Origin of the sequence: Sphingobium chungbukense (assembly GCF_001005725.1) — a bacterium.
GTDB classification, from domain to species: Bacteria; Pseudomonadota; Alphaproteobacteria; order Sphingomonadales; family Sphingomonadaceae; genus Sphingobium; species Sphingobium chungbukense.
Map to the genome: position 1 here is coordinate 279152 of NZ_LBIC01000004.1, position 55542 is coordinate 334693.

The following is a 55542-nucleotide window of genomic DNA, read 5'->3' on the forward strand; positions in this document are numbered from 1 at the left end:
GCGCCGATTTTCTGGCGGCGAATCGTGGGCGGCGCGCCCCCATGCCGGGCTTTGTCCTGCTGGTGCGCGAACGTGGCGACGGCGATCCGGCGATGCGTTACGGCATCACGGTCACGAAAAAGATTGGCGGCGCTGTCGTCCGTAACCGGATGAAGCGCCGTTTTCGCGTTCTGGCGCGCGAGTTGCTGCCCCTGCATGGCGTGGCGGGCGCCGATCATGTGCTGATCGGCCGGTCCGAAGGGATTGAGCGCGATTTCGGCCTGCTGCGCGCCGAGATGGCGAAGGCGCTGGGTAAGGTCATGTCGCGGCCAGCCGGTGATACTCGCGGCCGCCCCGGCAAGAAAGCGGCTCATCCGAAGAGCGACGTGCTCCTGCGCAGGCAGGAGCCCAGTTCAGAGGCAGAGACAAAAGGCAATGGCGGGACTGGGTTCCTGCCTGTGCAGGAACACGGAGCGGAAAAGCCGTGATCGGCCGCCTGCTCATCCTGATCGCCCGTTTCTGGCAGCTTGGTCCCTCGCGGATTTTGCCGCCCAGTTGCCGCTATGCCCCCTCCTGCTCGGAATATGCGATCCAGGCGATCCGCAAATATGGTGCGGTGAAGGGTAGCTGGCTGGCCACGAAGCGGCTAATGCGATGCCACCCTTGGGGCGGTTCGGGTTACGACCCGGTCCCCTGACACAAGAATTTCACAGACACGGCGGAGCCGATAAGCGTGGACGACAAGAAGAATATTGTTCTGGCGGTGCTGCTGACCGCGGCGATCCTGTTCGGCTGGCCTTATGTCGCCAAGCATTTCTTCCCCGCCGCCAATCCGCCCGCGACCAAGATCGAGGGCGGCAAGACCACGCCGCTGGGCACCTCCGGCCCGGCCCCTGCTGCTGAAGGCCCCGCCGCGATCCGCGATCTGGCGTTGGTCCTCAAGGACAGCCCGCGAGTGGCGATCCGCACGCCAAAGCTCGCGGGTTCGATCAATCTCAAGGGCGCGCGCATCGATGACATCGTGTTGCCGACCTACAAGGAAACCATCGCCAAGGATTCGCCCGCGATCCGCCTCTACGGCCCCAGCGGCACGAAGGACGCCTATTTTGCAGGCTTCGGCTGGCAGGGCGAAGGGTTGAAAGCTCCCAACAGCAACACGGTCTGGACCGCCAATGGTAAGGAATTGACCCCGACCAGCCCCGTCACGCTGACGTGGAATAACGGTGCAGGTCAGACCTTCGAAATCCGCTTGTCCGTCGACGAAAATTACATGATCACCTTTGCGCAGAAGGTATCGAACAGCGGCGCAAGCGCGGTTGGGGTGAAACCTTACAGCTATGTTAGCCGTAAAGGACATTCGAAGGACATTTCGACCTGGACCATCCACACTGGGCCGATTGGTGTGTTCAATGGGGCGGCCAATTACGATATTGGTTTCGATAACCTCGATGGCCAAGAGCCCGGCTTCTTTGCAAAGATGTTTGGCACCACCGCCGTAGCAGGCGCCAATCCGTACAGCACCAAGGGCGGCTGGGTCGGATTTACAGACAAATATTGGCTCTCAGCCATCATACCTGATCAAAAAGCGGCTGTTTCCGGTCAGTTCCAAGGCGCTGACAAGCAATATCAAGCTGATGTCACCGTTGCTCCGACTGTGCTGGCCCCCGGCAAGGCTGTGACGCAGACCAACCGGCTGTTCGTCGGTGCCAAGGAAGTGAAGACGCTGCAAGCCTATGAGCGGGCGGGCATTCCGCTGTTCGACCGGGCGATCGACTGGGGCTGGTTCTACTGGTTCGAACAGCCGATCTTCGCGCTGCTGCACTGGCTGTTCACGGTCATCGGCAATTTCGGCGTGGCGATCATCTGCCTGACCTTCGTGGTCCGGGGCCTGATGTTCCCCGTCGCCCAGCGCCAGTTCGCCAGCATGGCGGCGATGCGCGCGGTGCAGCCCAAGATGAAGGCGTTGCAGGAGAAACATAAGGACGACAAGCAGAAGCTCCAGCAGGAGATGATGGAGCTGTACAAGCGCGAGAAGGTCAATCCGCTTGCCGGCTGTCTGCCGATCTTCATCCAGATTCCGATCTTCTTCGCGCTGTACAAGGTGTTGCAGCTCACGATCGAAATGCGTCACCAGCCCTTCGCGCTGTGGATCAAGGATCTCTCCGCGCCCGATCCGCTGCATATCGTGAACCTGTTCGGTCTGCTGCCGTTCACGCCGCCTGCCTTCCTGGGCATCGGCCTGCTGGCGCTGGCTCTGGGCATCAGCATGTATTTCCAGTTCAAGCTGAACCCGGCGCAGATGGACCCGATGCAGCAGCAGGTGTTCGCGATCATGCCGTGGATGATGATGTTCATCATGGCGCCCTTCGCGGCGGGCCTGCTGGTCTACTGGATCACCAACAACTGCCTGTCGATGTTGCAGCAATGGTGGCTTTACAAGCGCCACCCGCAATTGAACGCCGCAGAAGCGAAATAAGGCCGGATTGGTGAACGAACAGGAAGCGACCGACCAGAATTTGGCCGACCTTATCGAGGAAGCGCGCAAGGTCTTTGCCGGGCCGATCGCCTTCCTCAAATCCGCGCCCGATTTGAAATTCCTGCCTGACATGGCGGTGAATGAGGTCGCCTTTGCCGGGCGGTCCAATGTCGGCAAGTCATCGCTGCTGAATGCGCTGACCAATCGCAATGGGCTGGCGCGGACGTCCAACACGCCGGGGCGGACGCAGGAGCTGAACTTCTTCGATGTGGGCGATCCGCTGCGGTTCCGGCTGGTCGACATGCCGGGTTATGGCTACGCCCGCGCGCCCAAGGACATGGTGCGCAAATGGCGGTTCCTGGTGAACGACTATCTGCGCGGGCGGGCGAAGCTGAAGCGGACGCTGGTGCTGATCGACAGCCGCCATGGGATCAAGGATGTCGATACCGATATTCTCGACATGCTGGATGCGGCGGCGGTCAGCTATCGCATCGTGCTGACCAAGGCGGACAAGGTGAAGGCCAGCCATCTGGCCGAGGTGAAGCAGGCCGTGGCCGAGGCGATCCGCAAGCGCCCCGCCGCGCATCCCGACATCATCGCGACATCGAGCGAGAAGGGCATGGGATTGCCGGAACTGCGTGCGGCTGTGCTGGAAAGTGTGACACAGGGATAAAGCATTCTGAAGTTGGCTGGAACAGCCGACGGCTCGCGGAATGCGGTAACAAGGACAGCTGCCATGACCGACGATGATTATGTCTATGACGAGGCGAGCGGCGAATGGATCAGCGCGGCAGAAGCCGCTGAGAAGGCCAGCGCCGCCGAGACGGTCGAGGTCCGCGACGCGGTCGGCAATCTGCTGAACGACGGCGATCAGGTCACGCTGATCAAGGATCTGGTCGTCAAGGGCGCGGGCCAGACGTTGAAGCGCGGGACGCTGATCAAATCGATCCGGTTGACCGGCGATCCCCAGGAGATCGATTGCCGCCATGATGGCATCAAGGGACTGGTGCTGCGGGCGGAGTTCGTGCGCAAACGCTGATGCACCGTCAGAACAGCTTGTACTGACCGCTGCCGTTGAGGCGCCAGGTCGCCAGCGTTTCATGGTGCGTGCGGCCGACATGGCTGCACACCAGCATGAACTGGTCGACATGCCAGCTGAAGCCTTCGACCCGCCGCTGCTCCGGCGGGCCATCGCGATAGAAGAGCGTCTGATGCGGGCTGAAGCTCCACCCGGGGCGGGATAGCACCCCTGCCCCCTTCATGGCCGTCGCGATCTGCCGCTGGAGCGCATTCAACAACGGCACGCTATGCGAGGGGCGCAATGCCGCCGATCGATTGCCGATACTGAGCCGGTCCAGCCGCAGATCGAAGGGCTCGGCCTTTATCCCGGTACCCGCGCGCAGCAGCGCCTTGATGACCGCGTAGGGATAATCGTCATAATCGCAGCTGATGGCGAGCGTCACATGCTGATGCTCGACCGCGATGCGCCGGGCGTCGCCCGCAATGGTTTCCGCGAAATGATCGGTCTGGCGCGCGATCAGCAGGCTGGGCTTGAGCGCATAGAAGAGACGGAAGAGGCTTTGGCTGGGGCGGCTTTCCATGGCCTTGTCTCCATGCGAATCGGCGAATTTTGTTCATGATATGTTCTTTTCTTGCGGGAAGCGAATCCTTCCGAAATTTCGGGCGCCGCGACGGGCCTCGTTCCGTCCGGGCAAGAGACGCCGGACAAGAGAAGATTGTCTTTGCCGGGACCGGCCTTACTGTGGCGGCTTTGGACGAACAGGCGATCAGAGAGAGCGATGACCCGGCATATCCCATGGATTTTGATCGCAATTGCCGGCGCGGTGGCGCTGTCGGTGGTGGCCGTGTCGCGCGGCGAGGCGGTCAATGCGCTGTGGATCGTGGTGGCGGCGGTCAGCAGCTTCCTGGTCGCCTATCGCTATTATGCACTCTATATCGCGCGAACCGTGATGCGGCTCGACCCGTCGCGGCCCACGCCCGCGATCCGGCGGGCCGATGGGCTGGACTATGTCGCGACCGACCGGACAGTGCTGTTCGGGCATCATTTCGCGGCGATTGCCGGCGCCGGGCCGCTGGTGGGACCGGTGCTGGCGGCGCAGATGGGCTATCTGCCCGGCACGCTGTGGATCATCGCGGGCGTGGTGCTGGCCGGGGCGGTGCAGGACTTCATGGTGCTGTTCATCTCGATGCGGCGGGACGGCAAGTCGCTGGGCGAGCTGATCCGCATGGAGATGGGGCAAGTCGCGGGAACCATTGCCCTCTTCGGCGCCTTCATGATCATGGTGATCATCCTGGCCGTGCTGGCGCTGATCGTGGTGAAGGCACTGGCGGAAAGTCCCTGGGGCATGTTCACCGTGGCGGCGACGGTGCCGCTGGCGATGGTGATGGGCGCCTATACGCGCTGGATCAGGCCGGGACGGATCGGCGAGGTGTCACTGCTGGGGCTGGTCGGGTTGCTGGCGGCCATCGTCTATGGGCAGAGCATCGCGCAGTCGCCGGTCTGGGGGCCGGTCTTCACCTTCACCCCGGTGCAGCTTTGCTGGATATTGATCGGCTATGGCGCGATCGCGTCGGTGCTGCCGGTATGGCTGCTGCTGGCGCCGCGCGACTATCTGTCAACCTTCCTGAAGATCGGGGCGATCGCGGCGCTGGCGATTGGCATCGTCATCATGGCGCCGCCTTTGAAGATGCATGCTGTCACCCCATTTGCGAGCGGCAATGGGCCGGTCTGGGCTGGCGGGCTGTTCCCCTTCCTCTTCATCACCATTGCTTGCGGAGCGGTGTCGGGTTTCCATGCGCTCATTTCGAGCGGCACCACGCCCAAGCTGATCGCGAGCGAAGCGCATGCACCGTTCATCGGCTATGGCGCGATGCTGATGGAGGCGTTCGTGGCGATCATGGCGCTGGTGGGGGCGTCGATCCTCGATCCGGGCATTTATTTCACGATGAACAGCCCCGCCGCCGCGATCGGCAAGGATGCGGCGAGCGCGGCAGCGGCGGTGACGGCCATGGGCTTTCCGATTACGCCCGACCTCATCCTCCAGACGGCGAAGGATGTGGGCGAGCATAGCATCATCTCCCGCGCGGGCGGCGCGCCGACGCTGGCCGTGGCGATGGCGGAGATATTCTCCCATGTCGTGGGCGGGCCGGCGATGAAGGCCTTCTGGTATCATTTCGCGATATTGTTCGAGGCGCTGTTCATCCTGACCGCCGTGGATGCGGGGACACGCGCCGGGCGTTTCATGTTGCAAGATCTCATCGCCCTGGCGGTCCCCGGCTTCAAGGAGACGAAGAGCATGGCGCCGGGGATCGTCGCCACGGGGTTGACCGTCGCGGCCTGGGGTTTCTTCCTCTATCAGGGTGTGACCGATCCGCTGGGCGGGGTGAATACGCTCTGGCCGGTGTTCGGCATCTCCAACCAGATGTTGGCGGCGATCGCGCTGATGCTGGGGACGGCGGTGCTGTTCCGGATGAAGCGGGACAGGTTCGCCTGGGTGACGATGGTCCCGGCCGCATGGCTGCTGATCTGCACCCTGTCGGCGGGGTTCCTGAAGCTGTTTTCGGCGGATGCCAAGGTCGGCTTCCTGGCGCATGCCGCGAAGTTCAGCGCGGCGGCGGACAAGGGAGAGATACTGACGCCCGCCCAGTCGATGGCGGAGATGGAAGCGATCATCTTCAATGACCGGGTCGACGCCGGCCTGGTCGCGATCTTCCTGTTCGTGGTGCTGGCCATATTGCTGTTTACGGTGCGGACCTGTCTGGCGGCGCGAAAAGTGGGCGCGCCGACCGCGCGTGAAATCCCGGCGCAACTGGTGCCGGCGGAATGAGCGTCTTTCTCCATCGCTTGCGGCAGATGGCGCGCATGATGGTCGGGGTGCCGGACTATGACGTCTATTTGCGGCACATGCGGGAATGCCATCCCGAGCGCGCGCCCATGGATCGGACCGCCTTTTTCCGGGAGCGGCAGGAAGCGCGTTATGGGGGCAAGAATGGCGGAAAATGCTGTTAGAGCATCGTGCGCAAAAGTGGGAACCGGTTTTGCGCTTAAAGCGATGCGACAACAAAAGCTGAGAGCGCGCGACTTGCGTACGATTTAACGCAGCGCGCTCTAGAATTCGTCCGGATCGGATGGAAGTGCGACATGCTTCCGCCTTCGTAAGCAGAGATTTTCCACCTCGACAGCACAGAAGCCGCGGAAGCGTCGTGCAATTCCCCTTCCACCATTTGTCTTGAAATGGTCCCCCTCCCCATCCTCGATGGGGAAGATTTTCAGCGTGGCATGTTGAAGCTGTCGATCATGCCTGCGGCGATGGAGAGGGCGATTTCGGCGGCGCCCACTGCGCCTATGTCGAGACCGGCGGGGCCGTCGATGCGCGCCAGATCGTCGGGCGAAAAGCCCATGGCGGCCAGCCGGTCCAGCCGGGCCGCATGGCTCCTGCGGGAACCCAGCGCGGCGATATAGCCCGTCGGCGCACGCAGCGCGGCGGCCAATGCCGGATCGTCGATCTTGATATCATGGCTGAGCGTCACCACCGCCGTCGATTCGCCGGGCGAGCGGGCAGCAATGGCTTCATCGGGCCAGCGGTCGTCCCGTTCGATGCCGGGGAAACGTTCCTCCGTCAGAAACCGGCCGCGCGGGTCGATGATGACCGGCGTGACGCCGATCGCCCGTGCGAGCGCGCCCAGCGACTGCGCGATCTGCACCGCGCCCACGATCAGCACCCGGCGCGGCGGATCATAGCGGTTGTGGAATTGTCCTTCCCATGCGCCTTCCCGCGTCCGGCCAGTTTCCAGATCGGTCGACAGGGTGAGCGCCCTGCCCTGCCCGCTTTCCACCGCGATCCGGTCGAACAGCGCGGGGTCGAAGCCGTCGGGGCCGACCGGCTGCACCAGCACGCTGATCTCCCCGCCGCAAGGCAGGCCGACCGCCCAGGCATCCCCATCGGCCACGCCGTAAATCTCCAGATGCGCCGGACGCCCCGCGATCACTTCGGCCGCGCGCTGAAGCACGTCGGTTTCGACACAGCCCCCGGAGATGCTGCCTTCGAAGCGGCCATCCTCATGCACGATCATATGGCTGCCCCGCGGTCGCGGCGCGGAGCCCCAGGTCGACACCACGGTCGCCAGCGCCAGCGGGGCGCCGCGCCATTCCATGGCCTTGCGGATCACCGCGCCATTATCATTCAAAATCCCTGCCTCCCAATCCATCCCCTTCAAACCAGCCGTCGTCCCGTCCAGACCACCCGTCCCACGATCATAACCAGCGCCGGGTCGATGTCGATCCAGTCGGGATAATGGGGATTGTCGCTGAGAACGGAAAACAGCCCCCGCCGCGGTCCCATGGCCACCCGTTTCACCATCAGCACGCCGTCGAGCCGGAGGACATAGACGCCGTCGCGCAATCGGATCGCATCATCATCATGATCGACCATGATCTCATCGCCGTCGCTCAATGTCGGCGCCATCGATTCGCCGTCGACGCGGATGATCGATATTTTTTGCGGGCGGACGCCCAGATGGCGCAGCCAGTTGGCATCGAACGCCATCACGCCCGCCGTCCGCTCATCCTCGTCCAGCGACCCCGGCCCGGCCGAAGCCCCCAAGGACAGGCGCGGCACGGTGATCACGGCGGGCAGCGACCGCATCTTGGCCGGGGTTTCCGGTCGCACGGTCGAACCGCCCAGCATCTGCTCCGCCACGCCGAAATAGCGGGCCAATATTCGCCGGTCCTCCTCGTCCAGCTTGCGGGGGGAGCCGCGTTTGATGAACTGCTGAATATAGGCCGGATTGCGGTTCAGCAGGCGCGAGAGGTCGGAATAGCTGTCCCCCCGCTCAGCGATCAAACGCTCCAGCACGATACGCGGATCTTCTCCATTACCGACCATGTTTCATCCATAATGATAGGAATTTTCCTAGACAAGTAGGAAATAGGGTAACAGATGGAAATTCTCTTGCGCATTCGCATCGGGCGAATCGAGTCGATAGAGGAGAAGCAGAAGAATGCTGTTGCGAGCCGTCGAAAAATTTCTGCGAGAAAATGGTATCCCGGCGACGCGGTTCGGCCGCGAAAGCGTGCGCGATCCGCGCCTGGTCTTCGACTTGCGCAGGGGACGCGAACCGGGCGCCCGAATGAGGAGACGCGTAGAACATTTCATGAACACATATCGCAGGAGTGTTGGTCAATGACAAGCATCGGCATGTCTGTCGCCTCCGCCAACCTGCTCCGAAATGGCGAAATCGGGACCAAGGGCCGGGACCCCCTCCCCCGGCTGCTGGGGCAATTGACGGCGCGGGCGGGCACGCCCGTCACGGTCGAACGCGCCGCCAGCCGCCCCTGGGCCAGCGCCCTGTTCCAGGGACGACGCCATGTCATCACGCTGAGCCTCGCCGGACCCGATGCGGCAGCGCGGCGGGCGGCGTTCGTCGCCGGGATCGAGGAGGCGGAATGGAGCCTGACCGGCCATTTCGTCGCCGATCTCAGCATCGATGACAGCTATCCGATGCCAGGCGGCGAATGGATCGAACTGTCGGCGCTCACCATCGAAGATTGGTGAGGTTGCCTTGCCGGAGCGCGCACGGGGGCGGCGCGCTCCCGTCCATCAGTTCAACGGGCGCGGCCCGCCATGGTACGCAACGTACCGAGCGCGGCACGCAGGGCATCGTCCACGCCCTGTTCCACATGGTCGCGGACCGGTACGGCCGCCTCGACGGGCATGTCGGCCAAAACGGAGACCGGACGTCCCATTCGCTTGCGCTGGGCAAGGCCTCGTTCCAGCCTTTCGGCCAGTTCCGACAGGGAAAGATTTGTGATCGGGGCAGGCGCCGGAGCGGCCTGACGCTCGGCCTGAGCTTGGTCAGGCTGTGCAATCTCCTCATAATCGGCATCGACGGTTTCGGCGGAAAAGGCGCGCCGGAGGCGGGCGAAGGCGCTTTCTTCCGTCATTTCCCCCGGCGTACCGGGGATGGAGAGGCCAGCGGCAGGCACCCTCTCTTCCGCTTCCGCTTCGGCCTGCACCTCCACCTCGCCGCGTCCCGGCGCGGTGCGGGCGAATATGTCCAGCCCGCCAAAGTCGCGGCTGGCGAAGATCGGCGGCCGCGCGGGCGCGTCGGGATGGGCATCGGCGCGGCGCAACGTCGGCCCGGACTTGTTCCGGTCACGCGACAGCCAGCTCAGCTTGGACAAGGCAAAACCCATTTTGCTCACTCCTGCGGCGCTTTTCCCGCGCCCTTTCCTTTCATGCGTCAACAACGCGACGCGCGTTTCCCTCTGCCTTACTCCGATCAGGCCCAGCACCATCATGGCACCGAACGCCGCCATCATCAGCCGGGCCGTCATCCCCAGCGGCGGGGCGGCGGCGGGGACGGCTTCGCTGAGGCCGCTCGACGCCACCATGGTTTCGACCAGCCCGACCGGTATCGAGAAGAGCAGCAGCCCGGCCGCCAGCGCGCCCAGCAGCGCCTTTGCCCACCTGCCCATCTTGCTCAGGCCGCCGCCCGCACCCGCTGCGGGCGCGCCAGCAACTGCCGGTAGACGGGTTCGTAGCGAAGAATGTTTGACGACCAGTTACGCTCGCGCTCGACGAAGGCCCGTGCGACCGCCCGCCGCTCGTCCCAGAAGCCGCGATCCGCGAACATTCCCGCGAGAGCGGCGGCGATGGCGGGCGGATCGTTGGGCGCGAACAGCGTGCCGGTGACACCATGTTCGATCAGCTCGCGATGGCCGCCGACGCTGGAGGCGGCGACCAGGCGGCCCTGCGCCATCGCTTCCAATGGCTTCAGCGGCGTCACCAGATCGGTGAGCCGCATCGCCTTGCGCGGATAGGCGAGGATGTCGACCTGCGCATAATAATCCTCGACCTGGGTGTGCGGCACACGGCCGACAAAGACGATATGGTCGGCAAAGGGCGAGGCCATGGCCTGATCGCGCAGCGCCTGTTCGCGCGGGCCGCCGCCGACCAGCAGCAGCTTCGCCTTCGGGCGGGCGCGCACCAATTTGGGCAAGGCGGCGATCAGGTCGTCCAGCCCCTCATAATCGTAGAAGCTGCCGATGAAGCCGACGACATCGGCGCCTTCCAATCCCAATCGCCGGGTCAGCGCCGGATCGCGGGGGACCGGCGTGCCGAACTGGTCCATGTCGACGCCATTGGGCGAGACGATGATCTTGGCCGCGTCGATGCCGCGCGCGACCAGGTCTTCGCGCAACCCTTCGCAGATCACTGCCACCGCATCGGCGCCGCGCACGGCATGGGTTTCGAGCTGGCGGGTCAACCAGTAACGCGGGCTGCCCTCCGTCCCGGTGCCGTTGCCGACCGCCGCATCCTCCCAGAAGGCGCGGATTTCGTAGATCAAGGGAATGTGGTGGCGCTTCGCCACCTTCTGCGCGGCGATGGCGTTCAGCACCGGCGAATGGGCGTGGATGATGTCGGGCCGCCATTGGCGCACCAGCGACTCGATCGCTTCGGCATGGGCGGAAATGTCCCGCCACTCGCGCAGCAGCGGATTGCCGCCGGTCGATTCGCCCGGCGTGCGATGGAAATGGAGGCCGTCGACAATCTCTTCCAGTTGCCCCGGCACGCCGTGACGATAGCCGGTGATCCCGCGCACCTCCCAGCCCTTGACCATCTGCGCCCGCAGGATCGCGCGGGTGCGGAAGGTGTATCCGCTATGCATCGGCAGGCTGTGGTCCAGCACATGGAGAATACGGGGGAGAATACGGGGGAGAATCCGTGTCATGGCGCCGAGTCTTGCCGGAAAAGGTTTAACGGGCCGTCAACTCTGTTGGGGTAAAGCATCCCAGGTTCGGGCTTCGGCACGATGGAACTGACGGATTACCCAAGTCACTCGATGATCGACGCTCTCTCCCTCCTCATCAGCCATGGCGTCATCTTGCTGGCGGCATGGCGACTGCTCTCGCGCCCCGACCTGGATCGCGATCCCCCCTCTGCCCTCGAAACGGAGAGCAGCGGCGATGCGTGACCTTTTCTTCGTCGCCTTTCTCGGCGCCTTCTTCCTGGCGGGCCTCAGGCGACCGTTCCTGCTGGTCGCGGTCTATGCCTATATCGACATCGTTTCGCCCCAGCGGCTTTCCTATTTTCTGCTGAACAGCATCCCCATCTCCTTCATCGCCTTCGTGGCAACGGTGGGGGCCTGGGCGCTGGTCGACGACAAGAAGGATTGCCGCTTCTCGATGCGGCAGGTGATCCTGCTGCTGCTGCTGGCCTGGTGCGGCTACACGACGGCGACGGCGGACTTCCCGATCAACGCGGCCACCAAATGGGGCTGGGTGTGGAAGGCGATGGTGTTCGCCGTCTTCCTGCCCGTCACGCTGCGCACACGGCTGCGGATCGAGGCGCTGGCCCTGTTCATGGTGCTCTGCGCCAGCACGATCATCATCAATGGCGGCATGAAGACGGCGCTGTCGGGCGGCGGCTATGGCGTGCTGAACCTGATGGTCGACAATAATAGCGGCCTTTATGAAGGCAGCATCATTTCGACCGTCGCCATTTCGCTGATCCCGCTGATCCTGTGGCTGGCGCAGCATGGCACCATCTTTCCGCCCGACTGGCGGGTGAAGCTGTTCGCCTATGCGCTCTGCTTCGCCTGCCTGCTGATGCCGATCGGGACGGAGGCGCGTACGGGGCTGGTGTGCATCGCCATCCTCGCCGGCCTCATGCTGATGCGGTCGAAGCGGCGCTTCGTCTATGGCCCGTTGATGGCGCTGGCGGCCCTGGCGGCCATCCCCTTCCTGCCCGCCAGCTTCACCCAGCGCATGTCGACCATCGAGAATCACCAGAGCGACGAAAGCGCCTCCACGCGGCTGGAAGTGTGGAAATGGACGCTGGGCTATGTGAAGGAGCATCCGGCCGGCGGGGGCTTCGACAATTATCTCCAGAACAAATTCACCTATGTCATGCAGGAGCGGGTCGTCGACGCCGCCGGTTCGCGCATGGAGAAGCGCATCGTCACCGATCATGGCCGCGCCTATCACAGCGCCTATTTCGAGATGCTGGGCGAGCAGGGCTATTTCGGCTTCTTCCTCTGGGCGCTGCTGCACCTGACCTGCTTCATCCGGACCGAAGCGATCCGGCGGATGTACCGAAAGCGCGAGGGTGAGGAAGCCTGGATCGCGCCCTTCGCCCTTGCCCTGCAACAGGGGCACGTCATCTACATGGTAGGATCGCTGTTCGTGGGCATCGCCTATCAGCCGTTCATCTTCATGATGCTCTCGCTCCAGATCGGCCTCGACACTTATTTGACCCGGAAACGCAAGGCCGCCGCGCGCCAGCCGTTATTTCCCGCATCACCAGTCGCGCAGGGGAGCGCCGCATGAAGGGCGAGTTGAAGATTTTGGGCCTGGCCCACGGGCTGCTGCTGGGGCTGGTGCTCGCCTCGCCGCTGGTCGCGCCGTCGTTGCTGCCCTGGGGCGCCGAAGCGCTGTTCATCATCGCCGCCTTCCAGTTGCGGCTGGCCGACCGGCGCTGGGAAACGCGGGCGGGCCTGCATGGCTGGATCAGCCATATCCGCATGGCGCCGCTGCGGCTGGTGCCATGGGCGGGGACGGCGGTCGTCGCGGCGATTGCCGGGCCGGAGCAGGCCCGGCTCGCCGCCGCGATCCTGATCGCCGTCGTCATGGGCGAATTGCTGGTCTATCCCGTCATCGCGCATCTGCTCGGCCGCTTGCCGCGCCTGGGTCTGGCGGGGGCGATGCTGTTGCTGCTGATCGGCTGCGGCCTTGCCGGACCGGGTCAGGCGGCGCGCTTCGCCATGGCCTTTGCGCTGGGCATCAGTGGCTGCGTCTTCTGGCTGCGCGGACCCGATGGGGAGGCGGGCGCGACCCTCGCCGCGCTGAGCGGCGCGGTCGGCGCGCTGGCGGTCGCCCTGCTGATGCCGATGGCGCAGGGCGTGGCGATACCGGCCGCGACCCTTTGCCTGACGCTGACCTTTGCCCATCTGTCGGTGATGCGGCGCCACCCGCTGCACTGGCGGCTGCCGAGCGGCATGCGCCGCGTGCTCCCGCGCCCGGGGGGTCTTGGCTGACGTGGAACGAAGCAAGGCATGGCGGGTTTGATGGCGTGAGACGATCATGCCCGCTACGCCCCGCATCATCCACGCCAATGACGGCATGCCCGGTATCACGCGCCGGGCGCTGAAACGGGGATGGGCCTATTTCGACGCCGGCGGTACGCGGATCACCGACCGGGAGGAGATCGACCGGCTGAACGCCATCGCCATGCCGCCCGCCTATCGCGATTGCTGGTTTTGCCCACACCCGGACGGCCATATCCAGGCGACCGGCTATGACGACCGGGGACGCAAGCAATATCGTTATCACACCGCGTTCCGCGCCGCGCGCGAAGCGGAGAAATATGCCGGATGCGCCGCCTTCGGCCACGCCCTGCCGAAGCTGCGCGCACGGATCGAGGCCGATCTGTCGCGGCGCGGCCTTGCCAAGGAAAAGACGCTCGCCGCGGTCGTGCGCCTGCTCGACCTCGCCAAGGTGCGCGTCGGCAACGAGCAATATGTCGCCGCGAACAAGAGCTTCGGCGCCACGACCCTGCGCCGCCGCCATGTCGACCTGCGGGGGCAGGCGCTGCGCCTGCGCTACCGCGCCAAGTCGGGACGGGAGCATGAACTGACGATCACCGACCGCCGGCTTGTGCGCTTCGTGCGGGCGGTGCAGGACCTGCCGGGGCAGCATCTGTTCCAATATCTGGATGAGGAGGGCGTCGCCCGGCCCATCACCTCCAGCGACGTCAACGCCTATATCGCGCAGGCCATGAGGGGCGACTTCACCGCCAAGCATTTCCGCACCTGGGGTGCATCCGTCATCGCCTTCGAAGCGCTGGCGACGGGCAGCATTTCCCTGAAGCAGATGATCGCGCCGGTGGCGGAGGCGCTGGGCAACACCCCGGCGATCAGCCGCAAAAGCTATATTCATCCCGCGTTGATGGAACTTTGCCGCAACGGACAGGATGAATGGCGCGAGGGGCTTCGCCTGCCGCGCACAACCCGCTATCAGTCCCGCTACGAACGAGGACTGATCGCCCTGCTGGAAAGCCTGGACATGGCTTGCGCTTTCCGGCGGGCGGCCTGACCCGTACCCACGGTTCCAAGGATTTCCATGGCCCAGAAAGATCCCGTCGCCCTTCCCGAGATTGACGTGCGCCCCCCCAACCTGACCGAGATGTGGCATTCGACGGTTCACTGGTTCTCGCTCCATTATTGGCAGATCCTGATCGCGATCGGCGCGGCGGTGGTCATCTATACCCTGCTGACCGCACTGCGCAGCATCGGCGGGCGGCTGAAGGGGGCACCCGGCGACACGCTGGGTTTCGTCAATGTCGCGGGCCGGTCCTTCGCCCGGACCACTCATTTCTTCATGGCCATGGTCGCGGCGCGGCTGGTGGTGAGCTATGCCAATCCACCGCAGATGGTGCTGAAGACCGTCGCCTTCCTCTTCACCATCGCAGCCGTCTTCCAATGCGCCATCTGGGCGCGGGAGATCATATTGGGGCTGGTCGAACGGCGCACCTCGGCGGACGAAAGCCAGAGCCTGGCCAATGCCATGGGGCTGATCCGCGTGCTCGTGACGTTCGCACTGTTCGCGATCGCTCTGATCGTGGTGCTGGACAATCTGGGTGTGAACGTCACCGGCCTGGTCGCGGGTCTGGGCATCGGCGGCATTGCCATCGGCCTCGCCGCGCAGGGCATATTCTCCGACCTGTTCGCCGCGCTGTCGATCATCTTCGACAAGCCCTTCCGCCAGGGCGAGGTCATCACCTATGACCAGACCACCGCCCGGGTCGAGCATATCGGCCTGAAAAGCACGCATCTGCGCGCGATGAGCGGTGAGAAGAAGGTGATTTCCAACGCCAATCTGCTGCAGAAGGAGATCACCAGCCTCCAGATGCTCGCCCAGCGGCGCGTGACCTTCGCCATCGGCATCATCTACCAGACGCCGGAGGACAAGGCCGATGCGATCCCCGCGATGTTGAAGGAGATCGTCGAGGCGCAGGGGCATATCTTCGTCAATGCGGGGCTGGTCAGTTTCGGCGCGAGTTCGCTCGATTATCAGCTCAATTTCGACGTGCCCGATCCCGATACCCACGATTATTTCGCCTCGCGGCACCAGGTCGGCCTCGCCATCTGGAAGCGCTTCAGGGCGGCGGGGATCGAGTTCGCCTATCCGACGCAGACGAGTTTCACGGCCGCCCCGGATGGACATGCCGTCATGCCCTATCCGGATGTGCAGCCCGTGGTGCGGGTCGACCAGAAGGGCAGGGAGGCCCAGGACCGGCTCGCCTGATCGCATATCGGACTCGGCCCGGCCTGCTCCCCCTTGCCTGAGACAGCGTCGGGAGTCAGGCCGGGGCCGACCATGAACAGACATTGCGGATGCCCATGAAACCGATCTATCTGGTGGCTGCCATCGCCGCCCTCGCCCTTGCGCCAGCAGCCCATGCCGAGGGGATCGGCGCCGAACTCAACTATGGTCGCGCCGACGGTCATTGGGGAACGGAAATCGGCGCAGGCTATGCGATGGGCATGGGCGGCTTCCGCCTGACACCGGGCGGCGGCGTGTATCTGCGCGACGGCGATACGAAGCTCTATGGGCGGGTCGAGGCGAGCTATACCCTGCCCGCTTCCGCCACTATCGGCGCGGGCGTGCGCTTCAGCGGCGACAATATACGCCCCTATGCCATGCTGGCCATGCCGCTGATCCCCAAGCTGCGCGCCAAGGCCAATGTCGGGCCGAAATATTATGCGGTGGGTCTGACGCTGGGTTATTGATCGCGTTCCTGCTGCTCCTGCGCGGGCAGGAGCACAGAATCAATCCAAGCCCCACAAAGTGCCGGGATGAAGTAGCCCGTCGCGCATCTCCAGCCCGCCATCGCGGTCCTTCGCCAGCAGCAGCGCGCCGTCCAGATCGATCCAGTCCGCCCCCTGCGCGACCAGCGCGGCGGGTGCGATGCCCAGCGACGTGCCCAGCATGCAGCCAACCATCACGCGGAAACCCCGCGCCCTCGCCTCGCGCGACAGGGCGAGCGCCTCGGTCAGGCCGCCCGCCTTGTCCAGCTTGATGTTCACCGCGTCGAAACCGCCCAGCCGGTCGAGATCGGCGCGGCTATGGCAACTTTCATCCGCGCACAGGGGCAAGGGCGCCCTGATACCGGTCAGCCGCTCCTCCCTGCCGTGGAAAACCGGCTGCTCGACCATCTCGACGCCCAGTTCCGCCAGCGCCCCTGCCTCAGCCACGATGTCGCGTTCATGCCAGCTTTCATTGGCATCGACGATCAGCCGCACATCCGGCGCGCCCGCCCGCACGGCCGCGATCCGCGCGCGGTCGCCTTCGCCCGTGAGCTTGCATTTAAGCAAGCCGAAGCCGCGCCCCGCCGCAGCCCGCGCATCCGCCTCCATCTTCTCCGGCTCGCCCAGGCTGATGGTGAAGGCGGTCGGCAAGGGCCTGGGTTGGTCCAGACCGGCAAGCCGCCACACCGGCATTCCGGCACGCTTCGCCTCCAGATCCCAGAGCGCGCAATCCAGCGCATTGCGGGCGGCGCCTCGCGGCATCGCCTCCAACAATGCCTCCCGCTCCAGCGGTCCGGCATAGGCGTTGATCGCCGCAGCACAGCCTTCCGCCGTCTCGCCTTCATAATAGATCGCCGTGCCCTCGCCCCGCCCGACATGCGCGCCATCGGCCACGGTGCAGACGACGACGTCCACCGATGTCTTGGCCCCCCGGCTGATGATGAAGGCCCCCGCGACCGGCCAGCGTTCAACAGTCGCGGATAGGAGGCGTGTCATCGGCGTTCCCTGTGCTGAATATGGTGGGGCCTGAGCGAACCGGCTATCCCCGCCGCATAACCCCTCTCGACCCGCAGATAAAGGATAGGCGCACCCGTGACCTCCAGAGAATTGACCGGCCTGCTGCCCCTCGGCGATGCCGACGCGCTGGCGGCCCGGCGCCGGCCGCGCGCCCTTGGCGACTGGGCCTGGCGCATCGGCTTCGGCGCGATCACCTGGCCCTGGCTGCTGGCCAGCCTGTCGGGCGGGCGCAAGGCGGACAAGCGGGCCTTGCTCGATGAACTCGGCCTGCCCCATGACGCGCTGCCGCATCTGGGGAGCTGGAAGGCGGATGTCGGTTTCCTGCGGCATATCGTCCGCGAGATCGCGCGGGCGCGGCCGGCCAATGTGGTCGAGCTGGGCGCGGGTGCCTCGACGCTGATCGCGGCGCGCGCGCTTGCCCAGCATGGCGGGGGGCGCGCGACTGGCTTTCCGATCATGGCCTGCATGCCGATCTGCGTCATGCGCCCCTTGTCGCGGAGAGCCGGGACTGGCCGGGGCGCTGGTATGATATCGACAGCCTGCCCGACAGCATTGACCTGCTGATCATCGACGGGCCGCCCTGGGCAGTGCATCCGCTGGTGCGCGGTGCGGCGGACAGCCTGTTCGCGCGCCTCTCTCCAGGCGCCGTCGTGCTGCTCGACGATGCGGCCCGCCCCGGTGAGCGGCTGGTCGCCCGGCGCTGGCGCAAGCGCTGGCCGCATATCGACTTCCAGTTGAGACATGACGGCACCAAGGGCACGTTGGTCGGACGCCGCCGCGACACGTCGATCCCCGTCGCCAACGACAATGAACGGGGCCGGGCCTGGCGGCATATCGCCCGCGCCGCCGGGATCGCCGCGCTGATCGCCACCGGCTGGATCGCGCGCGGGGAAATGGGCGAGTTTCCGCAAAGCGCGGAAGCCAGCACCTTTCTGGACGAAGCCGCCGCATCGCACCGCACGGGACTGTTGCGCCAGAGCATGGCTTCGCAGGTGGAAAGCGCGACGCTCAATCCGGGGGAAATCCGGCGCTCGACCGGCATCACCCTGCCGCCGCTGCCCGCGCGGTGGCGGATCGACGACGTCCAGCTCTATCCCACATCCGGCAGTCCCGCCCTGGCCGTGTCGATCACCACCCCGGACGGCGAGCAGCTCTCCTTCTTCGCCGACCGCGCCGAAACCCCGGCAGAATCCCGCCCGCTGCTGGCCCGACGGGCTGACGACGTCATCGCCTATTGGGAGGCGGGCGACATGGCCTATGCCTTGACGGGACGGGCGACGGCGGGCCGCATCATGACGCTGGCGGCGGAGATCGCGCCCGTTCTCTGATCCCCTTTTACAGTGCGCGGCAGGCTGCTACAGCGCACGCGCATGGAGGAACTGGACAAGCCGTCGCGCGACAAAACGCGCCCCGCCCTAGGCAGCCTGGGCATGATCTGGCGTTTCGCCAGCCGCTATCCCGGCCGCATTGCCGGCGCGCTCACCGCGCTGTTCATCTCCTCCGCCGCGACACTGGCGATTCCCAGCGGATTCAAGCTGGTGATCGACCGGGGATTCATGGGTGGTGGCGATATCAGCCGCTGGTTCGAATATCTGTTCATCATCGTCGTGGTCCTGGCCGCTGCGACCGCCGCGCGCTTTTATTGCGTATCCTGGCTAGGGGAACGGGTCGTCGCCGATATCCGGTCCGCCACCCAGGCCAATCTGCTGCGGCAGGAACCCCGCTTCTTCGAGGAAAACCGGCCGTCCGAAATCGCATCCCGCATGACTGCCGACACTGCGATCATCGACCAGGTGGTGGGATCGACCGTGTCCATCGCCCTGCGCAACGTGGTGACGGGCATTGGCGGCCTGATCTACCTGTTCGCGCTGGCGCCCAAGCTGGCAGGGCTGCTGCTGCTGGGCATTCCCGTCATCCTGGTCGCGATCATCGGCCTCGGCCGGCGCGTGCGCAAGCTTTCGCGCGCCAGTCAGGACCGGCTGGCCGAGGTCGGCAGCGTCACTTCCGAGACATTGGGCGCGATGAAGATCGTCCAGGCCTTCGGCCAGGAAGGCCGGGAGGCCGCCCGCTTCGACGCGACGGTCGAGATGGGTTTCGCCACCGCCCGCCGCCGCATTGCCCTGCGCGCGGCGATGACCGCCATCGTCATCGCGCTGGTGTTCGGATCGATCACCGCCGTCATGTGGCAGGGCGCGCTGGACGTCGCAGCCGGGCGCCTGTCGGGCGGCAGCATCGCAGCCTTCGTGTTGACCGGCGGGCTAGTCGCGGGGGCGTTTGGCGCGCTGTCGGAAACCTGGGGCGACCTGCTGCGCGGCGCGGGTGCGGCCGGGCGGTTGCATGAATTGATGATCGCCGTGCCGCAGATCGCGGTCCCGCCGCGGCCGGTGCCGGTGCCGGGCGCGGACCATGGGGCACGTCTTCAGTTCGAAGACGTGCATTTCCGCTATCCGACCCGCCCCGATCAGGCCGCGCTGCACGGCATTTCCATCGATATAGCGCCGGGCGAAACGGTGGCGATCGTCGGGCCTTCCGGCGCGGGCAAGTCCACGCTGATCCAGTTGGCGCTGCGCTTCTACGATCCCGATTCGGGCGATATCCGCCTGAACGGCGTGCCGCTGACGCAAGCCGACCCGGCCGCGGTACGCGCGATGATGGCGATGGTGCCGCAGGAAAGCATCATCTTCGCCGCGTCCGCCCGCGACAATCTGCGTTATGGCAAATGGGATGCGAGCGACGAGGAGATTTGGGCGGCCGCTCGCGCCGCCAATGCGGAACGCTTCCTGCGCGCCCTGCCGGAGGGTTTGGACAGCTATCTCGGCGAAGGCGGTGCACGCTTGTCGGGCGGGCAGCGCCAGCGCCTGTCGATCGCCCGGGCCTTGCTGCGCGATGCGCCGATCCTGCTGCTCGATGAGGCGACCTCCGCGCTCGACGCGGAATCGGAGCGGCTGGTGCAGGACGCGCTCGCCCGGCTCATGCAGGGTCGCACGACGATCGTCATCGCCCACCGGCTCGCAACGGTGCGCGCCGCGGACCGGATATTGGTGCTCGATGAAGGCAGGCTGGTCGAACAGGGTAATCATGCCACGCTGATGGCCCGGCAAGGGCTCTATGCGCGGCTAGCCAATCTGCAATTTCAGGATGTTCCGGCGGGCTGAACGTTCATCGATTGTGGGTGGAGTTCCGCCATTTCCCACTCTTCGTCCGGAACTTCATCCGGGGTGATGCTGCCTCGGGCCAGATGCGGTTTCGGAAGAAAGCGGGACCCAATCAGTTCCGCGGTGATGGGAATGGCCATGTCTTGCACCGGCCGACAGCCGCCCAAGCCTGTCTGACCGGCAGAACTGGAACGGCTATTGGCTGATCTTGATGATGTGATCGAGAATGGCCGGGTGTAGCGGACGATCGAACACGCAGCCCGATTCGTGCGCCCGGCTCCATTGCACCCGCGCACGGCGGCCTTCGAAGCCGGGCAGCATGATCCACAGATCATCCCCGGCTGTCAGCTTCATGAAGCTCTTGAGGCGGAATCCGGTGGTCGTGGCGTCCGCAATCTGGCTCTTGAACCAGGTTTCGCCCGGTCTGCGCACCCGAACGGTGATGAGCACCGACCGGCGGTCCGCCAGACGGCTATTGCCCCTGCTGAGTTCGGTTTGAAGTTTGGCGCCCATGATCCAATGCCGATTTGACCATCCGCATCATCCCCCATCAGGGTAAAGGAAGATTTAAGTCCCCGCGGGTCGCGCGCATTAAATAAGGCAGATAAAATAAGGGGCCGCCGAAGCAGCCCCCATCAAAGTCAGCGCGATAAGGCCGATTGCGTCACCCCTGCCCGCGCCCGGAAACGGGAAGTCAAACATTCCCGGCCAGACGGCGGCGGCGTATCCGGTCCTCAAACGCCCTTGTCTGTCGTGAACCGGGTCCTGGCGCTGCCAGAAACCGGTTCCGCTCTGATTTAGAACTTGCCGTACTGTTCGTTGCCGACGAAGCCCAGCTTGGTCACGCCGGCGCGCTTGATCTCCGCCAGCACCTCGTCAACGACGACATAGCGGGTCTGCGCATCCGGCTGGAACTGCAGTTCGGGTTCGACCGGCAACCGCAGCGACTGCTGCAGATACTGACGCAGGGTCAGCAGGTCGATGGCCGAACCGTTCCAGGTGATGATGCCGCCGGCATCGATCGCGACCTTGTTCTTGACCGGGTCGACGACACTGGCGGTCGGCGGCGCGTTCTGCGGCAGGTCGATCTTGACCGCGTGGGTCTGGATCGGAATGGTGATGATGAACATGATGAGGAGAACGAGCATGACGTCGATCAACGGCGTCGTGTTCATTTCCACCATCGGTTCGCCATCTTCACTTCCGGCACTCATTGCCATGGGGCGATACTCCTAAAACTTAAAGCCGGTGCGTCGTCGTGCCCGGTTCGGGCTCGGAGATGAAACCGACCTTCGGGAAACCGGCGCGCTGCATCGTATAGATGGTGCCACCGATGCACCGATAGGGAACGTTGATGTCGCCGCGGATATGCACTTCAGGCAGATCCTCAGGCGTCAGATTTTCAACGCCGCCCGCCTTCTTGATGTCCGCTTCGAGCTTCGCGACCGCACGGTCGAGCAGTTCGTCCGAAGACACCTTGGTCAGGTTCCAGTAGACCGCACAGCTGCCGTCAGACCCCTGCGTAACCGACAGGGAGACATTTTCCGGCTTCGTCGTCGTCGGCTCGAACGCGACCTTGGGGAGCTGTAGCTGAACCGTCTGGACGACGACCGGGACCGCGATGAGGAAGATGATGAGCAACACCAGCATGACGTCGACGAGCGGCGTCGTGTTGATGTCGGACATCGGCTTTTCTTCACCGCCGTCAGAGCCAACACTCATTGCCATTGATTATTTCCTAACATGCTTGTCGATGGCGCCCCGGCGTTCCGGGGCCCACGTCCGGCAGAGAACCGGGCGGTCGCAGCCGCCGCCCGGTCCTGCCGGCATCTCAGCCTATCAGGCCTTGGTCGGAGCAGCGGCCGGCTTGGCAGCGGCAGCGGCCGGAGCAGCGGCGACCGACGGCTTCACGGCGCCGTTCGACACCAGATAGGCCAGCAGATCGACGGTGAAGCCGTTCAGCTGTTCGGCGATCGACTTGTTGCGGCGCTGCAGGAAGTTGTAGGCCAGCACCGCGGGAACGGCCACGGCCAGACCCAGAGCGGTCATGATCAGAGCTTCACCGACCGGGCCGGCGACGGCGTCGATCGAGGCCTGACCGGCGGCGCCGATCTTGATCAGAGCGCGGTAGATACCGATAACCGTACCGAACAGACCGATGAACGGCGAGGTCGAACCAACGGTCGCGAGGAAGGCGAGGCCGCCACCCAGGCTGGAGTTGATCGAGGCTTCCGAACGGGCCAGCGAGCCGTGCAGCCAGTCATGGGCTTCGACCGGGTCGGTCAGCTTGCCATGCTCGTCCTGGGCCTTGATGCCGTCGTCGACGATCTGCTTGTAGGCCGAATTCTTTTCGAGCTTGGCCGAAGCTTCCTTGAGGTTGGCCGAGCGCCAGAAGGTCGCGCGAACCTTCTTGCCCTGGTTGATGACCTTCTGCTGTTCGATCAGCTTGGTGAACAGGATGTAGAAGGTGCCGACCGACATGAGGCAGAGGATGCCGAAGACGGTCTGGGCGATGAGGCCGCCCTGCTGGAGCGCCTCCGCGAGGCCGTAAGGATTGGCCGACTTGGGAGCGGCGGCCGCTGCGATAGAGATCAACATGTTCAAGACTTCCCTCTCAAAGGATCAATAACTGGGGAAGGCGGCGGCCGGATCGTTCCTGGCCTGCCCGCCTGCCCGTCAAATCATTCCGGTAGACGCCAGGTGATGCGGCCGTTGTACGTGTCCGACATCGGCCCACCCCCGGCTGCGACAGCGGGCTTGAATCTCGCACGCTTGGGCAACAGGCGGCACGTCGCCTCGTCGAGATCGGCATGGCCGGTCGAAGAGGTGATGGTGCAGTTGGTCACGCGACCATCCGGACCGATTTCGAGCCGGAACCCAGCCGTACCCGAGCGTTCTTCACGCTGCGCACGGCTCGGATAGTCGGCGTCGCTGAGCCAGCTGCCGGGGCTGCTGCGCGGAGACGCACGGGATGCGGGCACTTCCGGCGGCGGCGGAGCCGGCGGCGGCGGTGCGGCGACCGGAACCGGATTGAACACCGGCGGGGGCGTGCGAACCGTCTGGATCGGCGGCGCCTGAACCGGGGTCTGCACGATCGGCGGCGGTGCGACGACCGGCGGCGGTTCGATCGGCTGATCTGGCGGCGGCGGCGGCGGCTCCTCGTCCGGTGGTGGCGGTTCCTCCTTCACGTCGATCACGTTCAGCTGTTCCGCCGCCTTTTTGACATATTTCATGCCAAGACCGGTGACGAAGGCATAACCCAGAACAGCGTGAATCAGGGCGACGATAATGATCGAGACTGTGCGACTCGATCCTTGCGAGTGGTCAGCATAGGCCATTCGGCAACGACACTCCTTAACTCAGCTTACTAGTTGATTATCGGCAAATAAGCCAAAAACGGCCCGAGCTGGCCAGGTCTCCCTGGTCATCTTGGCCCCTATCCGTCCATTTGCTACCGTGCGAACTCCTATCGCGGCGCATCGTGGCACGCAAACGCTTTATCGATATGATCATTTGCGACCGCCATTACACACCAGAAAGACTTGCATGTGACAAACATGTCACGGACTGCCATCATTAGGACGAAGATGAAACAGAAATCCACCATAGCCTTGCGGAAGCTCGCCTTCCTCTGCCTCATTTCCGCCGCACAATCGCAGATTTCCGTGGCTCAGACGCCATCCAGCCGATTGGTAGCGCAACCATACGAACGGGCCGTCGGACTGTCTTATGCGGACGTGGTCGACCTCGCGGATGCCGCCCCGCTGGTTGCACAGGCGCGGATTGGCAACATCATAAAATTGCGTCCCGAGCAGGCGGGAACTGTCCCGGCCGGCCATCAGAGGGTCTTTATCGAGGCGAATGTTATGACGCTGATTCGCGGCGAAGGGGGAATCAGTCCCACGGTCCGCTACCTCTATGACGCCCCGCTCGATGGACGGGGGAAGATGCCAAAGCTCAAGAAGGCGCAGGTCATCCTGTTCGCGCGGCCGGGTGGCCGGCCGGGTGAAATACAGCTCGTCGCACGCGATGCCCAGATCGCCGCCTCTCCCGCCGAACTGGATCGGGTGAAGACGATTCTGGCCGATCTGATCGCCAACGACGCGCCGCCGCGCATCACCGCCATGGGCGACGCCTTCCATGTTGCGGGCACGATCGCGGGCGAGGGTGAGACGCAAATCTTCCTGCGCACTGAAAGCGGCCAGCCGGTGTCCTTGTCGATCCTGCGTCGACCCGGGCAGGAACCGCGCTGGGCGGTGGCACTGGGCGAGATCGTCGATGAAGCTGCCAGGCCGCCGGTGCGTGGCAGCCTGCTCTGGTATCGCCTTGCCTGCGGTTTGCCCGCCGAACTGCCCGCCAGATCGGTCCGCGCCCTTTCGGGACCGGATGCGGAGGCGGCTCGTGCCGATTACCGATTCGTACTGGATGCACTCGGCCCTTGCGGGCGCACGCGGGCAGCGAAATGATCGACATGGCGAATCCTGCTTTTCCTTGGACAGATACGCGCAGGCGGCTATCAGCGCCGCTTCACGCCTGACGGAAGGACAAGAGGAAGCCATGACCAATCTGCACCGCCATGCCCCGTTGCGCGTCGCGCTCGTCGGCCTCGGCACGGTGGGCGGGGGCGTCATTCGGCTGCTTCAGACGAATGCCGCCCTGATCGCGCGCCGCGCCGGTTGCCCGATCCAGATCGTCGCCATTTCCGCCCGCGACCGGAACAAGGATCGCGGTGTCGACCTGTCGCCCTATGAATGGGTGGACGACATGACGACGCTCGCGACCCGTGACGACATCGACGTGGTGGTCGAACTGATCGGCGGAGCGGACGGCCCTGCCCTCACCCTTGCCCGCCAATGCCTGAGCGCAGGCAAGCCCTTCGTCACCGCGAACAAGGCGATGCTGGCACATCATGGCCTCGACCTTGCCGCCCTGGCGGAAAAGGCGGGCGTGGCGCTCAAATATGAAGCGGCGGTGGCAGGCGGCATCCCGGTCATCAAGGGCATGCGCGAGGGCGCGGCAGCGAACGAGATCAGCCGCGTCTACGGCATCCTCAACGGCACCTGCAACTACATCCTCACCACCATGGAGAAGGCCAAGGAATCCGGAAACCCCCGCGGGTTCGACGAGGTGCTGAAGGAAGCGCAGGAACTGGGCTATGCCGAGGCAGACCCCAGTTTCGACATCGATGGCGTCGATGCCGCGCACAAGCTGACGATCCTCGCCAGCCTCGCCTTCGGCACGGAGCTGGATTTCGATGCGGTCGCGATCACCGGCATTCGCCATGTCATCGCCGCCGATATCGCCGAAGCCGCCGCGCTGGGCTATCGCATCCGCCTGGTCGGCATGGCGGAGAACGGCCCAGACGGCCTGTTCCAGCGTGTCCATCCGATGCTGGTGCCGCTCGACCATCCGCTCGCCCATGTCGATGGGTCGCTGAACGCCGTGGTGGCCGAAGGCAATTTCGTCGGCCGCCTGTTCTTCCAGGGACGCGGCGCGGGCGATGGCCCCACCGCTTCGGCCGTGGTGGCGGACCTGATCGACGTGGCGCGCGACGAATATGGCGATGCGCTCGCCATGCCGGTCGCCGCCCTCGCCCAGCAGAAGCCCGCCGATGCCGGCAAGCGTGTCGGCCGCGCCTATCTGCGCTTCAAGGTCCAGGATCGCCCCGGCGTGCTGGCGGAAATCGCCGCCGCCACCCGCGACGCGGGCGTCTCGATCGAGAGCATGATCCAGCGCGGCGCGAATCAGGCGGACGGGGTTCTGGTGGCGATCGTCACCCATGCGGGCGAGGAGCGCTGCGTGCGCGAGACGCTGGAGCGGCTGGCCGGATCGGACAGCCTGCTCCAGACGCCCATGGTCATCCACATTCTCGACTGATCAGTCGGCCCCGAAGCTGCGCGCCAGCGTCCGTTCGATGGGTTCGCCCAGCCGGAAGATCTGACGGTTGGCGCGCTTGGGGCAATCCAGGTTGCCGATGATCCGGCAGGGTCGCGCGTCGAAACGATAGGCGTTCATCTTGCCATCGCTGGTGGGAGACGTGTCGCTGACGAGACGCGGCCCTTCCATCTCGCCGCCCGTGATGCAAAGCGAGGGCACGGCCTGGCAGGGCGCCGGGCGAACCCTGGCGATGCGATGCGGCACGCCTTCGGACTGGGCGGCAAGGCTGGCGGCCATCAACAGCAGGATCATCATCGCGGCCCTTCCGATTCTTTCCGGGCCAACGCGGCAAACGCCCTTCCGTTGCATTAAGCCTATGAAAAGCGCACCCTCGACAAGGATCGGCCAACATCCTATCGCGCTCCGCAAACGGCGTTGGAGAGGAAAGAAGATGGTGCAGGCAAGCTCGATACTCGATCGCGTGCTGGTGCTGGAAATGGTGCGCGTGACCGAAGCCGCCGCGATCGCCGCGTCGAAGCTGATCGGCCGGGGCGATGAAAAGGCCGCCGACGCGGCCGCGGTCGAAGCGATGCGCCTGGCCTTCAACGACCTCTATATGGACGGCACCGTCGTCATCGGCGAGGGGGAGCGCGACGAGGCGCCGATGCTCTATATCGGCGAAAAGGTCGGCAATGCGATCGGCAGCGGGCCGAAGATCGACATCGCGCTCGATCCGCTGGAAGGCACGACCATCACCGCCAAGGCAGGCCCCAACGCGCTCGCCGTGCTGGCCATTTCGGAGGAAGGCGGGCTGCTCAATGCCCCCGACGTCTATATGGAGAAGCTGGCCGTGGGTCCCGGCTATCCCGACGGCATCATCGACATGAACAGGCCGGTGAAGGACAATGTCGAGGCTGTCGCCAGGGCGAAGGGCGTCGACCCGCATGAGATCATCGTCTGCGTGCTGGACCGTCCGCGTCATGAAAAGCTGATCGCGGAGCTGCGCGCCATCGGTTGCGGCATCATGCTGATCCCCGACGGCGACGTCGCGGGCGTGATCGCGACCACCAATCCCGAAACCAATATCGACATCTATATGGGTTCGGGCGGCGCCCCGGAGGGCGTGCTGGCTTGTGCGGCGCTGCGCTGCGTCGGCGGGCAGTTCAAGGGCAAGTTGCTGTTCCGCAACGATGACGAGCGCGCCCGCGCGCGCAAATGGGGCATCACCGATCTCGACAAGGTCTATGACCTCAAGGAACTGGCCAAGGGGGACTGCATCTTCGCCGCGACCGGCGTGACCGACGGATCGCTGCTGGACGGGGTCAAGCGGCTGCCGGGCGGCAAGCTCACCACCGACAGCGTGGTGATGCGCGCCAGCACCGGCACGGTCCGCTGGGTGAAGGGCGAGCACCGGATCGACCGCAAGCCGCTCTGAATCCGCCCAGCGGGGTAAAAAAGGGCCCATGAACAGGCCCTTTCTTCACGCCATCGGCAGTATATAGAGCCTTAGCGGCCCGCGCGGTGGTTCAGATCGTGACCCAGCGCCAGGATCGCCACGCCCAGCAGGGTATAGGCGCTTTCCTGCAAGCCATGATCCATGGTCATGGCACCCGCCATGATGCCAAGACCCAGCGATCCGATCGCCGCCGGCATCATGTAACCGTGGGCAACCGCGCCATGGCCCAGCGCCACCGCGCCCAATATGATCGCGAGCACCAGCCCCACTTCATGGAAGATCGGATTTTCGAAAATCCCGCCCGCCGATGCCAGTAATCCCAGCAGGACCGCGGTGATGAAGCAATGGGCGACGCACATTCCCGACAGCGCGATCGCGACACGGTCGATACGACCATTGAGCAGATGCTGTCGGAGGCTGATCGGCATGGTGGCAGCGATATAATCGAGGCAGGCGAAAGTTACAACATATCATCACCTGATTCTTTTGCCGGCGAGGCGTCTGCGTTCGGCCTACCCGGACCATCTTCCGATCGGATCGAGACGGAGAATGCTGCCGCCTCCTTTGTTTGCCGTGATGTCCGAGTCGCGAGATGTTCCATCTCACTTGAAATCACTCTAGGCCGCCAGTCGCAGGCAGTTACGCCCGCTATGCTTGGCGCGATAAAGGGCCTTGTCCGCCGCCTCCAGGATCGAATCACGCCCGACGAGCGCGTCCAGCCCCACCAAGCCTGCGCTGAACGTCACACGGATCGCCTCGCCCGAATCGATCCGTACCGGGTTGGCCGCGACCATTTCGCGCAGCCGCTCGCAGATCATGCTGGCCCTCTCCACATCGGTGCCGCTCAGCAGGATGGCGAATTCCTCGCCGCCGAGTCGTCCGATGCTGTCGATGCTGCGCAATCCCGGCCGCAACCATTCGACGAAACCGGCCAACACCCGGTCGCCCGTGCCATGGCCGTAACGGTCGTTCACCGCCTTGAAATGATCGATGTCAATCAGCAGCAGGCAAGCCCGGCCGCCCCGCCGGACACGGCCGATCTCATCATCCAGCTTTTCCAGAAAAGCCCGCCGCGTATCCGCCCCGGTCAGCGAATCGAGCGCCGCCACCTGTTGCAATGCGCGCTGCCGTGCCTTGTGCCGGGACATGTCGCGGATGGTGCTGACGATGCCGGTGGGCAGCCCATGTTCGTCCACCACCGCCCGCGCGACCATCTCGCACCATTCCAGCCCGCGGGTCGAGACGAAAGGACGGAATTCGACCGTCTGCACGTCGCCCGGCTGCGCCAAGGCCCGGCCGATGGCGGCGCTCACATGGGCGCGGTCCTCCGGATCGACCAGATTGGCTGCATCCTGCCCGATCAGCAGTTCCGGCGCGCAGCCGATCTGCTCGGCGGCGGCAGGCGAGGCATATTCGATCAGCCCGCCCACGCTGATGTTGAGTACCACATCGCCGCTATGTTCGGCGATGGCGCGATAGCGCGCTTCGCTTTCCTGCAACATCTGGAACAGGCGACGGCGGCTGTTCAGCTCCGCCGCGACCGGCATGGACAGCAGGAAGGTCGAGGCGAGGAAGAACTGGAAATATTGTATCCGCTCACCCATTGTGCCGGGGATCATGTGCAACGGCCCATGCCCGGTCATGGTGGCCACACCGCCGATCGCCGCTAGGATCAGCACCGATGCCGAGGCCCCCAGATTGCCGACGCGAAAGACGATGACCACCATCGGCAGCAAAAGGGCGAACAGCATCGGATAGCGCGCGACGTAAAAGACATAGGCCGTCGCCAGGGCGAAGAAGAACAGCAGACCCGCCGCCTCCCATTTTTCCCGACGCAGCGTATGGCGGAACCAGCGACGCGCCTCCCCCTGCAACAGCATCATCAGGATCGGGGTGCAGGTCAGGCCGCCCAGTACATGCCCCGTATACCATTGCAGCCAGGATGCGCCGAAGGACACCGGGGTCAGGAGGGACGCGACCCACGCGGCCGCGACGCCCGCCAGCATGTTCGCCGGCCCGCACAGAGCCAGGGTGAAGATGAGCAGAGGCCGCATCGATCCGGCGAATTTCCGGCCCGGCGCGAACCGGCGGCAGACGAGCGCGACGATCAGCGCCTCCGCCAGGTTGATGATCGCCATCGGCACGGCCGCCAGCGGCCCCATGCCCCACAGGCTCGTCGCGGCCGCGCTGGCGACCCCGGCAGCGATCAGCAGGGCGGGCCAATCATTGATCCGCGAAGTCAGCAAGACCGCCATCAACAGCGCATTGGCGCCCCAGATGAAGGCAAGGCCCCCTTCGAATCGCGAATGGCCGAGGGCGAGCATCGCCAGCACGAAATAAGCGCAACCCAGCAACGCCGGCGTAAGGCTGGAATAGGAATGACGAAGAGTCGTTTGCATGTTCCCCCGCCCTACAGGCTTATCGTTAAAATATACTCACGATGATGATCTTACAAATGGCCGATAGCGGATGGGCGCGCGGATGCACGTCCTGCCGTTCCGGTCATGGACAGGCCTTATCCGGCCAATTGGCGCGCGATCAGTGCATCCCATCGGGCCAGCCTTTCCGTCCGCCTGCCCACGGCCATGGCAGGCGTGAAACGGGTCATGACGGTCCCCATCGCCGCCGCCGCCCTTTCCAGCGAGGGGTGCAGGCCGCAACCCACCGCCGCGAGCATCGCTGCTCCCTTGGCGGTGGTCTCGACATCGGCAGGGCGGTCGACGGCCAGGTCGAGCATGTCCGCCAGATCCTGCGCGATCCAGTCGTTCGCGCTCATCCCGCCGTCGATCCGCAGCATGCGCCACCCTGCCCCATCGGCCGCGAAGGCACCGGCCAGATCGCACAGCTGATGCGACAGGGATTCAAGCGCCGCCCGCACGATATGCGCCCGGCCGGTCCCCTGCGTCAGCCCGCTGATGACCCCTGTCGCATCCGGCCGCCAATGCGGCGCGCCCAGTCCCGCCAGCGCGGGCAGCATCATGACCCCGCCATTGTCGGGTACGGAACGCGCCAGTGCCTCCGTCTCCTCCGCGCTGGCGATCAGGCCGAGCTGGTCGCGCAGCCACTGGATCAGGCTGCCCGCGACGAACACCGATCCTTCCAGCGCATAGACGCGTTCCCCCGACAGCCGGTAGAGCAGGGTCCCGAGCAGCCGGTTGTGCGACACCGGAACCACGCCTCCCCGATTGGCGAGGATGAAGGCCCCGGTGCCCAGCGTCGCCTTGGCATCGCCGGGCGTCAGGCAGGCCTGGCCGATGGTCGCCGCCTGCTGGTCGCCCGCGAGGCCCCGGATCGGGATAGGCAGCCCGAACCATTCCGCCAGCGTCTCGCCAAAGGGCCCCGCATTGTCGCTTATCTCCGGCAGGGCCTGGCGGGGCACGCCGAAGAGATCGCACAATTCCGCGTCCCAACCTTCGCCGGCCAGCGCCATGAGCTGGGTGCGGCTGGCATTGCTGGCGTCGCTGATGTGCAGCCCGCCGGTCAGCTTCCACACCAGCCAGCTTTCCATCGTGCCGAAGGCCAGCGAAGCGCCCGCCGCCCTCAGCGCGGGTTCATGATCCAGCAGCCAGCGCATCTTGGTGGCGGAGAAATAGGGATCGATCACCAGCCCGGTGCGCCGCTGGACCGTCGCCTCATGCCCGGCCTCCCGCAGCGCCGTGCAATGGTCGGCAGTGCGGCGATCCTGCCAGACGATGGCGCGGGCCAGCGGAGCGCCCGTTCGCCGGTCCCAGGCGACCACCGTCTCGCGCTGGTTGGTGATACCGATGGCGGCGATGCGATCCGGCCCGCCGGCCTGTTCGACCATCCGCCGCGCGCAGTCCAGCGTCCGGTTCCAGATTTCGATGGCATCATGCTCGACCCAGCCGGGCTGCGGATAATATTGCGTGATCTCCGCCTGCGCCACGCCCAGCCGTCCGCCGTCCGGGGCATAGAGCATGGCCCGCGTCGAGGTGGTGCCCTCATCCAGCACCAGGATCAGCCGGTCGTTCATCCCCCCTCCTCCAGCCAGTTTTCCAGCCGTGCTTTCTGTACCGCGTCAAGGCGCAGGCCCAGTTTCGTGCGACGCCACAAGATATCCTCGGCGCTGGCCGCCCATTCACGGGTCTTCAGATAACGGATTTCGGCCTGGGTCAGCCCATGGCCGAAATGGACGCCCAATGCCGCCATGTCCTGCGCATCCCCCAGCCAGTCCCGCGCCCGCGTGCCATAGGCGCAGGCAATCCGCTGAAGCGATGCATAGTCGAGAAAGGGATAGTCGCAGCCCAGATCGGCGATCAGTTGATCCAGCCCCTTCATCGGGAAATCACCGCCGGGCAAGGGGGCGTCCGCCGTCCAGTCGCCGCCCGACAGGCCCGGCAGATGGGATTTCAGCATCTCCACTGCCTCGGCCGCGAGATGACGATAGGTGGTGATCTTGCCACCGAAGACGCTGAGCAGCGGCGCCTCCCCCTCCCCACCCTCCAGTTCGAGCCGATAGCCGCGCGTCGCCGCCTCCGGCCGGCCGGAGCCGTCATCGACCAGCGGACGTATCCCGGCATAGGACCAGAGCACATCCTCCGGTCCGATCGACCGCGCGAAATAGCGGTTCGCGCCTTCGCAGAGATAGGCAATCTCCTCCTCGTCCGGCTGCGGTCGATCGACCGGACCGTCATGATCGCGGTCGGTCGTGCCGATCAGCGTGAAGTCGCGCTGATAGGGAATGGCAAAGAAGATACGGCCGTCGGGCAACTGGAAGAAATAAGCGAAACCATGGTCGAATAGCCGCCGCACGACGATATGCGAGCCCCGTACCAGACGCATGCGCCGGTCGCTGCCCTCCTGCGCGCGGTGCAGCAGGTCCAGCACTGACGGCCCCGCCGCGTTGACCACCGCGCGTGCCCGGAAATGCGCGTGCGGTGTCCGGATCGTCCAGAGGCCGTCCGCCCTTTCCAGCCGAAGCGCCTCCGTCCGAGGACGGATATCGGCCCCCCGGTCCGCCGCATCGCGCGCATTCAGGATGACCAGCCGGGCGTCATCGACGCAGCCGTCCGAATAGATGTAGGCCTTGCGAAAACCGCGCTTGAGCGGCTGGCCCGCCGGATGATGGCGCAAGTCGACCGCCTCGGTCGGTGGCAGGGCACGGCGGCCCCCGATATGATCGTAGAGAAGGAGCCCCAGCCGCAGCAGCCAGCGCGGACGCAGGCCCGGCACCCAGGGCAGCACGAAGCGCATCGGTTGGATGATGTGGGGCGCGATTGCCCAGAGCCGTTCGCGCTCGGACAGGGATTCCCGCACGAGCGCGAATTCATAATGCTCCAGATAGCGCAGTCCGCCATGGATCAGCTTGGTCGAGGCGGAGGACGTACCCTGCGCCAGGTCGCCGCGCTCCAGCAGCAGCACCCGGGCGCCGCGGCCCGCCGCGTCGCGGGCGATGCCACAACCGTTGATCCCGCCGCCGATGATGGCGAGATCATAGGGGGCAGGCTCTGTCTCCCTGGTCACGGGTGAGAGCCTATCGTGCTTTTCGCATTTGCGGAACCGTCATGCCGAACCAGGTTCGGCAGGGAACAAGGGATCAGGAAGGCCGGCTGTTGGATGAAGGGGCAGGCGCGCGTGCCGCGCTCAGGCCTTTTCCAGCGTGCATTGCAACGGATGCTGGTTCTGCCGGGCGAAGTCCATCACCTGGTTCACCTTGGTCTCCGCCACCTCATAGCTGAAGATGCCGCAGACCCCGACGCCGCGCTGGTGGACATGCAGCATCACGCGGGTCGCCTCCTCCATGTCCATGCGGAAGAATTGCTGGAGGACATGGACGACGAATTCCATCGGCGTGTAATCGTCGTTGAGCATCAGCACCTTGTAGAGCGAGGGTTTTTTCGTCCGGGCGCGGGTGCGCGTGGCAATGCCGACATTGGGGCCACCGGAGCCGTCGCCCTGGTCGTCCTGATCCTTGCCCGCCATCATCGCGGGATATGCCGATGTCGAAATGCTGCTCATGATGGGGAAGGATATGGCGATTCCCCCTTTCAAGGCAAGGGGTCGGACGGGCCGTAAACCATGCTTCTGTCCCGGTGTTCGAGATTGAACCTGAAATTTTGTCTCAGGATGGATCGAATGGGCAGCTTCAGATCAATATCCCAAGGCCGGAACCAAAGGCCTGTCAAAAAGAAACGGCCCCCGCCCGAAAGCGGAAGCCGTTCCTTCCATTTCGCAAGCCCGCGGGCAGGATCAGGCGACGAGCGCCTTCACCTCATGGCTGGTCAAGCCGCCAGCGCCTTCACCTTGTCGGTCACGACAGTGACGCGCGCGGTCAGCGGCGAAGCGACGTCGCCGGCCAGCTTGATCAGTGCTTCGCTGCTCTTGGCGGCTTCCTTCGTGAACTCGTCGAAGCTGCTCGAGAAGAGCTGGCTCTGGAGCTGGAAGAATTCGGTCGGCGTCTTCACGGTCGAGAAGCTCTTGAACGAGGCGGTCGCCTTTTCGAAGCTCTTCTTGCTGTAATCGACGGCTTCCTGGCCCAGGGTTTCGAAACCCTTGGCCGCGATCTTGCCGGATTCGACCAGCGCTTCGACATTGCCCTTGGCGATGTCGCTGAATTCCTCGATCGCCTTGGTCGACTTCTCGACGCTGACCTTCGCCTTCTCGTTCAGGTCGGCATAGACCGTTTCGAGCTTGGCCTTGGTTTCCTCGGCGAACTTCTTTCCGGTTTCGATCACGTCGTTCATCATCTTCGTTCCTTCTGTGGCGGGCAGCAATTTGGGCTCTAATGGCCCGGCCTTAAACGACAGGCTCTTCGATTCTTTCGGTTCCGGCGGCGTCACTTTCGCGGCCGGTTCGATCTTGGGCGGGGCAACCTTGGGTGTTTCCACCTTGGTCGCCGCAGCGACAGGGGCCGGCTCCGGCGTCCTGGCCTTGACGGGCTCAGGCTTGACCAGTTCCGGTTCCGGTGCGGCATCGACCGCGGTCGTCGCGGCAATCACCGCCACCGGATCGGCCTTGGCAACAGGCGCCGCTTTGACCGGACGCGTTGCCGGTTTGACCGGGGCGGGTGTGGCCGGGGCCGGTTTCTTGGCGACGGGTTTCACCGGCGCCTTTATCGCGGCTTCGGCGGCCTTCAACGCCTCCGTGGCGGACAGCGTCGACGAGGTCTTCTTCGCGACGGGCTTCTTACGCACTGGCTTTGGGGTAACGGCCATGGACCATCCTCCATTTGTTGCAGTGCACAATATAGCGTTCGCGCCCATGTTGCAAGCGCTTTTGTGCGCTGCAACAAAACTGCCATATGCGGCTCGCCGCCAAGGAAAGGCGGGCTACCGCAAATCCCCGGGAATCAAGGATTCAGCGCGCTTTTACGTAACGGCCCGGGGCGTCCTCGATCGCCTTGAGTCGTCCCTTGCCCGGCTGGCGCGCGCCCCTGACCGGCACGCTGGCATGGCCCTGCCCGCGAATCCAGTCGATCCAGTCAGGCCACCAGCTGCCCCTGGTCTCCTTCGCTTGCGCAAGAAAGGCGTCGAGGGTCGGTTGCGATTCGTCGCAGGCCCAATATTGATATTTGCCGGCGGCCGGGGGATTGACCACGCCCGCAATATGGCCCGAACCCGCGAGCAGGAAGCGGACCGGGCCGGACAGATGCTGGGTCAGCTTCCACACGCTTTCCAGCGGGGCGATATGATCCTCCCGCCCTGCCTGCACATAGGCGGGGGTCCTGATCTGGCGCAGGTCGATGGGCGTCCCCGCGATGTTGATCGCGCCCGGCTGCACGAGCAGATTGTCGCGATAGAGCTGGGTCAGATAATCCCTGTGCCAGCGTGCGGGCAGATTGGTGGTATCGCCGTTCCAGTAGAGCAGGTCGAAGGGCGGATAATCCTGCCCCAGCAGGTAATTGTTGACCACATAGTTCCAGATGAGGTCGCGCCCGCGCAGCAGGTTGAAGGTCGCCGCCATATAGCGCCCGTCGAGGAAACCGCCGGAGGAAAGCTGCTCCACCATCTTCATCTGATCGTCGTCGACGAACAGGGTGAGGTCGCCGGCCTGGGAAAAATCGACCTGCGCCGTGAAGAAGGTGGCGCTGGCGACCTTGTCCGCTTCCCCCCGCGCCGCCAGCAACGCCAGCGTGGCGGCCAGGGTGGTGCCCGCGACGCAATAGCCGATGGTGTGGACGCTCGGCACCTTGAGCAGGTCGCGCACCGTGTCGATCGCGTCGATCTGGCCGTTCAGGATATAATCGTCCCAGACAAGGTCCTTCATCGAGGCGTCGGCCGATTTCCACGACACGAGGAAGACGCTGAGTCCCTGATCCACGGCCCATTTGACGAAGCTTTTTTCCGGCGCGAGATCGAGAATGTAGAAGCGATTGATCCAGGGCGGGAAGATCAGCAGCGGCGTTTCCAGCACCGTTTCCGTCGTCGGCGCATAATGGATGAGCTGGTAGAGCGGGGTTTCCTTGATCACCTTGCCCGGCGTCGAGGCGATGTTGCGTCCCAGTTCGAACGCCATGCCGTCGGTATGGGTGAGCTGACCCTTTTCCAGATCGGCCAGCATATGCTGGAGGCCCTTCACCAGATTTTCGCCGCCGCTCTGGATCGTCTTCTGCACGACCATGGGATTGGTCAGCGGGAAATTGCTGGGCGCCATCGCGTCGAGCATGCCGGTGGTGGCGAAGCGCAGCTTGGCCTTCTGCTTCGGATCGACGCCGTCGACAGCGTCCGCCAGCTTCAACAGATAGTCGGAGAGCAGCAGATAGCTTTGCCGGATCAGGTCGTAGAAGGGATGTTCGGTCCACGCCGGGTCCGCAAAGCGCCGGTCCTTGACGGCTGCGGGACTGCCGGAGGGCGGTGCGTCGGGCCGGTCCCGCAGCAATCCGCCCGAATCGAGGAAACGCTGCCAGAGCGCGAGCCCTTCGTCGGCGAAGCTGGTCTGGATACGCGACACGGCCTCGGGATCGAAGGGCAAGGTGCGGCCGGTCGCGCCCGCCGCCTGTTCCAGCAGCAATTGCTGGGCGCGGCCCAGCACCTGTGTCCATTGCTGCATTTCCTCAAGCGTGGGCAGATGGGGTTCCATGATGTCCTGTGCTGTCATGGCCACCTTCCTTCGCCTGGCATGGTCGGGTTCGCCGCTTTCACTGGCGCGTCGCAGTCCGGCGGGTTATAGCCGGATTGTGACAAGCCGAATGCGCGTCACGCACTATTCCTTACAGCGAGCTTTCAGGAAAGCCCCAAAAATGTCCGAAGAATTCTACCGCATGAAGCGTCTGCCGCCCTATGTCATCGCCGAAGTGAATGCGATGCGGGCCGCCGCGCGCGCCGCGGGGGAGGACATTATCGACCTGGGCATGGGCAATCCCGACCTGCCGCCGCCCGACCATGTGATCGCCAAGCTGTGCGAAGTCGCGCAGAAACCGAGCGCGCACGGCTATTCCCAGTCCATGGGGATTCCGGGGCTGCGCAAGGCGCAGGCCAATTATTATGGCCGCCGCTTCGGCGTCGATCTGGACCCGGAAACCGAAGTCGTCGTGACCATGGGGTCGAAGGAGGGGCTGGCCAGTCTCGCCACCGCGATCACCGCGCCGGGCGATGTCGTGCTGGCGCCCAATCCCAGCTACCCGATCCACATGTTCGGCTTCATCATCGCGGGCGCGACCATCCGTTCCGTGCCGACCACGCCGGACGAACATTATTGGCAGTCGCTGGAACGGGCGATGGCCTTCACCGTGCCGCGTCCCTCTATCCTGGTCGTCGGCTATCCCAGCAACCCGACGGCGGAAACGGTCGACCTCGCCTTCTACGAGCGGCTCGTCGCCTGGGCGAAGGAGAATAATGTCTGGGTGTTGAGCGACCTTGCCTATTCCGAACTTTATTATGACGGCAATCCGACGCCCTCCATCCTTCAGGTGCCGGGCGCCAAGGATGTGGCGGTGGAGTTCACGTCGCTGTCGAAGACCTATTCGATGGCGGGCTGGCGCATCGGCTTCGCGGTCGGCAACAGGAAGCTGATCGCGGCATTGAAGCGGGTGAAGAGCTATCTCGACTACGGCGCGTTCACACCCATCCAGGCGGCCGCCTGCGCGGCATTGAACGGGCCGCAGGACATCGTGCAGAAGAATCGCGAACTTTATCACAAGCGCCGCGACGTGATGGTGGAGGCCTTTGGCCGGGCGGGGTGGGACATTCCCGCGCCACGGGCCTCGATGTTCGCCTGGGCGCCGCTGCCCCCTGCCCTCAAGGAGATGGGGAGCCTGGAATTTTCCAAGCAGCTGCTGACCCATGCCAAGGTCGCGGTCGCGCCGGGGGTCGGCTATGGCGAAGATGGCGAGGGCTATGTCCGCATCGCCATGGTCGAGAATGAGCAGCGGTTGCGGCAGGCCGCGCGCAACATCAAGCAGTATCTGAAGTCCATGGGCGTCAACACGCCCGCCAAGGGCGCTGCCTGAACCAAGCGACAAACGGTCAGACTATGAGGAGGGCGCCTCGGCCAACCGGCCATGGCGCCCTTTCTTTTTTCCAGCTCATGGCATTTGGGGCCTTGTCATTTATACCGCCCTGCGCTGCTTTGGCGCATGGGGAGAAAAGCGCGCATATGATTGCACTGCCACAGGTTTCCCAGGTCGCGCAGACCATTCAGCTGGCCCTTGCGCCGGTCTTCCTGCTCGCGGGCATCGGCGCGTTCCTGAATGTCTGCGTCGGCCGGCTGGCGCGCATCATCGACCGGGCGCGGAAGGTGGAGGAGAAGATCCTTGAATCCCGCGGCAAGGAACATGACCGGATGGTGAGCGAGATCCGCGTGCTCGACCGGCGGATGAGCGTGGTCAACGGCGCGATCTTCCTGTCGGTGGCATCGGCCTGTGCGGTCTGTCTGGTGGTCATTCTGCTGTTCGCGGCCAATCTGCTGGGATCGCATCTGGGAACGCCGATCGCGATCCTGTTCAGCCTGGCCATGGTGTTGCAGGCGGCGGCCTTCGGCACCTTCATCCAGGAAATCCGGCTGGCGTCGCGGACCATTCATATCCGCAACGAAGTGCTCTACCATCAGGTGGAGGAAGAGAGCGGGGAATGACGAAGTTCACGGTCAACGATCGGCCGGTCCAGTACCGGATGGACCCGGCGACACCGCTGCTGTGGGCCTTGCGGGATGCGTCCAATCTGACGGGCACCAAATATGGCTGCGGCACCGGGGACTGCGGCGCCTGCACGGTCGATATCGACGGGGAGGCCGTTCGGTCCTGCCAGGTGACGATCGCGGCGACCGAGGGGAAGTTCGTCACCACCATAGAGGGCCTGTCGCCCGATCGGGGCCATCCGTTGCAGCAGGTGTTCGCGGCGGACAATGTGTCGCAATGCGGTTATTGCATTCCCGGCGTCATCATGACGGCGGCGGCGCTGCTGCGGCGGACCGCCGATCCGAGCGACGAGGAGATCGATGCCGCGCTGACCAATATCTGCCGTTGCGGCATCTATCCGCGCCTGAGGGGTGCGATCCAGCGCGCGGGGCGGGTGATGCGGGGCGAGGAGGTGGTGGACCCCGTGCCGCCTTCGGGGATCACCCCCGACGAAGCGGCGAAGGCGGTCCCGGCGCTGCGCAAACCATGAACGTCGTCGTCAATCGAAACGGTATCCGGAGACGGCCCAACCCATAACGCTTCCGTTATGATTTTTCGTGGCGGTGCCGTCGCCGCCGGCGCCCAACGCGACCATCAGGGGAAGGAGATGTTCCTCGCGCGGATGGGCGAAACGGGCGTGGGGCAGATCGGCCCAGGCGGCGACGCGACGAGCGCGGCGGGCCGGGTCGGCATCGGTCACGGCGGCGGTCAGGGCGTCGTCCCAGACTTGCGAAGGCTCGATCGCCTGGGGGCCGCGAACCCGCAGATTGTGGAAGCTGAGGCCCGAACCGATGATGAGCACGCCCTCGTCGCGCAAGGGTGCCAGGGCGCGACCCGCGGCGATATGCGCCTGGGGATCGAGATCATGGCGAAGCGAGAGTTGCGCCAGAGGAATGTCGGCATCGGGCAGCGCGACCTTCATGGGAATGAAGACGCCATGGTCCCATCCCCGCTCCTCCTCCGCATCGGTGGGGAAGCCGGCCCGTTCCAGCAGGTCCGCAGCGCGGCGGGCGAGCGCAGGCGCGCCGGGCGCATCCCAGCGCAGCGTGTAGGTGTGCGGCGGGAAGCCATAATAGTCGAACAGCAGGCCGGGACGTTCACCTGTGTGGACGGTGAAACGGCTCTCCTCCCAATGACCCGAGACGAGCAGGATCGCCTTGGGACGTTCGGGCAGGGTGGCGACGATGCCCGCCAGATAGTCCTGCATCGGCTGCCACATCGGGTCGCTGTGCGGACGGTCGGGATCGCTGGGGTCCATGAAGAAGCATGGGCCGCCGCCATGGGGGATGAAGAGGGTCGGTTGTCTCATGCCCGGTTAGATCGGGGCAATCGGATCGGGGTTCAAGCGGGCGGGTGGAAACGGATTGTTTCGCAGGCCCGACGCGTCAAAGGCCCAAGGACCAGAAGGGTCCCGGATCAGGCCAGGACGATGCGAGAGGAAACTCCGATCCGCGAACCCTGGGGCCCACACCCTCAGGCCCCTGCCGCCTCCAGCACCGGGGCGATCGCCTGGGCCAGGGTGGCACCGGAATAGGGTTTCTTGAGCAGCGTCACGTCCGCATGCCGTTCCGGCAGGTCGAGGCCGTCGCCATAGCCGGTGGCGAAGAGGAAGGCGACGCCCTTTTCCGCCAGCAGGTCCGCGACCGGCAGGCTGGTTTCATTGCCGAGGTTGAAGTCCAGCACGGCAAGGTCGACATCGTGGATCGCGATCGCCTCGCGCGCGCGGCCGATGCTGGCGGCGGTGATCACTTCCGCGCCCAGGTCGCGCAGCGCGTCCTCGCCATCCATGGCGATGATCATATTATCCTCCACCAGCAGGACGTTGCGGCCCTTGAGCAGCGTCGGCGTGGGTGCGGGCACGGGCCGGGGGCGCGCCGTCCCGGTCACGTCGGGCAGGACGGAGGCGACGTGGGGCGAGGGAATGCAGAAATGCGCCTCCAGCCCCGAGAGGCGATAATGCACTTCCGCCCGGCCACCCAGATCATAGGGGATGGAGCGTTCGATGACGGTCGATCCGAAGCCCCGGCGCGTCGACGCGACCACTGCCGGGCCGCCATTCTCGCACCAGTGGAGCAGCAGGCTGCCGTCGTCGTCCACCGCCCAGTCGATCGCCACGCTGCCATTGTCCGACAGCGCGCCATATTTGGCGGCATTGGTCAGAAGCTCGTGGATCACCAGGGCCATGACCGTGAAGGCCGCGGGCGTCAGCAACACATTGGGACCGCTCAGCCTTACCCGGTCGCGACGCTCGGCCAGATAGGCGGCCGCCTCCACCTCGATCAGGTCATAGAGGCGCGCGGGCGCCCAGCGGTCGGCGGTGATCTGGTCATGAGCGCGGGCCAGCGCGTGGACGCGGCTTTCCAGCGTGTCGATGAACTGGTCGACCGACTGGGCATTGTCGCGGGTCTGGGAGAGCAGGCCCCGGATCAGCGAGAGGATGTTGCGGACGCGATGGTTGAGTTCCGCGATCAGCAATTCCTGCTTTTCATGCGCCTTCTGCCGTTCCTCATGCGCGGAATCGGACAGGCGCAGCACGACTTCGAGCAGGGCCGTGCGCAGCGCCTCGGCCACGCGCCGTTCGGCGGCGGCGAAGGGCAAGGCGGTACCGCGCACCAGTTCCGACCACTCCTCGAAACTCTTGCGCGGGGTGAGGCGCGGGCCGTTGGGACCATATTCGACATGCTTTTCCTGGTTGCCCGCCCAACGCACCGAACGAAGCTGCTCGGCCCGGAACAGCACCACATAATCGCGCGGGCGGCGCGAGAGCGGTATGGCGAGCAATCCCGCCGCGCGATCGGCATAGGCGGAGGCTTCGGGCAGCAGGCCCACCAGCCGGTCGGTGGTGAAGACCTGGCTGGCGGCCGCCCGGTTCAGCATGGCGACGATCGCGGCGAAGCTGGGCTCGTCGGGCGTAAGGCCGGAAAAGCTCATCTGGCCGTCGATATAGACCCCGACGCCGTCGGCGGGAATGGTGTCGAAGATCACGTCGCCCAGCCAGCGCGCGTTGGACAGCAGGTCATGGTCCTGCGCCACCGCCGACATCAGCCGGTCGGCCACCTGCCGCGCCTTGCCCTCATAGGCGGCGGTTTCGCTCCGCTCGCGATTTTCAAGCATCATCGAGAAGATCTGGCCGAACAGTTCGGCGGCGCTGCGCTGCGCGAAGCTGGGCAGGCGCGGCGCATAATGATGGCAGGCGAACAGGCCCCAGAGCCGCCCCTCGACGACGATCGAGATGGAGAGCGAAGCCCCCACCCCCATATTGTTCAGATATTCGATATGGATCGGCGACACGGCGCGGGTAAGGCACAGCGACATGTCGAGCGCGGCGCCGGAAGGGTCGAGTTGCGGCACGACGGGAACCGGCTTCGCCTGCACATCGGCGATCACCCGGAAGATGTTGCGCAGATAGAGCGCGCGCGCCTGGGCCGGGATGTCGGAGGCCGGATAATGCAGGCCGAAAAAGCTGTCGATACCGGGACGGAGCGCCTCGGCCACCACCTCCCCATCGCCGCCCTCGGCAAAGCGGTAGACCATCACCCGATCGAAACCGGTCAAGGCCCGCACCTGCCGCGCGCCGTCCCGCAGAAAGGCCGTCATCCCCTCCGTCTGGCCGAGGCGGGCGACCATGGAGCGGACCATGCTGCTTGCCTCCATCTCGTCATGGCAGGCCGGTTCGGCTTCGATCACCACCAGCGATCCGGAGAAATGCACCGCAACGTCGAAGGGCTGGACGCCCTCGATCAGGATGAGCGAGAAGATGCGTTCGACCGCATCGGGACCGCGCAGCAGGGTGATGCGGTTGCGCAGGCTGTGGATCGCTTCATGGCGGAAAATCGCGCCGATCGGCTGGCCCAGCATCTGGTCGGGGGATAGGCCGGTAAAATCGGCGCTGTTGGCCGAGACGCGCGACACCAGCCAGTCGGCGGTCAGCGCGATGAGGAAGCCGAAGGGCTGGACGGTGCCCAGCACATGGATCGGCTCCCGCTCGCAATTGTCGAGATCGACCGAGAAATCCACGCTTCCGTCAGCCACGGGCGGCGCCCGCTTCGACGCGGGCGGCACAGGCAAAAAGGCCGAAGGCGGCTTGCGCGCCCCGAATCGCCTCGTCGATCCACGCTGCGCCGCCCGGATCGGCCGCGGCATCCAATGCCTGCTGAAAGGCGGTCCAGCCGCCCTTGTCATGGATCGCGGACAGATAGGCATGCGGCAGCCCGTCGCCCACCTGCCGCGCCAGCATCGCGCCGCCCAGGCGCGATCCCTCCAGCGTATAGCGTGCGCCCCAACGCCAGGCCTCGCCAGCGGAAGGGAGCCTCGCCAGCGGCGCGGGGAGGGATTCGCCCAGCGCCGCAAGGTCCCGCGCCAGCATCGGCAGGCGGTGCAACGGCGGCTGCGCCAATGCCTCCAGCGGGGCAAGCGCGCGGGCATGGGCCTTCAGGAAAGCGGCATAGTCGTCCCGATCGTCCAGGGAAAAACCGGAGAACAGATCGTCGACCTGCCGATGGCTGTCCATCGTCGCTTGACGTAGCGCCTGTCGGGCGTGGCCGGCGTGGTGCATTTTCTTCACGCCTCATCCGTATATCCAATGATAGATCGACGCTCTGATCTAGATCAGCTTTTCTCCTCCGTCCGCCATTAATGGGCAGTTCCTTTCATGTGTCGGCCGGATTCTTTCAAATCGCTGACTGACAAGTTCAGCAACATGACATGGCCCGAGTCTTAAAAGCGACATATGAGGGGCATCCAGCCCCATGAAAACGAAGGCGAACGGCATGTTGAGGAAAATGATGCTGGCGGGCTTGATGGCGGCGACGGTGCTTGGCGGCATCGCCCCTGCCTATGCCCAGCAAAACGACAATGGCGGCTGGCGCGGCCGGGGTGGCGAGCGGTCGGGACGGCCCGACGGCGGCCAGCGCGGCGGCGGCGATCAGGGCCGGGGCCAGATGCAACGGCAGTGGCAGGGCGGCGGCGACGCACGCTGGCAACAGCGCGGCAATGACCGGCCCGCGGCTCCGGCGCAGACTCAGGCCCAGCCCCAGGCCCAGCCGCAATGGCGCGGCGAACAACGCGGCCCGGCGACCGTGACGCGCTGGAATCGCGGCGAGCAGCGGTTCGAGACCAGCACGCGCGGCGGCGACAGGAACGACCGCAACTGGAACGATCGGCGCGACGACAATCGCGCCGGGTGGCAGGACCGCCGGGGCGACGACCGCCGCGACAATGATCGCTGGCGCGGCAATGATGCGCGGGATCGGGACGGGCGGGATCGGCGCGACGACCGGCGCTGGGACAATAATGACCGGCGCGGTGGCTGGAGCGGCAACAACTGGAACGGCGGGCGCCGTTTCGATGACCGCACCCGTTGGGAAGGGCAGCGGCGTTGGGACAGCGGCTGGCGCAACGACCGGCGCTACGACTGGTCGAGCTACCGCTCGCGTTACGGCGACCGTTACCGCATGGGACGCTATTATGCGCCGCGCGGGTGGAACTATGGCTATTCGCGCTATTCGATCGGGATCTTCCTGAACAGCCTGCTCTATTCGAACAGCTACTGGATCGACGATCCCTATTCCTACCGCTTGCCGCCCGCTTACGGCTCGCTGCGCTGGGTCCGCTATTATGACGATGCGCTGCTGGTCGATATTCGCGACGGCTATGTGGTCGACGTGATCTACGATTTCTTCTGGTAAGCCCGGAAGACATGCGCTCCTGAACTGGCCTTCAGGACCCGGAAGCATCGTGCAAAAAAGTGGGAACCGGTTTTTTGCGTTGACGATGCGACCACCCATAACTGGGCTCGGAGTGTTGCACTCCGGGCCCTTTTCATTTGCGTGGAGCGACCGCGCGGTGGCAGGAGGGCGGCATGAGCGAGTTTGTTGACGATGGCGGCGTCGCCTCGGCCGTCAGGGCACGGATCGGGGAGACGGTGCGGGCGCGGCTGGACCGCAATCCGATGGTCAGCCGGATCGATACGCCGCATCTCGAAATCCATGGGCGGCAGGAATTTCTGAGCGCGGAGGAATGCGCCGGGCTGCGGGAACGGATCGATGCGGGCGCGCAGCCTTCCAGCCTGTTTTCCGGCAGCGCCAATGCCGATTACCGCACGAGCGCGAGCTGCAATCTCAGCCCCTGGGACCCACTGGTGAGCACGGTCAGCGATCGGATCTGCGCGCTGATGGGACTGACGAGCGCGCATGGCGAGACGTTGCAGGGACAGCGCTACCAGCCGGGGCAGGAATATAAGGCGCATTGCGATTATTTCCCGGTGACGGCCAATTACTGGCCGGCGATGATGAAGACCGGGGGACAGCGGAGCTGGACGGCGATGATCTACCTCTCCCCCGTGGAGGCGGGCGGCGAGACGCATTTCCCCCATTGCGAATTCATGGTGCCGCCGGTCGAGGGCATGCTGCTGATGTGGAACAATATGGAGCGGGACGGATCGCCCAACCACTTCAGCCTGCACGCCGCGCGTCCGGTGGAACGGGGCATCAAATATGTCGTCACCAAATGGTTTCGCGAACGGCCCTGGACGCCCTGAGGTGGCGGGACGCTGATACACAATGCGACATAAATGACTGATTCCTGACTGTTTCATTCCCGGACCGTTCAGGCGCCGGGGTGCATATCCGTCTTCGTGGTCGGCGGAACCGGCGGGATCGGGGAAAGGTTTCCCTCTCCCCACCGGCTTTCAGCCACCAAGCATCGGGAGAAGACTTATGCGCAAGTTGATCATTCTGGGCCTTATGGCCGCCACCGTCATTCCGGGTGCCGCCATGGCGCAATCCCGCGCGGAAGTGCGTGATAGCGCCCGCGACCTGCGGCAGGAACAGCGCGAACTGCGCGACGCCCAGCGGTACGGCAACCGGCATGACGTCCGCGAGGAACGCCGGGATGTACGCGACGCACGGCAGGAATTGCGCGAGGATTGGCGCGATTACCGCAAGTCGCATCGCGACGTCTATCGCGGCGGCAACTGGCGGGCGCCCTTCCGCTACAATCGCTGGGAAGTCGGATCGCGCCTGCGCCCGAACTATTATAATTCGCGCTATTATATCTCGGACCCCTATCGCTATCGCCTGCCCCGTGCGGGTGCCAACCAGCAGTGGGTGAGGCACTATAACGACGTGCTGCTGGTCAATGTGAGGACCGGCCGGGTCGTGGAAGTGCATCGCGGTTTCTTCTGGTAAGCCGCTGCTTCCCCAATAACGAAACGGCCCCCGGATAGCTCGGGGGCCGTTTCCTTTTGCGCTATGGCGCTTCTGATCCACAGGGAAGGCCCCTTGGCCGCGCCGCTCGTTTCCGGGCAGGCGCGGCCGATGGCGCGGGAACCGCACCATCAGTCCGAAAGGGGGTGGACCATCAACCGTAACGTTTATCCCGGCTGAATGTTCCGTTGCCCGCCCTCAGGAGGCAAGCGCCTCGGCAATCAGGCGGCGGCTGTTCTCGATGCCGTAAAGCGCGATGAAGCTGCCCATGCGCGGCCCCTGATCGGCGCCCAGCAGCGTCTGGTAGAGCGCCCTGAACCAGTCGCGCAGTTCGGCGAAGCCATAGGTCTCGTCCTTGCCGATGGCGTAGACGATGTTCTGGATATCCTCCGCCGAGGCATGATCGGGCAGCGCGGCGAGTTCCTCGTCCAGTTTCCGAAGCGCGGCGGCTTCGTTCGGTTCCGGCGCGCGGCGCTTGAGCGTCGGGGCGACGAAATCGCGGTGATAGGCGAGCGCATGGCCGATCAGCGCGTCGAGTTCCGGATAGGTCCCCGCATTGGCGTCCGCGACATAATTTTGGAGATAGCCCCAGACCTGTTCGCGGCTGGCATCGCCCATCACGCCGACCAGGTTCAGCAAAAGGCCGAAGGTCACGGGCAGTTCGCCAACCGGCAGCTTGCCGTCATGGATATGATGGACCGGGTTGCCGAGCTGCTGTTCGACCGCCTGCTTCGGATAATTGCCGCGGAACTGCCAATATTCGTCCACCGCGCGGGGGATGACGCCCATGTGGAGCTGCTTCGCCTTTTTCGGCTCGCGATAGGCGTAGAAGGCCAGGCTCTCCTGCGGGCCATAGGTCAGCCATTGCTCCAGGCTGAGGCCGTTGCCCTTGGACTTGGAGATCTTCTCGCCCTTTTCGTCGAGGAACATCTCGTAATTGAAGCCCTCGGGCGGGCGGGCGCCCAGCGCGCGGCAGATTTTCGAGCTTTGCGTGACGGAATCGATCAGGTCCTTGCCCGCCATCTCATAGTCGACGCCGAGCGCGACCCAGCGCATCGCCCAGTCGACCTTCCATTGCAGCTTGGCGCCGCCCGACAAGATCGACTGTTCGATCACCTCGCCCTCATCCTCGAAGCGGACGAGGCCGGTTTCGGCGTCCAGCACCTCGACCGGCACCTGAAGCACGATGCCGCTCCTGGGGCTGATCGGCAGGACCGGCGAATAGGTCGCCTGCCGTTCCTTGCGCAGCGTCGGCAGCATGATGTCCATGATGTCCTGATAATGGCGCAGGACATTCTTCAGCGCGTCGTCGAAGGCGCCCGATTTGTAGCGCTCCGTGGCTGAGACGAATTCATAGTCGAAGCCGAAGCGGTCGAGAAATTCCCGCAGCATCGCATTATTGTGATGCGCGAAGCTTTCGAACTTTTCGAAGGGATCGGGCACCTGGGTCAACGGCTTGCCCAGATGCTGGGTCAGCATCGCCTGGTTGGGCACATTGTCCGGCACCTTGCGCAGGCCGTCCATATCGTCGCTGAAGGCGATCAGGCGGGTCGGGATGTCCGACAGCGCATGATAGGCGTTGCGGACCATGGTGGTACGCAATACCTCGTTGAAGGTGCCGATATGCGGCAGGCCCGAGGGGCCATAGCCGGTCTCGAACAGGACATAGCCCTTTTCAGGCGCGGCACTCTGATAGCGCTTCAGGAGCTTGCGGGCTTCCTCATAGGGCCAGGCCTTGGACGCCTGTGCGGCGGTGCGGATGATGTCGGACACGGTCATGATGGGCCCCCCCTACCTCCGGTCCGGACGAAAGGGAACGATTTTCAGTGTCAAAGTGGAGACAAACGGCGGCTTTACGACATCCCCCGTTTAACTTTGATTAACCCTGATGAGTCATATTTATCGCGAGCTTAGGGGGCTCAGGAGGGTCTATGCAGCCAAGGAGCCGCCAGAGAATTGCCGTCGAGATTCCCGTCATCGTGACGACGGTGCTCGATAGCCTGGAAGGAACGATCATCGATCTGAGCGAAGGCGGCGCCCAGATTGCGGGCTGCGGCCTGCCCGCGCGCAGCCAGTGCCAGATCGATTATGAAGGCCATGTCGTCTTCGCCACGGTGCAGTGGACCGAGGAAGACCGCATGGGCATCCGCTTCCCCTATGAACTGACCGACGGGCCGTTGTTCGACCGGCTGGAGATCGCGCGGGCGGCAAGGCTGACCCCGACGGCCTTCCAGCCGCGCATTCCGGGCATGCGTCCCGCCGGTGGATTCGGACGCCGGTTCGGCTGAACCGCCTGATTTCAGGTTTCCCTTTTTGTTCCCGTTCGCCTAAGCGAAACGGGTGGTCGATCCTTCCGCCCTGCCCGCCCTTCACGCCAGCCATGGCGGCATCTGGCTCCGGGAAGGCGGCGATACGCAGGCGGTGGCCAAGGGCACGGCGATCGCGCGGACGGCCGAAACGCCGACGCTGCTGCTGAATGCCCCGCTGACCGGGCAGCGGCTGGGCTATCCCGATCTGAATGGCCTCGACCTGCTGGAACTGTGGGCCTTCATCCATCCGGCGCGCTTTCTGGTGCCCACGCCCAAGGGGCTGGCCGAAGCGCTGAACCTGCCGCGTCCGGCCAGCGAGGCGGACATTCCCGCACTGTTGCAGGCAGCGACCGGGGCACTGCTGGCAATGCTGGATTCGCCCTCATGGGCTGAGCGCGAGGGCGGCTGGACGGCGGCGCAATCGCTGCACCGGCTGCGCTGGCCCTGGGCGCCGCTGGTGGCCGGGCGCATCGCCAAACCGAAGGAAGCGGAGCGCTGGCTCTTTTCCAAGCTGCCCGAATGGGAGGAGAACCCGCCCCGCCCCGCCCCGCGATCGGTGTCGCTGCGATCCGATGCGGTGGTGGCGCGGCTGGAGCAACTGACCGGCGCGGGGGCCGAGGCCCGGCCGGGGCAGCGCGCCTATGCGGCGGCGGCGGCGGAGGTGTTCCGCCCGAAGGCGCATCGCGATCAGCCCAATATGCTGCTGGCGGAGGCCGGAACCGGGATCGGCAAGACGCTGGGCTATCTGGCGCCCGCTTCCCTCTGGGCCGGGGAAGCGCAGGGGACGGTGTGGATTTCCACCTATACCAAGGCGTTGCAGCGGCAGTTGGACCGGGAGAGTTTGCGGTTGTTCCCCGATCCCGCCGTGGCGGCGAAGCGCGTGGTGGTGCGCAAGGGGCGGGAAAATTACCTCTGCCTGCTCAATCTGGAGGATGCGCTGCAAGGGGGCTTTGCCGGGCGCGCCGCGATATTGGCGCAACTGGTGGCGCGCTGGGCGGCCTTCACCAAGGATGGCGACATGATCGGCGGCGACCTGCCCGGATGGTTGCCGACCTTGTTCCGGCGCAATGGCTCGACCGCACTGACCGACCGGCGCGGCGAGTGCATCTATGCGGGCTGCCCCCATTATCGGAAATGCTTCATCGAGCGGTCGGCGCGGGCTTCGGCGGATGCCGACATCGTGATCGCCAATCATGCGTTGGTGATGATCAATGCGGCGCGGGGGCGCGAGACGGGGCAGGCGCCCCAGCGCATCGTGTTCGACGAGGGCCATCATCTGTTCGATGCGGCGGATTCGACCTTTTCCGTCGCGCTTTCGGGGCAGGAGGCCATCGAGCTGCGCCGCTGGGTGATGGGGCCGGAGGGCAATGCGAGAGGGCGGCGGCGGGGGCTGGCAGCGCGGCTGTCGGACCTTGCCAGCTATGACGAGCAGGGCGGCGAGGCGATCAGGGCGGCGGCGGAGGCGGCGCGAGCGCTGCCCGCCGACGAATGGTTGAAGCGGATCGTCGCGGACGAGCCCTTCGGGCCGGTCGAGCAATTGCTCGCGGCGGTGCGAGGGACGGTCTATGCGCGGGCAGCCGATACGGGCGAGGCCGATGCGGGCTATGGGCTGGAGACCGAACTGGCCGAGCCGGACGGCGCGCTGGTCGAGGCGGCGCAGGAGGCGGCCCGGGCCTTGGACAATCTGCTGCGCCCCCTCACCCATCTGGGCAAGCGGATGGAGGCGGTGATCGAGGAAGCGCCCGACTGGCTGGACGGCGCGGCACGGGCGCGGGTCGAGGGGGCGATCGCCTCGCTCGGCTGGCGGCGCGATCTGGTGACGGCCTGGCTGGCGCTGCTGGCGCGGATCGGCGGGCCTGCCGATGCGGATTATGTCGACTGGCTGGCGGTCGAGCGGATCGAGGGGCGGGAGTTCGACATCGGCATCCACCGCCACTGGCTGGACCCGACCCGGCCGCTGGCGCAGGCGGTGCTGAAACCGGCGCAGGGCGTGCTGATCACCTCCGCCACGCTCAAAGGGGGCGGCGATTGGGAGAATGCGGCGAGCCGGAGCGGCGCCACGCATCTGCCGCGCGGCGCGGAGCAATTCGAGGCGAGCAGCCCCTTCGACTATCCGGAGCGGTCGGAAGTGCTGATCGTGACCGACATCAAGCGCGGCGATATTGCGGCGCTGTCGGGCGCCTATGCCCGGCTGATCGAGGCGGCGGGCGGGGGAACATTGGGCCTGTTCACCGCGATCCGGCGGCTGCGCGCGGTGCATGCGCGGATCGCCGACCGGCTGGCGCGGGCGGGACTGCCGCTCTACGCCCAGCATGTGGACCCGATGGATACAGGGACGCTGATCGACATTTTCCGCGACGATCCCCGCGCCTCGCTGCTGGGGACCGATGCGCTGCGCGACGGGGTGGACGTGCCGGGCCATTCGCTGCGGCTGGTGGTGATGGAGGGCGTGCCCTGGTCCAAGCCCACGGTTCTGCATGCGGCGCGCAAGCTGGCGGGCGGAGGATCGGCCTATGACGACCGGTTGATCCGGGCGCGGATGGCGCAGGCCTTTGGGCGGCTGATCCGGCGGGCGGAGGACCGGGGCAGCTTCGTCATCCTGTCATCCGCCATGCCCAGCCGGTTGCTCAGCGCCTTTCCGCCGGGCACGCCGATCCGCCGCCTGACGCTGGATGAAGCCATCATATCGGTGAGCGGCCATTCCCGCGCTGGCCTTGGCGGCGATGCCGCGTTAGGGCATCAGCAATTCGAATCCCGCACCCCCGACCTGGAGCAAAAATGAAGCGGTTGATCCTGTTCCGTCACGCCAAGTCCGACTGGGACGATCCGGTTGCGCGGGACTTCGACCGGCCGCTCAATCGCCGGGGCGAAAAGGCCGCGCTGGTGATGGGCGAGTTCGCCAGGGCACAGGGCATCCGGTTCGACATGGTGGTCGCTTCCCCCGCGGTGCGGGTGGTGGAAACGCTGAACAGCTTCTTCACCAGCTATGGCGATACGGTCGATCCGCATTGGGACCGCCGCATCTATCTCGCCTCCACCCCCACCCTGTTCGACGTCATCCGGGACCTGCCCGACAGCGCCGACAGCGTGCTGATGTCGGGGCATAATCCGGGGCTGGAGGAATTGATCCTCGACCTCGTGCCCGACGACGGGGCCAGCCCCTTGCGCGAGGATGTGGAGGTGAAATTCCCGACCGCCTCGATCGCGGTCATGGACCTGCCGATCGCCCATTGGAGCGAGGCGAAGCCCAATATCGCCACCCTTGCCAGCTTCACCCGGCCACGCGACCTGGACCCGGCGCTGGGGCCGGGGTCACGCTGAGCGGGACGTGACGCCGATCCTCTGGCGACGGGCGGAGGCACGCGATGCGGCGGCGCTTTCGCTGTTGGGCGGGGCGACGTTCCTCGCCAGCTTCGCCTTCGACCATCCTGGCGACGCGCTGATCGCCCATGTCCGGGACGCGCATGGCGAAGCCTTTTATGCTGAGGCTTTGGCCGATCCCGCGCAGACGATCCTGATCGGCGAGACCCCACTGGGCGCGCCGGTCGGCTATGCACTGCTGACACCGCCCAAGTTGCCGGTCGAGACGGGGCCGGACGATCTGGAGCTCAAGCGCATCTACCTGCTTTCCGGCTGGCAGGGCGGGGGCAACGGCGCTGCGTTGCTGGCCCTGGTGAGGGAGGAAGCACGGCGGCGTGGAGCGAAACGGCTGCTGCTCGCCGTCTATCAGGGCAATGAACGGGCGCAGCGTTTCTATGCGCGGCACGGCTTCGCGGAAACGGGTGAAACCATCTTCATGGTGGGCGACGTGCCGTTTCGCGACCTGATCTACGCGGCGCCGGTGACCTGACCCTCGATTGCGAACAGGTGCCGCTATTCGCCGATCGCCCTCGCCAGCGTCGCGCGGATGGCTTCCAGCCGGGGGAGCAGATCGGCACCGGGGACCGCTTCGCCATTGACGGCCGAAGCGGGCGCGGGTTCCATCGCCAGCGGGGTGGCCACGCCGTCCGCCAGCGCTTTCTGCGCGCCCCGCACCGTGAAGCCCTCGACATTCAGCAGATGGTTGATGCGGCGCACCAGCACCACATCGGCCGGCCGGTAATAGCGCCGGTTGCCCGATCGCTGAAGCGGCCGGAGCTGCGTGAAGCGCGTCTCCCAATAGCGCAGGATATGCTGCGGAAGACCCAGTTCGCCTGCCAGCTCACTGATCGTCAGAAATGCACCCTCAGCCTTTTCCATGGCACCGATGTTGCACCTTTAGCGGCGCCAAGGTCAACCTCCGGGGAAATGGCAATTTTGAGGGAGCCTTTCCTGAGCCCCCCTTACATATGGGCGACGCGATCCCGCATGGTCTGGCTGGCGCGAAAGGTCAGGACCCGGCGCGGTTCGATCGGCACTTCGACCCCCGTTTTCGGTTGCGGCCCATGCGCTGCGTCTTGTCGCGCAGGACGAAGGTGCCGAAGCTGGAGATCTTCACATTTTCCCCGCGTTCGAGCGCGGAGGACATATGTTCCAATATGGATTCGATTATCGTTGCCGCTTCAGCCCGCGACAGGCCAATATGACGGTTGACACTCTCCGCGAGATCCGCGCGGGTCAGAGTTCCTGTACCGCTCATAGCACTTCCCCACCTGATACCCGTCGAGCCTAAATGCGGGTGATCATTCGATAATGTGCGCGATTCTGCGTGATTCGGCAAGATCAGGAGCCGTCAAAAGCCTTAAAAAATCGTGAAAAATGGGGGAGATAGGGTCCCAAAGGGGGATTTTGGGCATGGCATGCCAAAATGGGCAGCATTCAGCTTCCCATTCTCCGGCGCCATCATCCTGCACGCCCTCCGACCTTAACGCTTTTCGCGAAGCCGCGGGAGGAAGTCTGGTGCAAAAACGAGGCGACGGCCAAAGTCCCAACGCGCGATCCGGTCTTTTGCAATCCCGCCGCGTTCCAGGGGCAAAGGCGGTGGCCGCTTTTCCGCGCGAGGCGTCAGACCCGCAGAACGCAGGCGCCCCAGGTGAAGCCGCCGCCCATCGCCTCCAGAACGAGCAGGTCGCCCGGCTGGACACGCCCGTCGCGCATCGCAAGATCGAGCGCCAGGGGAACCGAAGCGGCGGACGTGTTCGCATGACGATCGACCGTCATCACCACCTTTTCCGGCGCCAGTTTCAGCTTGCGCGCGGTCGCGTCGAGGATGCGGGCATTGGCCTGGTGCGGGACCAGCCAGTCGATGTCCGCCGGACTCATGTCCGCGGCGGCCATCACCTCGGTCAACACCGAAGCGAGGTTGGTGACGGCATGGCGGAAGACCTCCTGCCCCTTCATGCGCAGCTTGCCGACCGTCTGGGTGGTCGAGGGGCCGCCGTCGACATAGAGCAACTGGTTGTGACGGCCGTCGGCATGGAGCTTCGAGGCGAGGATGCCGCGCTGGCCGTCTTCGCTCTCCTCCGCACCCAGCACGACCGCGCCCGCGCCGTCCCCGAAGAGGACGCAGGTGGTGCGGTCTTCCCAGTCGAGGATGCGGCTGAAGGTTTCCGAACCGATCACGATGGCGTTCCGCACCGCGCCCGAGCGGATCATGCTGTCGGCCACGGTGACGGCATAGAGGAAGCCGGAACAGACCGCCGCCACGTCGAAGGCGACGCAATCGTCGATGCCGAGCGCGGCCTGAACGATGGTGGCGGTGGCCGGGAAGGTCTGGTCGGGCGTGGCGGTCGCCAGCACGATCAGGTCGATGTCCTGCGCGGACAGGCCAGCCGCTTCCAGCGCCGCCTTGGCCGCGTCGGTGGCGAGCGTCGCGGTGGTTTCGCCCTCTCCCGCCAGATAGCGGTTGCGGATACCGGTGCGCTCGACGATCCATTCGTCGCTCGTGTCCACGGTCTGCGCCAATTCGGCGTTGCTGACGGCGCGAACGGGCAGAGCGGAGCCCGTGCCCAGGAGAACGGATCGGCGGATCACTTTGCGGGCAGCTCCATCCTGGATGCGGGAGCGGTCAGCCCCTCGATCCCATGCATGTCGGCGGCGATGCGCCGGGTGATGTCTTCCTCCAGCAGCCGGGCGGCGACATGGACGGCGTTGGCGACCCCCTTGTCATTGGCGCTGCCATGGCTCTTCACGACCACGCCGTTGAGGCCAAGGAAGACGGCGCCATTATGATTGTTGGGGTCGAGATGATGGCGCAGCAGATGCATCGCCGGCTTGGAGATCAGGAAACCGAGCTTCGAGCGGATCGAGCTGGTGAAGGCGGTACGCAAAAGGTCGGTGACGAAGCGGGCCGTGCCCTCCGCCGTCTTGAGCGCCACATTGCCGGAAAAGCCGTCCGACACGATGACGTCGACGTCGCCCCGGCCGATCTTGTCGCCTTCGGTGAAGCCTTCGAAGGACAGTGGGAGGCTGGTCGCGGCGCGCAGGATCGCGGCGGCGTCGCGGATTTCCTCCGTGCCCTTCATCTCTTCCGTGCCGATGTTCATCAAGCGGACGCGGGGGCGTTCCAGGTCGAGGGCGATGCGGGCATAGGCCGCGCCCATCACCGCGAACTGCACCAGGTTGCGCGCGTCGCATTCGGTATTGGCGCCCAGGTCGAGCATGACCACGTCATTGTCGCCCAGGGTCGGCAACATGGCGGCGAGCGCCGGGCGGTCGACTCCCTTCATGGTGCGCAGCGCGAGCTTTGCCATCGCCATCAGCGCGCCGGTATTGCCGGAAGAGACCGCAGCGCCGCATGTCCCAGCCTTCACCGCCGCGATCGCCATGCTCATGGAGCTGGTCTTCTTGCGGATGGCGACGCTGGGCTTGTCACCCGAATCCACGACATCGGGCGCGTGGACGATTTCCGACGCGGCGCGCAGATTGGGGTGATGGTCGAGCGCGGACTTGATCCGCGCCTCGTCTCCGAAAAGGGTGAAGCGCAACCCGTCATGACGGCGACGGGCGAGCGCTACGCCCGCCATCATCACGCGTACGCCTTCATCCCCGCCCATCGCGTCGATTGCGATTCGCGGTTGGCTGGACAAGTTAACGCACCCTTTTCAGGAGAAATTCTTGAGCGTCAGGCCCCGACGGCGACGACTTCGCGGCCGTTATAGTGGCCACAGGCATCACACAGGTTGTGCGGACGCTTCAGTTCGCCGCAGTTCGAGCATTCCTGATAGGCCTCGACGCGCAGCGAGTCAT

General features: G+C 65.2%; 60 protein-coding genes and 1 pseudogene (2 of these 61 only partly in view). 31 read left to right on the plus strand and 30 right to left on the minus strand.

Going from position 1 to position 55542, the window contains the following annotated elements; all coding sequences use genetic code 11:
- The 5 genes from rnpA to YP76_RS10645 all read left to right on the plus strand — a co-directional run.
- Positions 1 to 467: the 3' portion of a ribonuclease P protein component gene (gene rnpA / locus YP76_RS10625; RefSeq protein ID WP_232307508.1), read on the plus strand. 10 nt of this gene lie to the left of the window's left edge; 467 of the gene's 477 nt are visible here — the last part of the coding sequence; its start codon lies off the left edge, out of view; it ends in the stop codon at positions 465 to 467.
- Complete coding sequence (gene yidD / locus YP76_RS10630) at positions 464 to 676, plus strand: membrane protein insertion efficiency factor YidD (protein ID WP_046763690.1); 213 nt, start codon at positions 464 to 466, stop codon at positions 674 to 676. The genes rnpA and yidD overlap by 4 nt, the downstream gene beginning before the upstream one ends.
- 36 nt (positions 677 to 712) lie before the next feature.
- Positions 713 to 2455, plus strand: coding sequence for a membrane protein insertase YidC (gene yidC / locus YP76_RS10635; protein ID WP_046763568.1), 1743 nt, complete (start codon positions 713 to 715; stop codon positions 2453 to 2455).
- Between the two features lie 10 nt (positions 2456 to 2465).
- Complete coding sequence (gene yihA, locus YP76_RS10640; protein ID WP_046763691.1) at positions 2466 to 3128, plus strand: ribosome biogenesis GTP-binding protein YihA/YsxC; 663 nt, start codon at positions 2466 to 2468, stop codon at positions 3126 to 3128.
- A gap of 63 nt (positions 3129 to 3191) precedes the next feature.
- Positions 3192 to 3494 carry an alkylphosphonate utilization protein gene (locus tag YP76_RS10645; protein ID WP_046763569.1) on the plus strand — a complete coding sequence of 101 codons (303 nt, stop codon included), beginning with the start codon at positions 3192 to 3194 and terminating at the stop codon, positions 3492 to 3494.
- Positions 3495 to 3501: 7 nt separating this feature from the next.
- Here the strand turns inward: YP76_RS10645 and YP76_RS10650 are convergent, their stop codons facing one another.
- Entirely contained in the window at positions 3502 to 4056 is a 555-nt protein-coding gene (locus YP76_RS10650; protein ID WP_046763570.1) for a 2'-5' RNA ligase family protein, read from the minus strand.
- Between the two features lie 198 nt (positions 4057 to 4254).
- On the opposite strand from YP76_RS10650, the gene YP76_RS10655 reads away from it, so the two are divergent.
- Both YP76_RS10655 and YP76_RS10660 read left to right on the plus strand, forming a co-directional pair.
- Entirely contained in the window at positions 4255 to 6303 is a 2049-nt protein-coding gene (locus tag YP76_RS10655; protein WP_046763571.1) for a carbon starvation CstA family protein, read from the plus strand.
- On the plus strand, positions 6300 to 6485 hold the full coding sequence (locus YP76_RS10660) for a YbdD/YjiX family protein (RefSeq protein ID WP_046763572.1): 186 nt from the start codon (positions 6300 to 6302) through the stop codon (positions 6483 to 6485). The genes YP76_RS10655 and YP76_RS10660 overlap by 4 nt, the downstream gene beginning before the upstream one ends.
- Positions 6486 to 6745: 260 nt before the next feature.
- Here YP76_RS10660 and YP76_RS10665 read toward each other — a convergent pair whose 3' ends face one another.
- Both YP76_RS10665 and YP76_RS10670 read right to left on the minus strand, forming a co-directional pair.
- Positions 6746 to 7663 carry an XdhC family protein gene (locus tag YP76_RS10665; protein ID WP_046763692.1) on the minus strand — a complete coding sequence of 306 codons (918 nt, stop codon included), beginning with the start codon at positions 7661 to 7663 and terminating at the stop codon, positions 6746 to 6748.
- A gap of 26 nt (positions 7664 to 7689) precedes the next feature.
- Complete coding sequence (locus tag YP76_RS10670; RefSeq protein WP_046763573.1) at positions 7690 to 8361, minus strand: S24 family peptidase; 672 nt, start codon at positions 8359 to 8361, stop codon at positions 7690 to 7692.
- 115 nt (positions 8362 to 8476) lie between these two features.
- On the opposite strand from YP76_RS10670, the gene YP76_RS28655 reads away from it, so the two are divergent.
- Both YP76_RS28655 and YP76_RS10675 read left to right on the plus strand, forming a co-directional pair.
- Positions 8477 to 8662: a hypothetical protein gene (locus YP76_RS28655; protein WP_084733104.1), complete on the plus strand. Its 186-nt coding sequence runs from the start codon at positions 8477 to 8479 to the stop codon at positions 8660 to 8662.
- Complete coding sequence (locus YP76_RS10675) at positions 8659 to 9030, plus strand: hypothetical protein (protein WP_046763574.1); 372 nt, start codon at positions 8659 to 8661, stop codon at positions 9028 to 9030. Before YP76_RS28655 ends, YP76_RS10675 begins: the two co-directional genes overlap by 4 nt.
- A 50-nt stretch (positions 9031 to 9080) precedes the next feature.
- Here YP76_RS10675 and YP76_RS10680 read toward each other — a convergent pair whose 3' ends face one another.
- Entirely contained in the window at positions 9081 to 9953 is an 873-nt protein-coding gene (locus YP76_RS10680) for a hypothetical protein (protein WP_046763575.1), read from the minus strand.
- A gap of 5 nt (positions 9954 to 9958) precedes the next feature.
- Entirely contained in the window at positions 9959 to 11209 is a 1251-nt protein-coding gene (locus YP76_RS10685) for a TIGR04063 family PEP-CTERM/XrtA system glycosyltransferase (protein WP_084733105.1), read from the minus strand.
- 111 nt (positions 11210 to 11320) lie between these two features.
- Here YP76_RS10685 and YP76_RS29065 point away from each other — a divergent pair, with 111 nt between their 5' ends.
- The 6 genes from YP76_RS29065 (at position 11321) to YP76_RS10710 (ending at position 16267) form a co-directional block, all read left to right on the plus strand.
- Complete coding sequence (locus YP76_RS29065; protein WP_269748636.1) at positions 11321 to 11452, plus strand: hypothetical protein; 132 nt, start codon at positions 11321 to 11323, stop codon at positions 11450 to 11452.
- Complete coding sequence (locus YP76_RS10690; RefSeq protein WP_046763576.1) at positions 11445 to 12806, plus strand: putative O-glycosylation ligase, exosortase A system-associated; 1362 nt, start codon at positions 11445 to 11447, stop codon at positions 12804 to 12806. The genes YP76_RS29065 and YP76_RS10690 overlap by 8 nt, the downstream gene beginning before the upstream one ends.
- Positions 12803 to 13513, plus strand: coding sequence for a hypothetical protein (locus tag YP76_RS10695; protein ID WP_046763577.1), 711 nt, complete (start codon positions 12803 to 12805; stop codon positions 13511 to 13513). Before YP76_RS10690 ends, YP76_RS10695 begins: the two co-directional genes overlap by 4 nt.
- Positions 13514 to 13559: 46 nt before the next feature.
- Entirely contained in the window at positions 13560 to 14570 is a 1011-nt protein-coding gene (locus YP76_RS10700; RefSeq protein ID WP_046763578.1) for a DNA topoisomerase IB, read from the plus strand.
- Positions 14571 to 14597: 27 nt separating this feature from the next.
- Complete coding sequence (locus YP76_RS10705) at positions 14598 to 15782, plus strand: mechanosensitive ion channel family protein (protein WP_046763579.1); 1185 nt, start codon at positions 14598 to 14600, stop codon at positions 15780 to 15782.
- A gap of 95 nt (positions 15783 to 15877) precedes the next feature.
- The gene (locus YP76_RS10710; RefSeq protein WP_046763694.1) at positions 15878 to 16267 is read left to right on the plus strand and encodes a hypothetical protein; all 390 of its coding nucleotides are present in this window, start codon (positions 15878 to 15880) and stop codon (positions 16265 to 16267) included.
- A 39-nt stretch (positions 16268 to 16306) separates the two neighbouring features.
- Here the strand turns inward: YP76_RS10710 and dgcA are convergent, their stop codons facing one another.
- On the minus strand, positions 16307 to 17281 hold the full coding sequence (dgcA, locus tag YP76_RS10715; protein ID WP_046763580.1) for an N-acetyl-D-Glu racemase DgcA: 975 nt from the start codon (positions 17279 to 17281) through the stop codon (positions 16307 to 16309).
- 96 nt (positions 17282 to 17377) lie between these two features.
- Here dgcA and YP76_RS28660 point away from each other — a divergent pair, with 96 nt between their 5' ends.
- The 3 genes from YP76_RS28660 to YP76_RS10725 are packed head-to-tail and all read left to right on the plus strand — an operon-like array spanning position 17378 to position 20457.
- The gene (locus YP76_RS28660; protein WP_232307509.1) at positions 17378 to 17866 is read left to right on the plus strand and encodes a hypothetical protein; all 489 of its coding nucleotides are present in this window, start codon (positions 17378 to 17380) and stop codon (positions 17864 to 17866) included.
- 23 nt (positions 17867 to 17889) lie between these two features.
- The gene (locus tag YP76_RS28665) at positions 17890 to 18630 is read left to right on the plus strand and encodes a hypothetical protein (RefSeq protein ID WP_232307510.1); all 741 of its coding nucleotides are present in this window, start codon (positions 17890 to 17892) and stop codon (positions 18628 to 18630) included.
- Positions 18631 to 18672: 42 nt separating this feature from the next.
- The gene (locus tag YP76_RS10725; protein WP_046763695.1) at positions 18673 to 20457 is read left to right on the plus strand and encodes an ABC transporter transmembrane domain-containing protein; all 1785 of its coding nucleotides are present in this window, start codon (positions 18673 to 18675) and stop codon (positions 20455 to 20457) included.
- Here the strand turns inward: YP76_RS10725 and YP76_RS27760 are convergent.
- From YP76_RS27760 to YP76_RS28670, 7 genes are all read right to left on the minus strand, one after another.
- On the minus strand, positions 20436 to 20597 hold the full coding sequence (locus YP76_RS27760; protein WP_157035748.1) for a hypothetical protein: 162 nt from the start codon (positions 20595 to 20597) through the stop codon (positions 20436 to 20438). The two genes, YP76_RS10725 and YP76_RS27760, sit on opposite strands and share 22 nt — an antisense overlap.
- Before the next feature lie 55 nt (positions 20598 to 20652).
- Positions 20653 to 20970 (minus strand): pilus assembly protein PilZ, encoded by a 318-nt coding sequence (locus YP76_RS10730; RefSeq protein ID WP_046763581.1) that lies wholly within the window; start codon positions 20968 to 20970, stop codon positions 20653 to 20655.
- A 284-nt stretch (positions 20971 to 21254) separates the two neighbouring features.
- On the minus strand, positions 21255 to 21677 hold the full coding sequence (locus YP76_RS10735; RefSeq protein WP_046763582.1) for an ExbD/TolR family protein: 423 nt from the start codon (positions 21675 to 21677) through the stop codon (positions 21255 to 21257).
- Positions 21678 to 21696: 19 nt separating this feature from the next.
- The gene (locus tag YP76_RS10740) at positions 21697 to 22185 is read right to left on the minus strand and encodes an ExbD/TolR family protein (protein ID WP_046763583.1); all 489 of its coding nucleotides are present in this window, start codon (positions 22183 to 22185) and stop codon (positions 21697 to 21699) included.
- Between the two features lie 111 nt (positions 22186 to 22296).
- Entirely contained in the window at positions 22297 to 23055 is a 759-nt protein-coding gene (locus YP76_RS10745) for a MotA/TolQ/ExbB proton channel family protein (RefSeq protein ID WP_046763584.1), read from the minus strand.
- Positions 23056 to 23138: 83 nt separating this feature from the next.
- On the minus strand, positions 23139 to 23795 hold the full coding sequence (locus tag YP76_RS10750) for an energy transducer TonB (protein ID WP_046763585.1): 657 nt from the start codon (positions 23793 to 23795) through the stop codon (positions 23139 to 23141).
- A 222-nt stretch (positions 23796 to 24017) separates the two neighbouring features.
- Entirely contained in the window at positions 24018 to 24296 is a 279-nt protein-coding gene (locus YP76_RS28670) for a hypothetical protein (RefSeq protein ID WP_232307514.1), read from the minus strand.
- Here YP76_RS28670 and YP76_RS10755 point away from each other — a divergent pair.
- Both YP76_RS10755 and YP76_RS10760 read left to right on the plus strand, forming a co-directional pair.
- Positions 24195 to 24923: a hypothetical protein gene (locus tag YP76_RS10755; protein WP_232307512.1), complete on the plus strand. Its 729-nt coding sequence runs from the start codon at positions 24195 to 24197 to the stop codon at positions 24921 to 24923. The two genes, YP76_RS28670 and YP76_RS10755, sit on opposite strands and share 102 nt — an antisense overlap.
- A gap of 91 nt (positions 24924 to 25014) precedes the next feature.
- Positions 25015 to 26334 (plus strand): homoserine dehydrogenase, encoded by a 1320-nt coding sequence (locus tag YP76_RS10760; protein WP_046763587.1) that lies wholly within the window; start codon positions 25015 to 25017, stop codon positions 26332 to 26334.
- Here the strand turns inward: YP76_RS10760 and YP76_RS10765 are convergent, their stop codons facing one another.
- Positions 26335 to 26649, minus strand: a complete 315-nt coding sequence (locus tag YP76_RS10765; protein WP_046763588.1) for a hypothetical protein — start codon at positions 26647 to 26649, stop codon at positions 26335 to 26337.
- Positions 26650 to 26785: 136 nt separating this feature from the next.
- On the opposite strand from YP76_RS10765, the gene glpX reads away from it, so the two are divergent.
- Positions 26786 to 27769: a class II fructose-bisphosphatase gene (gene glpX / locus YP76_RS10770; RefSeq protein ID WP_046763589.1), complete on the plus strand. Its 984-nt coding sequence runs from the start codon at positions 26786 to 26788 to the stop codon at positions 27767 to 27769.
- A gap of 71 nt (positions 27770 to 27840) precedes the next feature.
- Here glpX and YP76_RS10775 read toward each other — a convergent pair whose 3' ends face one another.
- From YP76_RS10775 to YP76_RS10805, 7 genes are all read right to left on the minus strand, one after another.
- The gene (locus YP76_RS10775; RefSeq protein WP_046763590.1) at positions 27841 to 28218 is read right to left on the minus strand and encodes a MerC domain-containing protein; all 378 of its coding nucleotides are present in this window, start codon (positions 28216 to 28218) and stop codon (positions 27841 to 27843) included.
- Positions 28219 to 28407: 189 nt separating this feature from the next.
- Positions 28408 to 30189: a sensor domain-containing diguanylate cyclase gene (locus YP76_RS10780; RefSeq protein ID WP_046763591.1), complete on the minus strand. Its 1782-nt coding sequence runs from the start codon at positions 30187 to 30189 to the stop codon at positions 28408 to 28410.
- Positions 30190 to 30305: 116 nt separating this feature from the next.
- Positions 30306 to 31781: a glycerol kinase gene (locus tag YP76_RS10785; protein WP_046763592.1), complete on the minus strand. Its 1476-nt coding sequence runs from the start codon at positions 31779 to 31781 to the stop codon at positions 30306 to 30308.
- On the minus strand, positions 31778 to 33271 hold the full coding sequence (locus tag YP76_RS10790; protein WP_046763593.1) for a glycerol-3-phosphate dehydrogenase: 1494 nt from the start codon (positions 33269 to 33271) through the stop codon (positions 31778 to 31780). Before YP76_RS10790 ends, YP76_RS10785 begins: the two co-directional genes overlap by 4 nt.
- Before the next feature lie 120 nt (positions 33272 to 33391).
- On the minus strand, positions 33392 to 33766 hold the full coding sequence (clpS, locus tag YP76_RS10795) for an ATP-dependent Clp protease adapter ClpS (protein WP_046763594.1): 375 nt from the start codon (positions 33764 to 33766) through the stop codon (positions 33392 to 33394).
- A 263-nt stretch (positions 33767 to 34029) separates the two neighbouring features.
- Positions 34030 to 34962, minus strand: coding sequence for a phasin family protein (locus tag YP76_RS10800; RefSeq protein ID WP_046763595.1), 933 nt, complete (start codon positions 34960 to 34962; stop codon positions 34030 to 34032).
- 142 nt (positions 34963 to 35104) lie between these two features.
- Positions 35105 to 36844, minus strand: coding sequence for a PHA/PHB synthase family protein (locus YP76_RS10805; RefSeq protein WP_046763596.1), 1740 nt, complete (start codon positions 36842 to 36844; stop codon positions 35105 to 35107).
- A gap of 142 nt (positions 36845 to 36986) precedes the next feature.
- On the opposite strand from YP76_RS10805, the gene YP76_RS10810 reads away from it, so the two are divergent.
- From YP76_RS10810 to YP76_RS10820, 3 genes are all read left to right on the plus strand, one after another.
- Positions 36987 to 38195 carry an LL-diaminopimelate aminotransferase gene (locus tag YP76_RS10810; protein WP_046763597.1) on the plus strand — a complete coding sequence of 403 codons (1209 nt, stop codon included), beginning with the start codon at positions 36987 to 36989 and terminating at the stop codon, positions 38193 to 38195.
- A gap of 146 nt (positions 38196 to 38341) precedes the next feature.
- Complete coding sequence (locus YP76_RS10815; RefSeq protein WP_046763598.1) at positions 38342 to 38818, plus strand: DUF2721 domain-containing protein; 477 nt, start codon at positions 38342 to 38344, stop codon at positions 38816 to 38818.
- Positions 38815 to 39351, plus strand: coding sequence for a (2Fe-2S)-binding protein (locus YP76_RS10820; protein ID WP_046763599.1), 537 nt, complete (start codon positions 38815 to 38817; stop codon positions 39349 to 39351). The genes YP76_RS10815 and YP76_RS10820 overlap by 4 nt, the downstream gene beginning before the upstream one ends.
- Positions 39352 to 39360: 9 nt before the next feature.
- On the opposite strand, the gene YP76_RS10825 is transcribed toward YP76_RS10820, so the two are convergent.
- The 3 genes from YP76_RS10825 to YP76_RS10835 all read right to left on the minus strand — a co-directional run bounded on the left by YP76_RS10825 (position 39361) and on the right by YP76_RS10835 (position 43416).
- Positions 39361 to 40170: a DODA-type extradiol aromatic ring-opening family dioxygenase gene (locus YP76_RS10825; protein WP_046763600.1), complete on the minus strand. Its 810-nt coding sequence runs from the start codon at positions 40168 to 40170 to the stop codon at positions 39361 to 39363.
- 164 nt (positions 40171 to 40334) lie between these two features.
- Entirely contained in the window at positions 40335 to 42893 is a 2559-nt protein-coding gene (locus YP76_RS10830) for an HWE histidine kinase domain-containing protein (RefSeq protein WP_046763696.1), read from the minus strand.
- Entirely contained in the window at positions 42886 to 43416 is a 531-nt protein-coding gene (locus YP76_RS10835) for a biliverdin-producing heme oxygenase (RefSeq protein WP_232307513.1), read from the minus strand. Before YP76_RS10835 ends, YP76_RS10830 begins: the two co-directional genes overlap by 8 nt.
- Before the next feature lie 229 nt (positions 43417 to 43645).
- Here YP76_RS10835 and YP76_RS10840 point away from each other — a divergent pair, with 229 nt between their 5' ends.
- The 3 genes from YP76_RS10840 to YP76_RS10850 all read left to right on the plus strand — a co-directional run bounded on the left by YP76_RS10840 (position 43646) and on the right by YP76_RS10850 (position 46048).
- Positions 43646 to 44548, plus strand: coding sequence for an RcnB family protein (locus tag YP76_RS10840; protein ID WP_084733110.1), 903 nt, complete (start codon positions 43646 to 43648; stop codon positions 44546 to 44548).
- A gap of 173 nt (positions 44549 to 44721) precedes the next feature.
- Entirely contained in the window at positions 44722 to 45399 is a 678-nt protein-coding gene (locus YP76_RS10845; protein WP_046763602.1) for a prolyl hydroxylase family protein, read from the plus strand.
- A 178-nt stretch (positions 45400 to 45577) separates the two neighbouring features.
- Complete coding sequence (locus tag YP76_RS10850) at positions 45578 to 46048, plus strand: RcnB family protein (protein WP_046763603.1); 471 nt, start codon at positions 45578 to 45580, stop codon at positions 46046 to 46048.
- A gap of 216 nt (positions 46049 to 46264) precedes the next feature.
- Here the strand turns inward: YP76_RS10850 and YP76_RS10855 are convergent, their stop codons facing one another.
- Positions 46265 to 47845, minus strand: a complete 1581-nt coding sequence (locus YP76_RS10855) for a lysine--tRNA ligase (protein WP_046763604.1) — start codon at positions 47843 to 47845, stop codon at positions 46265 to 46267.
- A gap of 152 nt (positions 47846 to 47997) precedes the next feature.
- Here YP76_RS10855 and YP76_RS10860 point away from each other — a divergent pair, with 152 nt between their 5' ends.
- Genes YP76_RS10860 through YP76_RS10875 form a run of 4 tightly spaced genes read left to right on the plus strand, consistent with a single transcriptional unit; the run spans position 47998 to position 52225 of the window.
- Positions 47998 to 48354: a PilZ domain-containing protein gene (locus YP76_RS10860; RefSeq protein WP_046763605.1), complete on the plus strand. Its 357-nt coding sequence runs from the start codon at positions 47998 to 48000 to the stop codon at positions 48352 to 48354.
- A 52-nt stretch (positions 48355 to 48406) separates the two neighbouring features.
- Entirely contained in the window at positions 48407 to 51157 is a 2751-nt protein-coding gene (locus YP76_RS10865; RefSeq protein ID WP_046763606.1) for an ATP-dependent DNA helicase, read from the plus strand.
- The gene (locus tag YP76_RS10870) at positions 51154 to 51696 is read left to right on the plus strand and encodes a SixA phosphatase family protein (RefSeq protein WP_046763607.1); all 543 of its coding nucleotides are present in this window, start codon (positions 51154 to 51156) and stop codon (positions 51694 to 51696) included. Before YP76_RS10865 ends, YP76_RS10870 begins: the two co-directional genes overlap by 4 nt.
- Before the next feature lie 7 nt (positions 51697 to 51703).
- Entirely contained in the window at positions 51704 to 52225 is a 522-nt protein-coding gene (locus YP76_RS10875) for a GNAT family N-acetyltransferase (protein ID WP_046763608.1), read from the plus strand.
- Between the two features lie 23 nt (positions 52226 to 52248).
- Here YP76_RS10875 and YP76_RS10880 read toward each other — a convergent pair whose 3' ends face one another.
- From YP76_RS10880 to rpmF, 5 genes and pseudogenes are all read right to left on the minus strand, one after another.
- Positions 52249 to 52614 carry a MerR family transcriptional regulator gene (locus YP76_RS10880; RefSeq protein WP_046763609.1) on the minus strand — a complete coding sequence of 122 codons (366 nt, stop codon included), beginning with the start codon at positions 52612 to 52614 and terminating at the stop codon, positions 52249 to 52251.
- A gap of 155 nt (positions 52615 to 52769) precedes the next feature.
- A pseudogene (locus YP76_RS10885) lies at positions 52770 to 52993 on the minus strand (HU family DNA-binding protein); the annotation flags it as partial.
- A gap of 365 nt (positions 52994 to 53358) precedes the next feature.
- Positions 53359 to 54327 (minus strand): beta-ketoacyl-ACP synthase III, encoded by a 969-nt coding sequence (locus tag YP76_RS10890; RefSeq protein ID WP_046763610.1) that lies wholly within the window; start codon positions 54325 to 54327, stop codon positions 53359 to 53361.
- A complete protein-coding gene (gene plsX, locus YP76_RS10895) occupies positions 54324 to 55349 on the minus strand; it encodes a phosphate acyltransferase PlsX (RefSeq protein WP_046763698.1) in 1026 nt (341 codons plus the stop codon). Before plsX ends, YP76_RS10890 begins: the two co-directional genes overlap by 4 nt.
- A 68-nt stretch (positions 55350 to 55417) precedes the next feature.
- Positions 55418 to 55542, minus strand: partial view of a 50S ribosomal protein L32 gene (gene rpmF, locus YP76_RS10900; protein WP_013848214.1) — the 3' portion only. The gene runs 55 nt beyond the window's last position; the window shows 125 of its 180 coding nt (coding positions 56–180); its start codon lies off the right edge, out of view; the stop codon is at positions 55418 to 55420.

Bases quoted from the DNA above. Each gene is read 5' to 3' on its own strand.
- YP76_RS10725 (WP_046763695.1), top strand. From the start codon at position 18,673: ATGGAGGAACTGGACAAGCCGTCGCGCGACAAAACGCGCCCCGCCCTA.
- YP76_RS10655 (WP_046763571.1), top strand. From the start codon at position 4,255: ATGACCCGGCATATCCCATGGATTTTGATCGCAATTGCCGGCGCGGTG.
- YP76_RS10745 (WP_046763584.1), bottom strand. From the start codon at position 23,055: ATGTTGATCTCTATCGCAGCGGCCGCCGCTCCCAAGTCGGCCAATCCT.
- glpX (WP_046763589.1), top strand. From the start codon at position 26,786: ATGGTGCAGGCAAGCTCGATACTCGATCGCGTGCTGGTGCTGGAAATG.
- YP76_RS28670 (WP_232307514.1), bottom strand. From the start codon at position 24,296: ATGGCCGGCCGGGACAGTTCCCGCCTGCTCGGGACGCAATTTTATGAT.
- YP76_RS10730 (WP_046763581.1), bottom strand. From the start codon at position 20,970: ATGGGCGCCAAACTTCAAACCGAACTCAGCAGGGGCAATAGCCGTCTG.
- dgcA (WP_046763580.1), bottom strand. From the start codon at position 17,281: ATGACACGCCTCCTATCCGCGACTGTTGAACGCTGGCCGGTCGCGGGG.
- YP76_RS10845 (WP_046763602.1), top strand. From the start codon at position 44,722: ATGAGCGAGTTTGTTGACGATGGCGGCGTCGCCTCGGCCGTCAGGGCA.
- YP76_RS10710 (WP_046763694.1), top strand. From the start codon at position 15,878: ATGAAACCGATCTATCTGGTGGCTGCCATCGCCGCCCTCGCCCTTGCG.
- YP76_RS10705 (WP_046763579.1), top strand. From the start codon at position 14,598: ATGGCCCAGAAAGATCCCGTCGCCCTTCCCGAGATTGACGTGCGCCCC.
- YP76_RS10650 (WP_046763570.1), bottom strand. From the start codon at position 4,056: ATGGAAAGCCGCCCCAGCCAAAGCCTCTTCCGTCTCTTCTATGCGCTC.
- YP76_RS29065 (WP_269748636.1), top strand. From the start codon at position 11,321: ATGATCGACGCTCTCTCCCTCCTCATCAGCCATGGCGTCATCTTGCTG.
- YP76_RS10805 (WP_046763596.1), bottom strand. From the start codon at position 36,844: ATGACAGCACAGGACATCATGGAACCCCATCTGCCCACGCTTGAGGAA.
- YP76_RS10810 (WP_046763597.1), top strand. From the start codon at position 36,987: ATGTCCGAAGAATTCTACCGCATGAAGCGTCTGCCGCCCTATGTCATC.
- YP76_RS10675 (WP_046763574.1), top strand. From the start codon at position 8,659: ATGACAAGCATCGGCATGTCTGTCGCCTCCGCCAACCTGCTCCGAAAT.
- YP76_RS10835 (WP_232307513.1), bottom strand. From the start codon at position 43,416: ATGCACCACGCCGGCCACGCCCGACAGGCGCTACGTCAAGCGACGATG.
- YP76_RS10850 (WP_046763603.1), top strand. From the start codon at position 45,578: ATGCGCAAGTTGATCATTCTGGGCCTTATGGCCGCCACCGTCATTCCG.
- YP76_RS10775 (WP_046763590.1), bottom strand. From the start codon at position 28,218: ATGCCGATCAGCCTCCGACAGCATCTGCTCAATGGTCGTATCGACCGT.
- YP76_RS27760 (WP_157035748.1), bottom strand. From the start codon at position 20,597: ATGGCCATTCCCATCACCGCGGAACTGATTGGGTCCCGCTTTCTTCCG.
- YP76_RS10855 (WP_046763604.1), bottom strand. From the start codon at position 47,845: ATGACCGTGTCCGACATCATCCGCACCGCCGCACAGGCGTCCAAGGCC.
- YP76_RS10815 (WP_046763598.1), top strand. From the start codon at position 38,342: ATGATTGCACTGCCACAGGTTTCCCAGGTCGCGCAGACCATTCAGCTG.
- YP76_RS10685 (WP_084733105.1), bottom strand. From the start codon at position 11,209: ATGACACGGATTCTCCCCCGTATTCTCCCCCGTATTCTCCATGTGCTG.
- YP76_RS10750 (WP_046763585.1), bottom strand. From the start codon at position 23,795: ATGGCCTATGCTGACCACTCGCAAGGATCGAGTCGCACAGTCTCGATC.
- YP76_RS10645 (WP_046763569.1), top strand. From the start codon at position 3,192: ATGACCGACGATGATTATGTCTATGACGAGGCGAGCGGCGAATGGATC.
- YP76_RS10700 (WP_046763578.1), top strand. From the start codon at position 13,560: ATGCCCGCTACGCCCCGCATCATCCACGCCAATGACGGCATGCCCGGT.
- YP76_RS10785 (WP_046763592.1), bottom strand. From the start codon at position 31,781: ATGAACGACCGGCTGATCCTGGTGCTGGATGAGGGCACCACCTCGACG.
- YP76_RS10840 (WP_084733110.1), top strand. From the start codon at position 43,646: ATGCTGGCGGGCTTGATGGCGGCGACGGTGCTTGGCGGCATCGCCCCT.
- YP76_RS10820 (WP_046763599.1), top strand. From the start codon at position 38,815: ATGACGAAGTTCACGGTCAACGATCGGCCGGTCCAGTACCGGATGGAC.
- YP76_RS10670 (WP_046763573.1), bottom strand. From the start codon at position 8,361: ATGGTCGGTAATGGAGAAGATCCGCGTATCGTGCTGGAGCGTTTGATC.
- YP76_RS10825 (WP_046763600.1), bottom strand. From the start codon at position 40,170: ATGAGACAACCGACCCTCTTCATCCCCCATGGCGGCGGCCCATGCTTC.
- plsX (WP_046763698.1), bottom strand. From the start codon at position 55,349: ATGGGCGGGGATGAAGGCGTACGCGTGATGATGGCGGGCGTAGCGCTC.
- YP76_RS10870 (WP_046763607.1), top strand. From the start codon at position 51,154: ATGAAGCGGTTGATCCTGTTCCGTCACGCCAAGTCCGACTGGGACGAT.
- YP76_RS10800 (WP_046763595.1), bottom strand. From the start codon at position 34,962: ATGGCCGTTACCCCAAAGCCAGTGCGTAAGAAGCCCGTCGCGAAGAAG.
- YP76_RS10660 (WP_046763572.1), top strand. From the start codon at position 6,300: ATGAGCGTCTTTCTCCATCGCTTGCGGCAGATGGCGCGCATGATGGTC.
- clpS (WP_046763594.1), bottom strand. From the start codon at position 33,766: ATGAGCAGCATTTCGACATCGGCATATCCCGCGATGATGGCGGGCAAG.
- YP76_RS10680 (WP_046763575.1), bottom strand. From the start codon at position 9,953: ATGGGCAGGTGGGCAAAGGCGCTGCTGGGCGCGCTGGCGGCCGGGCTG.
- YP76_RS10765 (WP_046763588.1), bottom strand. From the start codon at position 26,649: ATGATGATCCTGCTGTTGATGGCCGCCAGCCTTGCCGCCCAGTCCGAA.
- YP76_RS10740 (WP_046763583.1), bottom strand. From the start codon at position 22,185: ATGGCAATGAGTGTTGGCTCTGACGGCGGTGAAGAAAAGCCGATGTCC.
- YP76_RS10760 (WP_046763587.1), top strand. From the start codon at position 25,015: ATGACCAATCTGCACCGCCATGCCCCGTTGCGCGTCGCGCTCGTCGGC.
- YP76_RS10880 (WP_046763609.1), bottom strand. From the start codon at position 52,614: ATGGAAAAGGCTGAGGGTGCATTTCTGACGATCAGTGAGCTGGCAGGC.
- YP76_RS10780 (WP_046763591.1), bottom strand. From the start codon at position 30,189: ATGCAAACGACTCTTCGTCATTCCTATTCCAGCCTTACGCCGGCGTTG.
- YP76_RS10695 (WP_046763577.1), top strand. From the start codon at position 12,803: ATGAAGGGCGAGTTGAAGATTTTGGGCCTGGCCCACGGGCTGCTGCTG.
- YP76_RS10735 (WP_046763582.1), bottom strand. From the start codon at position 21,677: ATGGCAATGAGTGCCGGAAGTGAAGATGGCGAACCGATGGTGGAAATG.
- YP76_RS10690 (WP_046763576.1), top strand. From the start codon at position 11,445: ATGCGTGACCTTTTCTTCGTCGCCTTTCTCGGCGCCTTCTTCCTGGCG.
- YP76_RS10860 (WP_046763605.1), top strand. From the start codon at position 47,998: ATGCAGCCAAGGAGCCGCCAGAGAATTGCCGTCGAGATTCCCGTCATC.
- YP76_RS28655 (WP_084733104.1), top strand. From the start codon at position 8,477: ATGCTGTTGCGAGCCGTCGAAAAATTTCTGCGAGAAAATGGTATCCCG.